This window comes from Frankia sp. RB5 (genome assembly GCF_059816245.1).
This window is the reverse complement of record NZ_JCBATA010000033.1, coordinates 1-57,671: the sequence shown is the minus strand read 5'-3', so window position 1 is coordinate 57,671 and position 57,671 is coordinate 1. Positions and strand designations below refer to the sequence as shown.

Annotated in this window: 36 protein-coding genes and 3 pseudogenes (1 of these 39 running past the window's edge); 12 read left to right on the top strand and 27 right to left on the bottom strand. The window is 72.7% G+C overall.

Annotated elements, in window-relative coordinates; genetic code table 11:
* From AC6EXY_RS18490 to AC6EXY_RS18445, 10 genes and pseudogenes are all read right to left on the bottom strand, one after another.
* Nucleotides 1-11,096, bottom strand: partial view of an amino acid adenylation domain-containing protein gene (locus AC6EXY_RS18490; RefSeq protein WP_499817584.1) — the 5' portion only. Its footprint begins 8,539 nt before the window's first position; 11,096 of the gene's 19,635 nt are visible here — the first part of the coding sequence; its start codon is at nt 11,094-11,096; its stop codon lies beyond the left edge, outside the window.
* A 123-nt stretch (nt 11,097-11,219) separates the two neighbouring features.
* The gene (locus AC6EXY_RS18485; protein ID WP_207770563.1) at nt 11,220-12,890 is read right to left on the bottom strand and encodes a (2,3-dihydroxybenzoyl)adenylate synthase; all 1,671 of its coding nucleotides are present in this window, start codon (nt 12,888-12,890) and stop codon (nt 11,220-11,222) included.
* Entirely contained in the window at nt 12,887-18,121 is a 5,235-nt protein-coding gene (locus AC6EXY_RS18480) for a salicylate synthase (RefSeq protein WP_499817585.1), read from the bottom strand. Before AC6EXY_RS18480 ends, AC6EXY_RS18485 begins: the two co-directional genes overlap by 4 nt.
* Nucleotides 18,118-18,447 carry an MbtH family protein gene (locus AC6EXY_RS18475; RefSeq protein WP_499817586.1) on the bottom strand — a complete coding sequence of 110 codons (330 nt, stop codon included), beginning with the start codon at nt 18,445-18,447 and terminating at the stop codon, nt 18,118-18,120. Before AC6EXY_RS18475 ends, AC6EXY_RS18480 begins: the two co-directional genes overlap by 4 nt.
* A 141-nt stretch (nt 18,448-18,588) precedes the next feature.
* Nucleotides 18,589-19,377 carry an ATP-binding cassette domain-containing protein gene (locus AC6EXY_RS18470; RefSeq protein WP_423748163.1) on the bottom strand — a complete coding sequence of 263 codons (789 nt, stop codon included), beginning with the start codon at nt 19,375-19,377 and terminating at the stop codon, nt 18,589-18,591.
* Nucleotides 19,378-19,395: 18 nt separating this feature from the next.
* Nucleotides 19,396-20,187 (bottom strand): annotated as a pseudogene (locus AC6EXY_RS18465) (ABC transporter transmembrane domain-containing protein); the annotation flags it as partial.
* 82 nt (nt 20,188-20,269) lie between these two features.
* Complete coding sequence (locus AC6EXY_RS18460; protein ID WP_101835240.1) at nt 20,270-21,979, bottom strand: ABC transporter ATP-binding protein; 1,710 nt, start codon at nt 21,977-21,979, stop codon at nt 20,270-20,272.
* 127 nt (nt 21,980-22,106) lie between these two features.
* Nucleotides 22,107-23,081, bottom strand: coding sequence for an ABC transporter ATP-binding protein (locus AC6EXY_RS18455; protein WP_499817587.1), 975 nt, complete (start codon nt 23,079-23,081; stop codon nt 22,107-22,109).
* Between the two features lie 121 nt (nt 23,082-23,202).
* Nucleotides 23,203-24,264, bottom strand: coding sequence for a FecCD family ABC transporter permease (locus tag AC6EXY_RS18450; protein WP_101835258.1), 1,062 nt, complete (start codon nt 24,262-24,264; stop codon nt 23,203-23,205).
* Nucleotides 24,265-24,275: 11 nt separating this feature from the next.
* Complete coding sequence (locus tag AC6EXY_RS18445) at nt 24,276-25,418, bottom strand: FecCD family ABC transporter permease (protein WP_499817588.1); 1,143 nt, start codon at nt 25,416-25,418, stop codon at nt 24,276-24,278.
* A 329-nt stretch (nt 25,419-25,747) separates the two neighbouring features.
* Here AC6EXY_RS18445 and AC6EXY_RS18440 point away from each other — a divergent pair, with 329 nt between their 5' ends.
* A complete protein-coding gene (locus AC6EXY_RS18440) occupies nt 25,748-27,160 on the top strand; it encodes a lysine N(6)-hydroxylase/L-ornithine N(5)-oxygenase family protein (RefSeq protein WP_499817589.1) in 1,413 nt (470 codons plus the stop codon).
* Nucleotides 27,161-27,235: 75 nt separating this feature from the next.
* Nucleotides 27,236-28,183: a methionyl-tRNA formyltransferase gene (locus AC6EXY_RS18435; RefSeq protein ID WP_101835246.1), complete on the top strand. Its 948-nt coding sequence runs from the start codon at nt 27,236-27,238 to the stop codon at nt 28,181-28,183.
* Here AC6EXY_RS18435 and AC6EXY_RS18430 read toward each other — a convergent pair.
* From AC6EXY_RS18430 to AC6EXY_RS18420, 3 genes are all read right to left on the bottom strand, one after another.
* Nucleotides 28,167-30,221, bottom strand: a complete 2,055-nt coding sequence (locus AC6EXY_RS18430) for an APC family permease (protein WP_499817590.1) — start codon at nt 30,219-30,221, stop codon at nt 28,167-28,169. The two genes, AC6EXY_RS18435 and AC6EXY_RS18430, sit on opposite strands and share 17 nt — an antisense overlap.
* Nucleotides 30,222-30,429: 208 nt before the next feature.
* Complete coding sequence (locus AC6EXY_RS18425; RefSeq protein WP_165818641.1) at nt 30,430-30,972, bottom strand: 2'-5' RNA ligase family protein; 543 nt, start codon at nt 30,970-30,972, stop codon at nt 30,430-30,432.
* 110 nt (nt 30,973-31,082) lie between these two features.
* Nucleotides 31,083-31,688, bottom strand: a complete 606-nt coding sequence (locus tag AC6EXY_RS18420; protein ID WP_243408056.1) for a TetR/AcrR family transcriptional regulator — start codon at nt 31,686-31,688, stop codon at nt 31,083-31,085.
* An 87-nt stretch (nt 31,689-31,775) separates the two neighbouring features.
* On the opposite strand from AC6EXY_RS18420, the gene AC6EXY_RS18415 reads away from it, so the two are divergent.
* Nucleotides 31,776-32,831, top strand: coding sequence for an aldo/keto reductase (locus AC6EXY_RS18415; RefSeq protein ID WP_101835266.1), 1,056 nt, complete (start codon nt 31,776-31,778; stop codon nt 32,829-32,831).
* A gap of 83 nt (nt 32,832-32,914) precedes the next feature.
* On the top strand, nt 32,915-33,112 hold the full coding sequence (locus AC6EXY_RS18410; protein WP_165818642.1) for a hypothetical protein: 198 nt from the start codon (nt 32,915-32,917) through the stop codon (nt 33,110-33,112).
* 210 nt (nt 33,113-33,322) lie between these two features.
* On the opposite strand, the gene AC6EXY_RS18405 is transcribed toward AC6EXY_RS18410, so the two are convergent.
* The 6 genes from AC6EXY_RS18405 to kdpF form a co-directional block, all read right to left on the bottom strand.
* Nucleotides 33,323-35,134, bottom strand: a complete 1,812-nt coding sequence (locus tag AC6EXY_RS18405) for an N-acyl-D-amino-acid deacylase family protein (protein ID WP_499817591.1) — start codon at nt 35,132-35,134, stop codon at nt 33,323-33,325.
* A gap of 219 nt (nt 35,135-35,353) precedes the next feature.
* Complete coding sequence (locus AC6EXY_RS18400; protein ID WP_499817592.1) at nt 35,354-36,166, bottom strand: response regulator; 813 nt, start codon at nt 36,164-36,166, stop codon at nt 35,354-35,356.
* Nucleotides 36,167-36,199: 33 nt separating this feature from the next.
* Nucleotides 36,200-37,102 (bottom strand): potassium-transporting ATPase subunit C, encoded by a 903-nt coding sequence (locus tag AC6EXY_RS18395; RefSeq protein WP_101835252.1) that lies wholly within the window; start codon nt 37,100-37,102, stop codon nt 36,200-36,202.
* A 3-nt stretch (nt 37,103-37,105) separates the two neighbouring features.
* Entirely contained in the window at nt 37,106-39,472 is a 2,367-nt protein-coding gene (gene kdpB / locus AC6EXY_RS18390) for a potassium-transporting ATPase subunit KdpB (protein WP_499817593.1), read from the bottom strand.
* Nucleotides 39,469-41,202, bottom strand: coding sequence for a potassium-transporting ATPase subunit KdpA (gene kdpA, locus AC6EXY_RS18385; protein WP_499817594.1), 1,734 nt, complete (start codon nt 41,200-41,202; stop codon nt 39,469-39,471). Before kdpA ends, kdpB begins: the two co-directional genes overlap by 4 nt.
* Complete coding sequence (kdpF, locus tag AC6EXY_RS18380; protein ID WP_101829892.1) at nt 41,202-41,291, bottom strand: K(+)-transporting ATPase subunit F; 90 nt, start codon at nt 41,289-41,291, stop codon at nt 41,202-41,204. Before kdpF ends, kdpA begins: the two co-directional genes overlap by 1 nt.
* A gap of 259 nt (nt 41,292-41,550) precedes the next feature.
* Here kdpF and AC6EXY_RS18375 point away from each other — a divergent pair, with 259 nt between their 5' ends.
* Complete coding sequence (locus tag AC6EXY_RS18375; protein ID WP_499817595.1) at nt 41,551-44,160, top strand: DUF4118 domain-containing protein; 2,610 nt, start codon at nt 41,551-41,553, stop codon at nt 44,158-44,160.
* A 147-nt stretch (nt 44,161-44,307) separates the two neighbouring features.
* On the opposite strand, the gene AC6EXY_RS18370 is transcribed toward AC6EXY_RS18375, so the two are convergent.
* Entirely contained in the window at nt 44,308-44,970 is a 663-nt protein-coding gene (locus tag AC6EXY_RS18370) for a pyridoxamine 5'-phosphate oxidase family protein (protein ID WP_101829897.1), read from the bottom strand.
* Between AC6EXY_RS18370 and AC6EXY_RS18365 the strand changes: the two genes are divergently transcribed.
* Together AC6EXY_RS18365 and AC6EXY_RS18360 are read left to right on the top strand one after the other, a co-directional pair.
* Nucleotides 44,955-46,778, top strand: a complete 1,824-nt coding sequence (locus AC6EXY_RS18365) for a TIR domain-containing protein (RefSeq protein ID WP_499817596.1) — start codon at nt 44,955-44,957, stop codon at nt 46,776-46,778. The genes AC6EXY_RS18370 and AC6EXY_RS18365 overlap by 16 nt on opposite strands.
* Nucleotides 46,779-47,081: 303 nt before the next feature.
* Nucleotides 47,082-47,438 (top strand): annotated as a pseudogene (locus AC6EXY_RS18360) (SAM-dependent methyltransferase); the annotation flags it as partial.
* Between the two features lie 306 nt (nt 47,439-47,744).
* On the opposite strand, the gene AC6EXY_RS18355 reads toward AC6EXY_RS18360, so the two are convergent.
* The 3 genes from AC6EXY_RS18355 to AC6EXY_RS18345 form a co-directional block, all read right to left on the bottom strand.
* Nucleotides 47,745-48,194, bottom strand: coding sequence for a hypothetical protein (locus AC6EXY_RS18355; RefSeq protein ID WP_499817597.1), 450 nt, complete (start codon nt 48,192-48,194; stop codon nt 47,745-47,747).
* Between the two features lie 100 nt (nt 48,195-48,294).
* A complete protein-coding gene (locus tag AC6EXY_RS18350; RefSeq protein ID WP_499817606.1) occupies nt 48,295-49,683 on the bottom strand; it encodes an IS701 family transposase in 1,389 nt (462 codons plus the stop codon).
* A gap of 671 nt (nt 49,684-50,354) precedes the next feature.
* Entirely contained in the window at nt 50,355-51,185 is an 831-nt protein-coding gene (locus AC6EXY_RS18345) for a toll/interleukin-1 receptor domain-containing protein (RefSeq protein ID WP_499817598.1), read from the bottom strand.
* Between the two features lie 291 nt (nt 51,186-51,476).
* Here AC6EXY_RS18345 and AC6EXY_RS18340 point away from each other — a divergent pair, with 291 nt between their 5' ends.
* Nucleotides 51,477-51,962 carry an SAM-dependent methyltransferase gene (locus AC6EXY_RS18340; protein ID WP_499842374.1) on the top strand — a complete coding sequence of 162 codons (486 nt, stop codon included), beginning with the start codon at nt 51,477-51,479 and terminating at the stop codon, nt 51,960-51,962.
* A 105-nt stretch (nt 51,963-52,067) separates the two neighbouring features.
* Here AC6EXY_RS18340 and AC6EXY_RS18335 read toward each other — a convergent pair whose 3' ends face one another.
* Together AC6EXY_RS18335 and AC6EXY_RS18330 are read right to left on the bottom strand one after the other, a co-directional pair.
* Nucleotides 52,068-53,282 (bottom strand): ATP-binding protein, encoded by a 1,215-nt coding sequence (locus tag AC6EXY_RS18335; RefSeq protein ID WP_499817600.1) that lies wholly within the window; start codon nt 53,280-53,282, stop codon nt 52,068-52,070.
* 211 nt (nt 53,283-53,493) lie between these two features.
* Nucleotides 53,494-53,763, bottom strand: coding sequence for a helix-turn-helix domain-containing protein (locus AC6EXY_RS18330; RefSeq protein ID WP_499817601.1), 270 nt, complete (start codon nt 53,761-53,763; stop codon nt 53,494-53,496).
* Between the two features lie 623 nt (nt 53,764-54,386).
* Here AC6EXY_RS18330 and AC6EXY_RS18325 point away from each other — a divergent pair.
* The 4 genes from AC6EXY_RS18325 (at nt 54,387) to AC6EXY_RS18310 (ending at nt 56,886) form a co-directional block, all read left to right on the top strand.
* A complete protein-coding gene (locus AC6EXY_RS18325) occupies nt 54,387-54,608 on the top strand; it encodes a hypothetical protein (RefSeq protein ID WP_499817602.1) in 222 nt (73 codons plus the stop codon).
* 15 nt (nt 54,609-54,623) lie between these two features.
* A complete protein-coding gene (locus AC6EXY_RS18320) occupies nt 54,624-55,214 on the top strand; it encodes a sigma-70 family RNA polymerase sigma factor (RefSeq protein ID WP_499817603.1) in 591 nt (196 codons plus the stop codon).
* Nucleotides 55,211-56,164 carry a hypothetical protein gene (locus tag AC6EXY_RS18315; RefSeq protein ID WP_499817604.1) on the top strand — a complete coding sequence of 318 codons (954 nt, stop codon included), beginning with the start codon at nt 55,211-55,213 and terminating at the stop codon, nt 56,162-56,164. The genes AC6EXY_RS18320 and AC6EXY_RS18315 overlap by 4 nt, the downstream gene beginning before the upstream one ends.
* A gap of 266 nt (nt 56,165-56,430) precedes the next feature.
* Complete coding sequence (locus tag AC6EXY_RS18310; RefSeq protein ID WP_499817605.1) at nt 56,431-56,886, top strand: hypothetical protein; 456 nt, start codon at nt 56,431-56,433, stop codon at nt 56,884-56,886.
* Nucleotides 56,887-56,908: 22 nt separating this feature from the next.
* Here the strand turns inward: AC6EXY_RS18310 and AC6EXY_RS18305 are convergent, their stop codons facing one another.
* Both AC6EXY_RS18305 and AC6EXY_RS18300 read right to left on the bottom strand, forming a co-directional pair.
* Nucleotides 56,909-57,370, bottom strand: coding sequence for a tetratricopeptide repeat protein (locus AC6EXY_RS18305; RefSeq protein ID WP_499817607.1), 462 nt, complete (start codon nt 57,368-57,370; stop codon nt 56,909-56,911).
* Nucleotides 57,344-57,517: pseudogene (locus tag AC6EXY_RS18300) on the bottom strand (tetratricopeptide repeat protein); the annotation flags it as partial. The gene AC6EXY_RS18305 and the pseudogene AC6EXY_RS18300, both read right to left, overlap by 27 nt.
* Nucleotides 57,518-57,671 lie beyond the last annotated feature (154 nt).

Sequence of the window (57,671 nt, the reverse complement as noted above, 5' to 3'; positions counted from 1 at the left end):
GCGACGAACCGGGCGGCGGTCAGCGCGAACCGGCCGAGGTAGCCGCGGGCGAGACCCTCGCCGGCGATGTACAGCTCGCCGGCGACCCCGTCCGGGACGGGGCGCAGCCAGCGGTCGAGGACACGCACCCAGGTATTGCGGATCGGCCGGCCGACGGTCGGCGTCGCGCTGTCGGACGTGCCGGCGCCGAGGGTGTTGATGGTGTACTCCGTCGGCCCGTACAGGTTGTAGCCGGCGGTGCCGTCGGTGTCGCGCAGCCGGTTCCAGACGGAGTCGGGCACGGCCTCACCGCCGAGCATGACCAGCGGCGGCCGGTGCCCGGGGCGTGCGGCATCGAGGGTTCCGGTGTCGAGGGAGCCGGTGTCGAGCAGGCCGACCTCGAACAGGGCCAGCGCGTAGGTGGGGGTGACGTTGACGACGTCGATGCGGTGGGCGTCGCAGTAGGCGACGAGCCGTTCGGCGTCGCGGCGCAGGTTCTCGTCGCAGATGTGCACCTCGTGGCCCTCGACGAGCCAGAGCAGCTCCTCCCACGACATGTCGAACGCGAACGAGACGGTGTGCGCGATCCGCAGCCGCCGCCCGCCCACCGAGGCGATCGTCGGGTCGAAGATCTCGGTCTTGTGGTTGATCTGCATGTTCGTCAGGCCGCGGTAGGGGGTGACGACTCCCTTGGGCCGGCCCGTCGACCCGGACGTGTAGATCACGTAGGCGGGATGGTCGAGGCGGTCCGCGCGGCCGCGGGCGAACAGGCCGAGCTCGGCGTCCGTCAGCGCCTCGGCCGAGGTCGCCGCCAGCTCGGCGGCGAGCTGCGGATCGTCCAGCTCCAGCCACCGCTCCCCCGCCGGCACGAGCGGCGGCGAACTGGCCGACGCGTCGGCGCCGGCGTCAGCCTCGGTGAGGTAGCGGCGGGTGGCGGTGATGGTCAGGACCAGGGCTGCGCCGGCGTCGGTGACCGTCTCGCGCAGCCGGGCCGGCGGATGGTCCAGTTCGAGGGGCAGGTAGGCGGCGCCGGTGCGCAGCACGGCGAACAGCGCGACGACCATGTCCAGCGTCCGCCCCAGGCCGAGCGCGACCACCGTTTCCGGGCCGGCGCCGTGCGCGATCAGCAGCCGGGCCAGGCGGTTCACCCGCGCGTCGAGGTCGGCGTAGGTGATGCGCCGCTCGCCGAGGCCGGGCAGCGAGAGCACGAGCGCGTCGAGGTCGCCGGCGACGGCGGCGCGCACGGCCAGCAGGTCGGCGATCGTCTCGGTGCCCGTCGGGCGGGCCGGGACGGCCGCCTCGGCGGCCAGGCGCTCCCGCTCGGCCGGCAACAGCAGGTCGAGCTGGCCGACCGGGGTGTCGGGTTCGCCGGCGAGGGTGTCGATGACGGCGAGGAAGCGGGCGAACAACGTCTCGGCCAGGCCCGTGGGCACGACGTCGGTGCGGTGCTCCAGCCGGACGGTGATCGTCTCGCCGGGGGCGAGGACGAACGTCAGCGGGTAGTGCGTGTGGTCGAGGCTGCTGGTGGCGACGATGCCGTGCCGGTCGGTGGTCTGCTCGTTCGCCACCTCGTCGATGAAGTTCTGCAGCACGTAGAGCGTGTCGAACAGCACCGGCTGGCCGGCGGCGCGCTGGATGTCGCCGAGGCCGAGGTACTCGTGGTCGAGCAGGTCGAGTCGGTCGGCGGCGACACGGCGCAGCAGGTCGCCGACCGGCTCGTTCGGGTCGAGCCGGACCCGCACCGGCACGGTGTTCAGGAACAGGCCGACGACCTCGTCGATGCCGTCGAGCTCGGTCGGCCGACCTGCGACGGTGGTGCCGAACACGACGTCGTCCGCGCCGGTCGCGCCGGCGAGGACGAGTGCCAGCGCGGCGTTGAACAGCGTGTTCAGGGTGACGCCGTGCGCGCGGGCGGCGGCGCGCACCGCCCGGGCCGCCTGATCGGGCAGCGCGGCGGTGATCCGCGCCGGGGCGACCGGCGCGAGGCCGCGGGCCGCCGGCACGACGAGCGTCGGGCCCGCGAGGCCCGCGAACGCCCGCCGCCACGCCTGCGCGGACGCGTCGGTGTCCCGCTCGCGCAGCCAGTGCAGGTGGTCCTCGAACGAACCGGCCGGGGCGGGCGGCGGCGCCTGCCCGTCGGCGGCGTACAGGGCGAGCAGGCCCTCGACGACGAGCGCCCCCGACCAGCCGTCCCACAGCAGCACCTGCCGGTTGATGACGAGCCGGTCGCGCCCGCCCGGCAGGTGCAGCAGGGTGAGTCGGAACAGTGGCGGGCGGGTGATGTCGAACGGGCGGGCCCGGTCGTCGGCGGCGGCCCGCTCGGCGCGGCGGGCGCCCTCGCCGACGGGCAGACCGCTCAGGTCGATCTCCTCGACGGGTGCGGGCAGGTCGCGGGCGATGACCTGCACCGGCCGCGGCAGCCCCTCGCTGAGGAAGCCGGCGCGCACGGTGGGGTTGCGGGCCATGAACGCCTTGGTCGCGCGGCGCAGCCGGTCGGCGTCGAGCCGGTGGCCGAAGTCGAGGGAGAACTGGGCGGTGTAGGCGTCGCTGGTGCGGTCGAGCACCGAGTGGAAGTGCAGGCCCTCCTGCAGCGGCGACAGCGGCCAGACCGCCTCCACCGGCGCCGGGAAGTCGGCGGCGATCCGCGCGGACTCCGCCGCCGACAGCGTGATCAGCTCGGCCGCAGCCGCGGCCGGTTCGGCCCGCGGCCCGGCCAGGGTGGCCAGGTCCCGCAGGGCATCGAGGTACGCCTCGGCGAGATCGGCCGCCTGCCCGGTGGCCAGCGAGCCCGTCAGGTAGGTGAAGGTGGCGCGCAGCCGCGGGCCGTCGGGCGTCTCGACGCAGGCGACGTCGACGGTCAGCGGGTAGCCGACGCCGAGGTCGGGATCGGGGTCGGCGGCGAGCGCGTCGAACTCGGCGGCCGGCGCCCAGTCGGCACGCCGGTCGGCCCCGAAGCGGCCCAGATAGTTGAACAGCACCTGGGGCCCGCGCAGGCCGGCGAGAGCGGGACCGGCGAGTGGGTTGGCGTGGCGCAGCATGCCGAAGCCGAGGCCGCCGCCCGGCGCGGCCCGCAGCGCGGCGGTGACGTCGGCGAGGGTGTCGCGGGCGGTGGGTCGCGCCGGGGCGAGGCGCACCGGCGCGATGCTGGTGAACCAGCCGACGGTGCGGGACAGGTCCACCTCGGGCTCGATCTGCTCGCGCCCGTGCCGTTCCAGGTCGACGAGCAGGTCGCCGTCGCCGGTGCCGCCGGGCGGCGGGGTGGGGATCGCGCGGCGCAGGCCGGCGAGCAGGACGTCGGTGATCTCGGCGCCGGTCGCGGCCGGCACACCGGTGATCAGGGCGGTGGTGGTCGCCACCGGCAGGTCGACGCGCAGCCGCTCGGTGCCGGCGACGGTGCCGACCGCGTCCGGCCCCAGCGGCGCGTCCGGGCTCGACACCGGGCGGGGCGGTTCGGGGAAGGGCCGTCCGCCGGGCGCGAGCGTCGCGAGCCAGTGGTCGAGCTCGGCGAGCCGGTCGGGTGCGACCGCCTGTTCACCGAAGATCCTGCTGAACGTGCGCAGCGACGTCCCGACCGGGTCGAGCGCGGGCCGCTCGCCGGCGCGCACCGCCGCGTGCGCGGCCTGCAGGTCGGCCAGCAGGATCCGCCAGGACACACCGTCGACGACCAGGTGGTGGGCGACGAGGACCAGCCGGCCGGGCTCGGTCGGCCCGGCGTCGAGCCACACCGCACGCACGGTGCTGCCCGTGTCGGGGTCGAGACGGCCGGCGGCCGAGCTGGACGCGGCGGCGACGACCGCCCGCAGCGCGCCCGCGTCCAGCCCGGCGACGTCGATGCGGGTGAGCAGCTCCGGGTCGGCGTCGGCGGCCGGCGGGTCGACGCGCAGCAGCCACACCGCCGGCGCCGGCCGCACCAGGCGGGCCCGCAGCCCGTCGTGATGCGTGACGACCGCGCCGAGTGCCGCCCGCAGGCCGTCCTCGTCGGCGCCGACCGGCGTACGGACGAGGAACGCCTGGTTGAACCGGCGGATCCGGCCGCCCCACCCGGCGAGCCGGGCGACGATCGGCAGCGGCGTGAGCAGGCCGAACGCCGTCTCGGCGGTGTTGTCGGCCGCGAGTGGCGCCGCCGCGGAGGACCCGGCTGCCTCCGCGGCGGCGGTCTGGGGGGTGGTGCGGGCGGCGACGAGGGCGGCGAGGGCCGCCGGCGTGCGCTGGACGAAGACCTCCCGCGGGGTGACCCGCACGCCGTCGCGCCGCGCCCGGTTGACCAGCCCGATCGCGAGGATACTGTCGCCGCCGAGGGCGAGGAAGTCGTCGTCGGCGCCCACCCGGTCGACGCCGAGCACGGCGGCGAACACCGCGCACAGCGTCCGCTCCAGGTCGGTGCGCCCGGCCCGGCCCGTCGCCGACGCGGCGAGGTCCGGCGCGGGCAGCGCCGCCCGGTCGAGCTTGCCGTTGCCGGTCAGCGGCAGCGCGTCGAGGACGACGACGGCGGCGGGCAGCATGAAGTCGGGCAGCGCCGCCGCCGCCCGAGCCCGCAGCGCCGGCCCGTCGACGGGCGCGGACCCACTCGGCACGACGTAGGCGACGAGCCGGTGTCGGCCCTCCCCATCGCCCGGGGTTGCATCGCCGGGGGTGGCGTCGCCGGGGGTGGCGTCGGTGCGGGCGATGACGACGGCCCGCCGCACAGCCGGATCGGCGGCGAGCACCGCCTCGATCTCCCCCGGCTCGATCCGGAAGCCACGGATCTTGACCTGGTCGTCGGCCCGGCCGAGGTACTCCAGGGTCCCGTCGGGGCGCAGGCGCGCCAGGTCGCCGGTGCGGTACATCCGATCGCCCGGCTCGCCGTACGGGTCGGCGACGAACCGGGCGGCGCTCAGCGCGGGCCGGCCCAGGTAGCCGCGGGCGAGCTGGGCGCCGCTGACGTAGATCTCCCCCGCCACGCCCGGCGGGACCGGGGTGAGGTGCCGGTCGAGCAGTCGGGCGCGCAGCCCCGGGATGGGCTCGCCGATCACCCCGCGCCGCGCGCCGACGGCCGACGCGTCCAGCGCCAGGTACGTGACGTGCACCGTCGTCTCGGTGATCCCGTACATGTTGACCAGCCGGGGCGCGTCGTCCGAATGCCGGGCGTACCAGGGCGCGAGCCGGCTCGTGTCCAGCGCCTCACCCCCGAAGATCACCAGTCGGAGGGCGAGCGGCGGCCGCGCCGCACCCGCGTCCCGGTCGGCGTCGACGAGGGCGGCGAAGGCCGACGGCGTCTGGTTCAGGACGGTGACGGACTCGCGGGCCAGCAGGTCGAGGAACTGCTCGGGCGAGCGGGACACCTCGTGGTCGACGACGACGAGCCGCCCCCCGTGCAGCAGCGGTCCCCACAGCTCCCAGACGGAGAAGTCGAACGACGCCGAGTGGAACAGCGTCCACACGTCCGCGGCGCCGAAACCGAAGTACACCCGGGTGTCGGCGAACAGCCGCGTCACGTTGCGATGCGGCACCAGCGTCCCCTTGGGACGGCCGGTCGACCCGGAGGTGTAGATGACGTAGGCGAGGTTGTCCGGGCGGGCCCGGCCCCGCGGGCCGGGGACGGTGGCCGGCTGGTCGGCGAGGGCGGCGGCGACGTGCGGGTCGTCGAGGGCGACGAGCGGCACCCCGGCGCGCGCCGGCAGGCTGGCGCGTGCCTCGATGGTCGTCACCGCGCACACGGGGGCGGCGTCGCGCAGCATGTAGCCGATCCGCTCGGCCGGGTACGCCGGGTCGACGGGCAGGTAGGCGCCGCCGGCCTTCTGCACGGCGAGCAGCGCGACGACCAGGTCCACCGAGCGCGGCAGTGCCACCGCGACGAGCGACTCCGGTCCCACGCCCCGCCCGCGCAGCAGATGCGCGAGCCGGTTCGCCCGCGCGTCGAGCTCGGCGTAGGTGAGCGTGACGTCGCGCCAGCGCAGCGCCACCGCGTCCGGCGCGCGTCGCACCCGCGCCTCGAAGAGTTCCGGCAGCGTCGCCTCGGTCCACGCCACCTGCTCGGCGTCGGACGCCACCTCGACGACCTGGTCCGGCGCGGTGAACGGGGCCGGGCCGGCGGCGCGTGGGGCGGGAGTGAGGTCGGGGCGGGCACGCTCGGCGGCGGGCAGGGCGGCGACCGAGCCGACGGCCCGGTCCGGGTCGGCGGCGATCTCCGCGAGCAGTGCGAGCAGGCGGTCCGCCAGCCCGGCGACGGTCGCCCCGTCGAGGAGGTCTGACTGGTAGCCGAAGGTGAGGCGCGGCCGGGTACCGGGGATCACCCGGACGGTGAGCGCGTAGTGGGTGGCGTCATGGCCGTCGAGGCCGGTCAGGCGCGGGCCGTCCGGCGGGAGGAGCGTCGCCGGGTCGAACGGGTAGGACTCGACGACGAGCAGGGTGTCGAACAGGTCCCCGCCGCCGGCGAGCGCCTGGATCTCGGCGAGGCCCAGGTGATGATGCGCGAACAGCTCGCCCTGGGCGGCCTGGAGATCGGCCATGACCTCGGCGAACGTCGCGTCGGCGCGCAGCCGCGCCCGGACCGGGACGGTGGCGACGAACATGCCGACCATCGCCTCGACCCCGGCGAGCTCCGGCGGCCGCCCGGAGACGGCCGTGCCGAACACGACGTCGTCGCGCCCGACCGCCCGGGCGAGCAGCACCGCGTGCGCCACGCGCAGGATCGTGCTGAACGTCAGCCCCCGCTCCCGCCCGAGCGCCGCGAGCCGCGCGGCCAGCTCCTCGCCGACCTCCCGCTCGACCGCCCCCGACGGCCCGGCGAAGCCACCGGCCAAGATCGACGTTCCCGCGGTAACACCCGGCTCCACCGCCGGCCCCTCGGAGCCACCCGCCAAGATCAACGTTCCCGCGGTAACGGACGGCGCGGCCGGCCCGTGCTCGGCGGGATGTTGGTGCGGGGCGGGGGTGGGGGCGGCGGCGCGGTGGCCGGCGTCGCCGGCGAGCAGGGTCGGGGCGTCGATCCCGGCGAGCTCGGCCCGCCAGGCGGCACGCGCCGCGTCCCGGTCCTGGGCGCGCAGCCAGCGCAGGTAGTCGGCGTACGGGCGCACGGCGGGAAGTCGGGACGCGGTCTCGCCGGCGTCGGCGAGGGCCAACGCGAACAGTTCGCGCAGGATCAGCGGCAGCGACCAGCCGTCGAGGATGACGTGATGGGCGCAGACCGCGAGCCGGGCGGTGTCCATGCCGGTGCGGATCCACAGGAAGCGCAGCAGCGGCGGCGCCGCCAGGTCGAACCGGGCCTCCCGGTCGGCGGTGACCAGCCGCTCCACCTCGGCGGCCCGCTCGGCCGCCGGCCAGGCGGCGAGGTCGGCGATGGTCCACTCCGGCTCGGCGTCGGCCAGGATCACCTGCGCGGGCGCCCGGCCGTCGGACAGGACGGCGGCCCGCAGCACGTCGTGCCGGGCGACCAGTGCCCGCGACGCGTCCCGCAGCCGCTCGGGATCCAGCGAGCCGGCGACGTCGACGACGAACTGGAGCACGTACACGTCCGGCGCGTCGGCGCCGTCGAGCAGCCGGTGGAACAGCAGCCCGGCCTGCGACGGTGACAGCGGCCACACGTCGCGCACCCCGGGCTGCGCGGCCCGCCACCGCGCCTCGTCCTCGGCATCAACCGGCAGCTCGGCACCCACCGGCGGCTCGGCACCCACCGGCGGCTCGGCACCCACCGGCGGCTCGGCACCCACCGGCGGCTCGGTCGCGGCAGGTGGCGCGGCCGGCGGAGGCGTCGCCGCGGCCGCGAGGCCCGCGATGGTGGGGCTGGCGAACACGTCGGCCAGCGCGATCGTCACGCCAGCGGCGGCCGCGCGGGTGACCAGGGCGAACGCGAGGATGCTGTCGCCGCCGAGGCGGAAGAAGGAGTCGTCGACACCGACGTCGGGACGGCCCAGCAGCTCGGCGAACACCTCCCGCAGGACGGTCTCCACCCGGCCGGACGGCGCCCGGCCAGGGCTGGTGGCCCCGAAGTCGGGGGCGGGCAGCGCGCGGCGGTCGAGCTTGCCGGCGGGGGTGACCGGCAGCTCGGCCAGCGTCACGAACGCCGCCGGCACCATGTAGCCGGGCAGCAGACCCGCCGCGTGGGCACGCAGCTCATCGGCAAACGCCGCCGGCCCATCGGCAAACGCCGCCGGCTGGCCCGCGGGCCTCGCCAGCTCATCCACGGGCGCCGGTACGACATAGGCGACGAGGGCGCGGCCAGCGGGACCGTCCTCGCGCAGGACCACGGCGGCACGGGCGACGCGCGGATGCCCCGCGAGCGCGGCCTCGATCTCGCCGGGCTCGATCCGGAAGCCACGCAGCTTCACCTGGTCGTCGGCCCGGCCGGCGACCACCAGCTCGCCGTCGGCCGTCCAGGAGGCGAGGTCCCCGGTGCGGTACAGCCGCTCGCCGTCGTCGAAGGGGCTCGCGACGTACCGCGCGGCCGTCAGCGCCGGCCGGGCGAGGTAGCCCTGGGCCAGGCAGGTGCCGGCGAGGTAGAGCTCGCCGAGGACGCCGGGCGGGACGGGCATGAGCGCGCCGTCGAGCACGTGGGCCCGCGTGTTGCGCAGCGGCCGGCCGATCGTCGGGCGCGCGGCGTCGGCGCCGATCCGGGCGGTGGTCGCCCACACGGTGGCCTCGGTCGGGCCGTACAGGTTCGTGAGGCTGTCGGCGCGGGTGGCGAGCTCGCGGGCGAGATCCGCGGGCAGTGCCTCGCCGCCGGACAGGGCCCGCACCCCGGGCAGCGGGCCAGGCGCCGCGTCGAGCAGGGTGCGCCAGCGTGACGGGGTCGCCTGCACGGTCGTCACCGCGCCGGAGCGCAGCAGGCCGGCGAGGGCGGCCGGGTCGCGGGCGGTGTCGCCGTCCGCGAGGTGCACGCTGGCGCCGACGGTCAACGGGGCGAGCAGTTCGAGGGTGCTGATGTCGAAACCGAGGGTCGTCGCGGCGAGCAGCCGGTCCGCCGGGGCGATGCCGACGGTCTCGACGATCGACGTCAGGAAGTTCGTCAGTGCCCGGTGGCCGACCACGACGCCCTTGGGCCGCCCGGTCGACCCCGACGTGTAGATCACGTATACGGGACTGTCCGGATCGACCGCCGGCGGCCAGCCCAGGCCGGACGACGCGGGCTCGAGGTCGGGCTCGGGGTCGGACTCGGGGCCGGCTACCGCCGCGGGGGGCTCGTCGACGAGGAGCAGGCGGGTGCCGGGCGGCACCGGCAGGCCGGGGGCCAGCTCCCGGGTGGTCATCAGCACGGTCGGGGCCGCGTCGGCGAGCATGAAGGCGATCCGGTCGGCCGGGTAGTCGGGGTCGACGGGCAGGTAGGCGGCGCCGGCGAGGCCGGTGCCGGCGAGCGCGACGACCAGGTCGGCGGTGCGGGGCAGCGCGAGCGCGACCACGCCTCCCGGGCCGGCACCGTGCTCGGCGAGCAGCCGGCCGCAGGCGTCGGCGCGGGTCGCGAGCTCGCCGTAGGTCAGCGATCCCGCCGCGGTGACCAGCGCCACCCGCCGCGGGTCACGCTCGGCCGCGGCGGTGAACAGCGTTGTCCACGGCTGCGCCGGGCTCGGCGCGGCGGTGGCGTTCCAGGCGGTGACGACGAGGTCGCGTTCGTCCGGGGCGAGCAGGTCGATCGTGCCGATCGGCGCGTCGGGCCGGGCGAGGGCGGCGGTGAGCAGTCGTTCGAGGCGGGGTCCGACGGTGGCGGCGAACGACGGCGACACCGCGCCGTCCTGGTAGGTGGTCTCCAGCTCCAGCGTGTCGGCGACACCGACGCCGGCGCCGACACCGGCGACACCGAGCTCGGCGACGACCGTCAGCGGGAACTGGGCGGTGCCGTTGTGCAGCGGCTGGCGTTCGCCGCGCAGGTCGCGGCCGCGCAGCGCGGCGGCGGCCGGCGCGCGCACCGCGAACATCGTCGAGAACAGGGCGGACACGCCGTCGGCGCGGTCGGGGTTGAGGTCGCGGACGACGTCGGCGAGGTCGACGTCGGCGTGCGCGAACGCGCCGCGGCAGGCGTCGCGGACCCGGACGAGCAGGCCGGCGAACGTGTCGGCCGGGCCGGCGGCGAGGCGCAGGCAGACGGTGTTGCCGAAGTACCCCAGCGCACCGGCGCCGTCGGCGCTGTCCCGGTTGACCACCGGCGAGCCGACGGTGAGGTCGGTGGCGCCGCTGACCCGGTGCAGCAGCGCCGCGTACCCGGCGAGCAGCACCATGAACGGCGTCGCCGCGTGCTCCGCGGCCGCGGCCCGGACCTGCCGGGCGAGCTCGCCGGACGCCTGGTGGACGACCTGCCGTCCCGCGTCCCGCGTCCCCGTCGTGGGCTCGGGATGGTCGTCGGCCGTCGGCTCGGGCAGGCGCACGGGTTCGGCCGGCGGGCTCAGCTGCCAGCGCCAGTAGGCCAGTGCCTCGGCGGGCGGCGCGCCGGCGCTCGCCACGGCGGTGTCGAGGAACTGGACGGCGTCGCCGGGCGCGCCCGCTCCCGTCGGGGTGGCGCGGCGGTCGTAGGCGGCGAGCAGATCACCGAAGAAGATGTCCCAGCAGGCGTCGTCCCAGGCGATGTGGTGCGCGGCCAGGGCGAGGGTGTGCCGGGTGGGACTGTGCTGGGTGGGACTGTGCTGGGTGGGACTGTGCCGGATCACGGTGACCCGCAGCGGCGACTCGGCCGTCAGGTCGAACGGCCGACGCGCCGCCTCCAGCGCGATCGCCCGCGCACGGCCCGCGAGGATCCCGGTGCCGTCCGCGCCCGCAGCGGACAGGCCCTCGGCGGACAGGTCGACGCTGTGCCAGGCCGGTTCGACGTCGTCGCGCACGATCTGCTCGAGCGTGCCGGCGGCGGTGACGCGGTAGGTGGTGCGCAGGATCTCGTGCCGGCGGGCGACGGTCCGCAGCGCGTCGCGCAGCGCCGCCGGGTCGAGCGGACCGGTCAGGGTGAACGCGGTCGAGATCGTGTAGGCGGCGCTGTCGGGGCGCAGCCGCTGCAGGAACCACATCCGGCGCTGGCCGGCGCTGGCGGGGTGGGCCGTCCCGGGGGCGCGCCGCGGCCGCGGGGCGTCGCCGGTCGCGGGCGGCGGCGTGAGCTGCTCGGCCGCGAGGCGGCGCAGCAGCAGCTCACGCTTGCGCTGCGCGGAGACGGGACTGGCCACGGTGCACGTCCTTCCGGTGGTGCGGCGACCGCTCGGGCGGTGCCGATCGTGCGGGTGGCGCCGGCCGCCATGACGCGGGCCGGCACCGGTGTCGCCCGGGCGGTGTGGTGGTGGGGCTGGCGGTCAGCCGAGGCGGCGGCGCAGCTCGCGCTTGTCGATCTTTCCGACGGCGGTGAGCGGCAACGCGTCGACGACCGTGAGCAGGTCGGGGAGCATGAACCGGGCGAGGCCCCGCTCCCGCAGGTACGCCTTGAGGCCCTTGAGGGTCACCGTCGTGCCCGGCTCGGTCACGACGACCGCGCGGACGCTCTCGCCGATCTGCTCGTCGCCGGCCGCCACGACGGCGACCTGGGCGATCCCGGGATGGGTGAGCAGGTGCTCCTCGAGTTCGGTGGCGGAGACGTTCTCCCCGCCCCGGTTGATCACGTCCTTGATGCGTCCCTCGACGACGAGGTTGCCGCCCTCGGCGACGCGGACGAGGTCACCGGTGCGGTAGTAGCCGTCCGCGGTGAACGCGGTGGCGTTGTGCTCGGCGGCCCGGTAGTAGCCGCGGATCGTGTAGGGGCCGCGGGTCCACAGCTCACCGATGGCGCCGGGGGCGACGTCGGCACCGTCGCGGTCGACGACGCGGATCTCGTCGGCCGCGGCGAGCGGGCGGCCCTGGGTGGTGCAGGCGACCTCCGCGTCGTCGTCGAGGCGGGTGTAGTTCAGCAGGCCCTCGGCCATCCCGAACACCTGCTGGACGGCGGCGCCGAGCACCGGTCGGACGCGCCGGGCGAGCTCGGCGTCGAGGCGGGCACCACCCACCTGCAGCAGGCGCAGGCTGGTCGTGTCGGGCCCCTCCCAGCCGGCGGCGGTGACCCACAGCCGGGCGAGCGCGGGCACGAGTGCCGTCACCGTCACCCGTTCGCGGGCGATGAGCTCGAACGCCGTCTCCGGGCTCGGTGACGGCGCCAGCACGACCGTCGCGCCGACGCCGAACGCCCCGAGGATCCCCGGGCAGGCCAGCGGGAAGTTGTGCGCCGCCGGCAGCGCCACCAGGTAGACGTCGTCGCCGGTCAGCGCGCACAGCTCCGCGCTGGCCGCCGCGTTGTGGGCGTAGTCCCAGTGGGTGCGCGGGATGAGCTTGGGCTTGCCGGTCGTGCCGCCGGAGATGAGCAGCACGGCGACGCCCGCCGGGTCGACCGCCGCCGGCGCCGGGGCGGTGCCGGTGGCGCGGGCGGCGGCACCGGCCGCGGCGAGCCCGGCGAGACTCGTGTACGCCCCGGCTTCCCCGGCGACCAGCACGTGGCGCACGGACGGCACCGCCGCCGTGACCTCGCCGGCGAGCCGGCGGTGGTCGAAGCCCTCGAAGGTGTCCGGGATGGCGTAGGCGACGGCGCCGGACAGCCGGGCCAGATGCTCGATCTCGACGCGGCGGTGGGCGGGGAGCGCCAGCACCGGCAGCGCGCCGAGCCGAAGCAGCGCGAACAGCAGGGTGACGAACTCGATCCGGTTCGGCAGGTGCAGCAGCACCCGGTCGCCGGCGCCGAGGCCGAGCCCGGCGAGTCCCGCCGCCAGGTCGTCGACCCCCTGGTCGAGCTCGGCGTAGCTGAGCCGGACGGGGGCGGCGGGCGGACCGCCGACGAGCGCCGTCGCCGATCCGTGCCGCGCCGCCCACTCCCGCAGCCGCTCCCCCAGCGGGCCGCCCTGCCAGTAGCCCTCCGCGACGTAGCGGCGGGCGAACGCGTCCGGGAACGGCACCCAGTCGTCCACCGTGGGCGCCGGCCCCTGGTCGGTGACCGCGCGGCTCACCGCTCGCCTCCCACCTGGTCGCCCGCGTCGCCGGCCAGGCGCGCCTCGACCTCGTCGTCGGACAGACCGGCGATCTCCCAGGCGATGGCCGCGACCCGGTCGAGCCGGTCCGGGGTGCTCTCGGCGGCGCGCATGCGCCGCGCGAGGGCGGCCACCGTCGGCGCGGCGAACAGCATCCGGACGGACACGCCGGTCGTGTCGAGCTCGGCGCGCAGCCGGGCGACGAGGTCGGTGGCGAGCACCGAGTCACCGCCGAGGGCGAAGAACTCGTCGGTCACCCCGAACTCCGCCACCGCGCCGGGCCCGCCGACGAGCACGTCCCGCCAGACGCTCATGATCACGCGCTCCAGGTCGGAACGCGGCGGCGTCGGCGCCGGCCGGGCCGCACCGGACTCCCGTTCGAGCAGCGCGAGCGCCGCCCGCCGGTCGATCTTCCCGTTGGCGCTCAACGCCAGCTCGGGCACGACGACGACGCGGTCGGGCACCATGTGCGGCGCCAGCAGCTCGCGCAGCCGCGCCCGCACCGACCCCGCCGGATCCACTCCCGTCGGTCCGGGCCCGGGCCCGGACCGGTGGGCCGGGTCCACGACGACGAGTGCGCCGAGCGATCCCGAGCGACCGCGCCCACCGCCGACCAGGGCGGCGACGCCGGCCCGCACCCCCGGCACCGCCCGCAGCGCCGCCTCGACCTCGCCGAGTTCCACCCGGAAGCCGCGGATCTTGACCTGGTGATCGCGGCGACCGAGGAACTCGACCGTGCCGTCGGGCAGGTAGCGGGCGAGGTCGCCGGTGCGGTACCAGCGGCTGCCCGCGTGGGTGACGAACCTGTCCGCGGTGCGCTCCGGATCGCCGAGGTAGCCGTGGGCGACACCGTCGCCGCCGATCCACAGCTCGCCGGCGACCTGGTCCGGGCAGTCCCGGCCCAGCGGGTCCACGACGCGCAGCCGCACGTTGCGCAGCGGCGTCCCGTAGGGCACCGACGCCCACGACGCCGGCACCGGGCCACCGCCGGCGACCTCGCAGACGGTCGAGTGGATGGCCGTCTCCGTGGTGCCGCCGAGCGCGAGGAACCGGCAGCCGGGCACGGCCGCCTCCAGCCGGCCGGGCAGGTCGACGCCGACCCGGTCGCCGCCGAGCAGCACCGCGCGCAGACCGGCGCCCAGCGGCGACGCCGACGCGGGCGACGCGGCCTCGGTGAGGATCAGATCCAGGACCGCGGGGACGCAGTTGAGGATCGTGACGCGGTGCGCGGCGACGAGGCCGACCCAGCTGGCGGCCTCGCGCCGGGCGTCCTCGTCGACGATCACCACCGCGCCGCCGCTGGACAGCGGGGCGAACAGGTCGAAGACCGACAGGTCGAAGTCCAGCGCGGACACCCCGAGCGTGCGGTCGTCCGGGCCGAGACCGAGACGGTCGATCAGGTCCTCGAGGGTGTTCATCGCCGCCCGGTGCCCGACCTCGACGCCCTTGGGCTGACCGGTCGAGCCGGAGGTGAACAGCACGTAGGCCGCGCTGCCCGCCCCCGCCGACACGGCCGGCTCGGCCGCGGCGGACAGGACGAGCCGGGAGTCGGCCCCGGCGTCGGCAGTGATCTCGGCAGTGATCTCGGCAGTGACATCGGCAGTGACATCGGCAGTGACATCGGCGAGGTGCAGCGGGGTGACGCCGGCGGGCCAGCCGGTGCGTGCGGCGGTGGTGACGGCGACGGTGAAGCCGGCCGTCGCCGCGATCCGCTCGACCCGGGCCGGCGGCTGGTCGACGCCGATCGGCACGTAGGCGGCGCCGGCGGCGAGCACGCCGAGCACGGCGACGGCCTGGTCCGGCCCCTTGGGCAGGCTGACGGCGACCCGGTCGCCGCGGCGCACCCCCCGGTCGAGCAGCGCGGCGGCCAGCGCCCGGGCCCGGGCGGCGAGCCCGCCGTAGGACAGCACGCCCGCCTGGCCGCCGACGCCGCCCCACAGCAGCGCGGGCGCGTCCGGACGGCGTTCGGCGTGCGCGAAGAACCCCTCGTGCAGCAGCCGGGTGGCCCTCGGCCCGGCGACGTCGCCGACGCGGCGGCGCACCGCGCGGGTGGCCTCGTCGAGCGGCGCGTCGAACGGTCGGTCCCACACCACGTCCCCGCCGTCCCCGCCGTCCCCGCCGTCGCCGCTGTCCCCGTCGTCCCGGTGCGCGGCGGCCGGGGCCGGTTCGGGGGCGGCGAGGTCGCGCACGAGCCGCTCGAAGGCGGCGAACATGGCGTCGACGACGCCGGGTGCGAAGGTGTCCTCGCGGACGTCCCAGTTGACGAGCAGGCCGCCGTCGAGCTCGGTGACCTGGGCGTCGAGCAGGACCTGCGGCCCCTGGGAGATGATCCACTCCGGGCGCCCGAACTCCTCGCGCACGGCGGGGTCGAACAGCTCGCCGAGCCCCAGCGCGCTGGTGAACACGACCGGGGCGAGCACCTGCTCGCCGCGCAGGCGCCCGGCGTCGCGCAGGATCTCGACGCCGGAGTAGCCCGCGTGGGTGGCGTCGGCGTGCAGCCGGGTCTGCACCCGGCGGGCCCGCTCGACGAACGGGACATGATCGGTGAGGTCGATCTCCAGCAGCACCGAGCTGGTGAAGTCGCCCACCACCCGGTCGACGTCCGGATGGATCTGCGCCCGGTCGAACAGCGGGACGTTCAGCAGGAACCGGGACTGCGTGCTCCACGCGCCGAGCACCTCGGCGAACGCGGTCGCCACCGCCATCGCCGGGGTGACGCCGCGGCGGTGCGCCGCGCGGCCCAGCGCCGCCCGGGCCCGCTGCGGGAGCCGGAAGTGCCGCCGCGACACCCGCGTGGCACCGCCCGGCTGGGGGGCGTTGAGGGCGAGCTCGGGCGGGCCGGGCAGGCTGGGCAGACGGTCCTGCCAGGCCTGCCGCGCCCGCCGGGCCGCCTCCCGCCGGCCGGCCTGGTGCTCGGCGCGGTACCGCCGGTAGGTGTAGGCCGGGGCGGGCTCGACCTCGTCCGGCCGGCCGTAGAGGCGCGCGAGGTCCGCGAGCAGCACGCGGTAGCTGACGGCGTCCGCGGCGACCATGTCGACGTCGAGGTGCAGGCGGGTGGCACCGCCCGGGCGCAGGCTCAGCGCGGTGGAGAAGACCTCGCCGTGCTCGATGTCGAGCATCTGGTGCGAAAGCCGGTCGCGGATCTCCTCGAGCCGGGCGCCGGCCGCGGTCTCGTCGAGGTCGCGCAGGTCGTGGACGGTCAGGCCGCGCCAGCCGGAGTGGGCCTCGACGACCTGGCCGCCGTTGTCGGTCACGCGGGTGCGCAGCGCCTCGTGCCGGTCGACGAGCCGCTCGATCGCCGCGGACAGCCGGTCCGGGTCGAGGCCGTGGCCATCGAACTCGGTGTAGAGGTGGGCGGCGACGCCGCCGAGCGGCTGGGCGGGATCGCGGCCGACCCAGTAGGCGTGCTGCATGAGCGCCAGCGGGAACTCCCCGTCGCCCGCGGTCGACGGCGCGCCGTCCGCCGGCACCACCGTGATCCCGTCACCTGCCGGTGGCCGGGTCGCCTCACCCGCGCCGGCCGCCGCGGCGGGTGACTCCCCGGGCGCCGACCGCGGGCCGGGCACCGGCGCCGTGTCGGGAACCGCGGGAACCGCGGGAGCGGCGGGGTCCGTGGCGGACGGGCGGGCGAGCAGCTTGTACCAGCCGTCGATCGTCGGGTTCTCGGCGAGCTCGCCGAAGGTGATCTCCAGGCCGGCGCGCCGCCAGGCGCCGACCGTCTGGATCAGCGCGATCGACTCCAGCCCGCGTTCGAAGAGGTTGTCCTCGTCGCCGAGCTCGGCCGGGTCCTCCGCCAGCAGGTCGGCGACGGTGCGCCGCAGGCTGTCGCGGTCCGGTCCGCTGGTGCCGGCGGCCGGGCGCGTGCCCACCAGGAAGCGGCTGACGCTGCGCAGCTTCTCCCGGGTCTCCTCCAGTTCCCGCTCGGGTCGGGACGCGCCGACGATGCCGGCCCCGGCGCGCAGCCAGGTCCGCCCGTCGCGCTGGAAGGCGGTGCGCAGTACGAGGGCCGCGTCGAGCGCTCCGTCCGCCCCGACGCTGAGCACCGCCCCGCTGTACAGACCGCGCGGCGACGCCTCGTAGTCGCGGATCAGCTCGAAGGCCGCCGCCTTGGGGATGCCGATCGCGGTGATCGACGGGAAGACGACGGCGAGGGCGTCCCAGCCGTCGTTGCCGGGCGTGAGCCGGCCACTGACCCGCGAGGCGAGGTGCTGCACGCTGCCGCGTTCGAGCACGGACATGAACTCGTCGACGACGACCGTCGCCGGGTCGCACACCGCGCGCAGCTCGTCCTGGGCGGCCTGGACCGACACGGCGTGCTCGTAGACCTCCTTCGGGTCGGCGAGCAGCGCCTCGCGCCGTGCCCGGTCGCCGGCCCCGCCGTCCGCGGCGCCGCCGTCGAGGGCGCGGGTGCCGGCCAGCGGCTGGGTGGAGATCCACCCGTCCGCGGCGACCTCGACGACGGTCTCCGGGCTGAACCCGGTGGCGCGCAGCCCGCCGATGTCGAGCAGGAACGACCGGGCGGGCGTGTTCCCGCGCCGCCCGTGCTCGTAGGTGGCGACCAGGTCGATCTCACCGTCGACCGGGATGAGCCGGGAAAGGATCACCTTGCGCAGGCGGCCGGCCTGGATGTCGTCGACGGCGCGGGTGACGATGCGCCGGTAGTCCTCGGCGCCGTGCTCCAGGTCGGCGGGCACGAGGTCAGTCTCGCTGACGGTGCCGCCGCTGACGGTGCCGCCGCTGACGGCGGCGTCGGCGAGGGCCGCGGCGAGCGTGTCGAGCTCGCCGGGCTCGACCGCGCGCAGTGCCGCCGTCCCCGCCCCCAGGCGCGCCTCGCGGGCGGGGACGACGAGGTGGACCAGCGGCTCGGCCGAGCGCGGGCCGGCGAGCCCCTGGGCGCGCGGGCCGAGCTCGAAGCCGGCCCAGCCGTAGGCGTGCCAGCCGGCGACGGGGATCCCCGCGAGCACCCCCGCCAGGGTCCGCAGCGGGTCGGCGCCGACCGGCTCGACCCGCCAGCCGCCGCCGGTGCGATAGCGGATCTCGTCCCAGAACAGCATGATCTCGGCCAGCGCGCCGTCGCCGAAGCACCAGCACCCGTCGCGCTCGTAGACGGCGAACGGCGCCCGGGCGGCACGGGCCAGGCGGGTGGCGGCCGTGAGCGGATCGCCGGGGAACGGGACCGTCCGCTCGTGGTGGACCTGCGGCGCGGTCACCGGGACACGCCGGCATCGGCGCCGCTGCTCTGGGCGGCCGGGGCAGCCGCGGCGGACGCGGCGGCCTCGGCGGCCTCGGCGGCCTCGGCGGCCTCGGCGGCCTCGGCGGCCTCGGCGGCCTGCATCCGGGCGATCAGGCTGGCCGGGCGCAGGTCCGTCCAGGAGGCCTCGACGTACTCGACGCAGGACGCTCGGCTCGCGGCCCCGTGCACCGTCCGCCAGCCGGCGGGCACCGGCGCGAACGTCGGCCAGAGCGAATGCTGTCCCTCGGCGTTGACCAGGACGTAGAAGCTGCCGTTCTCGTCATCGAACGGGTTGGTCGACATGCGTTCCCAGCTCCTTGGGTCGTTCCGCACGGGGGTTAAGGCCGCTTAACTCAAGTAAGCTTTACCTAAGTGAGCGCACGCGTCCACCCCTGACCGGCGAAAATTCCCACCCGCCGCCCGCCGCCCGCCGGCCGGGCGCCGTTACCGCAGGCGACCGGCTTCGATGCGGACGGTCCGGGGCAGCCGCGCGATGGTCTCCGGGCGGTGCGCGATGACGATCAGCGTCCGGCCGGCGCGCAACCGCTCGACGGCGGATTCCAGCCGCTCCGCCACGTCCGGGTCGAGGTCGGCCGTCGCCTCGTCGAGCAGCAGCACCGGCGGGTCGACGAGGGCGGCCCGCAACAGCCCGACGATCTGCCGCTCGCCGGCGGACAGCTTCTCCCCGCGCGCCCCGAGCGGCGCGTCCAGCCCGCCCGGCAGCCGGGCCACCCAGTCGCCGAGCGCGAGCCGTTCCACCGCCCGCTCCATCGCCGCGCGGGCGGGCGCTCCCGGGGTGAGCGCCAGGTTGTCGGCCAGGGTGCCGGTGATCAGATGCACCTGCTGCGGGATGAGCACGATCCGCTCCCGGACCCGGTGCGCCGGCACGGCCCGCAGGTCGACCCCGCCGTAGCGGACGGTGCCGGCGTCCGGCTCGTACAGCCCGGCCAGCAGCTTCGCGAGCGTCGTCTTGCCCGAGCCGGTGACGCCGACAAGGCCCGCCCGGTCACCGGCCGGGAAGGCGACCGACACGTCGCGCACCACGTCCTCGCGCTCGTCGTAGGCGAAGCGCAGCCCCTGCGCGACGAGGTCGCCCCGCGCCGGCAGCTCGGACCCCGACCGTTGCGGCGCGTCGGGGTCGGCCGGCGGCAGGGCGGCGAGCAGGTCGACGAGCCGGGCGAGGCCGACCCGGGCGAGCTGAGCCTGGCCGGCGAGACCGGACAGCGCCAGCATGCTCTCGAACAGGTTGCGGGTCGCGACGACGAACACGACGACCGTGCCGACGCCGAGCCGCCCGTCGCGCACCAGCCAGACGCTCAGGATCAGCAGCGCCGCCGTCGCCACGCCCTCGATCAGCCCGAACAGCTCCAGCCGGCTCTGCGTGCCGACCGCCCGGTCGCTCGCGGCGAGCAGCCTGTCGTTGTCGGCCCTGAAGCGGCGGACCCATTCCTGGGGTCGACCGGGCGCGACGAGGGCCTCGTGCGCGGTGAGCGTCTCGGTGAAGGTCGCCGTCATCGTCGCGTCCGCGGCCGCCTGCCGGCCGAACGCCGCCGGCGCCGCCCGGTTGAACCAGGCCAGCACCGCCAGCGCGGCGGGCAGGAACAGCCCGATGAGCAGCAGTGACAGCAGCGGGGAGTACACCAGCAGCATCGCCGTCGTCAGCACGGCGGTGAGCCCGACGCTCAGCAGCTGTGGCAGCTGGTCGCGCAGGAACAGCGTCAGGTCGGCGATCTCGCTGGTCGAGCGGCGCAGCAGGTCGCCGGTGCGGTGCGCCTCGACGAAGCGCAGCGGGGCGCGGGCGAGCCGCTCGACCACCAGGTCGCGCAGGGCACGGATGGTCCGCTCGCCGGCGTCCGAGAGCAGCACCTCCGACCAGCGCAGCAGCACCATCCGGGCCAGCACCAGCGCGACGAGCAGCATGACCGCCCACCACAGCTGGCGGCGGTCGCCGTCGGTCACCGCGTCGACGCCCCAGCCGATCGCCGGCGCGATCGCCACCACCGCGGCGGTGCTGGCCACGCTCGCCAGCAGCGCACCGGCCATGATCGCCCGGTGCGGGCGCAGGGACGGCCAGAAGCGGCGGAAGACGCGCGCCGTCGACGGTTCGGCGGTCAGCATCCGGATCTCAGCCACGGCCGCCACCCGCCCCCACGCTCAGGTCGTCCTCGGTCGCGGCCGCCGTGTCCGGATCGACCGGCACGCCGTCCGGGCCCAGCCGGATGATCCGGTCGGCGGCGGCGAGCACCGAGGTGCGGTGCGAGATGACCAGCAGCGCGACGTCGGGCGCCCAGGCCCGCAGCCGGCGCAGGATGGTCGCCTCGGTCGCCGCGTCCACCGCGGCGGTGACGTCGTCGAGGATGAGCACGTCGGGCCGGCCAAGCAGGCCGCGGGCGAGCGCCAGCCGGCCGGCCTGCCCGCCGGACACGCTCGCACCGCGCTCGCCGAGCTCGGTGTCGTAGCCGTCGGGCAGGCTGTCGACGAAGCCGTCGACGGCGGCGACCTCGCAGGCCGCGCGCAGCGCCGCGGCGTCGGCCTCGCGCCCGACCCGCAGGTTGTCGGCGACGGTACCGGCGAGGATCAGCGGCCGCTGCGGCACCAGGCCGACACGGGTGGCGAGCTCCAGCCGAGTGACGCGGCGCAGGTCCACCCCGCCGAGGCTGACGGTGCCGGTGGCCGGATCCTCCAGCCGGCACAGCAGCCGGGCGAGGGTCGTCTTGCCACTGCCGGTCGGCCCGGTGACGGCGACGAACTCGCCGGGGGCGACGTGCAGGTCGACCGGGCCGAGCACCCGGCGGCCCTCCCGTACGGCGGTGACGCCGCTGGCCGCCAGCGCGGCGCCCGCGGGCGGGCTCTGCGCGTCGGCCGGGTCGTCGTCGGTGACCGGGGTGTCGAGGACCTCGGCGATCCGCTCGGCGGCGACGCGGGCCTGGCCGCGTTGGGACAGCAGGTCGACGGCGATCGTGACGGCGAGCGTCAGGGTGGTCATCCACGAGGTGAAGGCGACCAGGCCGCCGATGGTGAGGTCGCCGCGCAGGGCGGCGGTGCCGCCGATGGCGAGCCCGGCGGCGATCGCCAGGCGCGGCATCGCCGGCGGGACGGCCGTCCACGCCGCCGAGATCCGCGCGGCCGCCATCGTGTGCTCGGTGAGCTCGACGCTGCGCTCGTGATGGCGGCGCACCAGCTCCTCCTCGCCGCCGATGCCGCGCACGGCGGCGCTGGCCGACAGCAGGTCCTCGACCGCGTCGGCGCGGGCACCGAACGACGCGGACAGCCGGGTGCTGGCCCTGTCGAACCGGCCGGGGAAGTACGCGTTGGCGAGCGCCACCAGGGGGATCGCGAGCACCGCGACGACCAGCAGCAGCGGGTCGAGCAGGGCGAAGGCGGGCAGCACCACCGCGATGGTGACCACGATCCGGACCCAGATCGACAGGCTCTGCACCCACAGCCGGACCAGGTCGACGTCGCGGGTGGCCCGCATCGCCAGGTCGCCGTGGCCGTAGCGGGCGAGCGCCGGGCGGTCGAAGGCGGCGACCCGCTCCACCAGGGCGGCGCGCAGCGCGTGGGCGACACGGGCCGCGGCCCGGCCGGACCACAGCATGCCGCCCCAGCCGCCGACCGCGAAGACCACCGCGACGAGGACCGTCGGGACGGCCCAGGTAAGCGTGCCGTCCACCGAGCGGGCGGTGATGCCGCGGTCGAGCGCCCGCTGCACGCACCAGGGCAGGGCGAGCATCGCGCCCTGCTGGAGGACCGTGGCCAGCCCGCCGAGGGTGAGGTTCCCCCGCTGCGCGCGCAGCCCCGACCGCAGCAGCCGGTTACCCGACGAGCCCTTCAACCAGCACCATCCCACCGGATCGAGCCCGCGCCGCCGGCCGGCCGCACGGCCCGCGCGGCCGGCGGCTGACGGGCGACCTTACCGTCCCGAAATTTAGGTAAAACTAACTTAAGGCTCCGGGGTGCCGTCAACCTCCCGCGACCGCGACTGCGGTCACGGTCGCGGGCTGCGCGCAGGCGGCGCTGGCGGCGCTGGCGGCGCTGGCGGAGTCGACGGCGCTGGCGGAGTCGACGGCGCTCGCGGAGTCGACGGCGCTCGCGGAGTCGACGGCGCTCGCGGAGTCGACGGGCGCGGCCGGCATGGCCGGTGCGGGTGTCGCCGGCCGGGAGCGCAGCGGGATCACCAGCGGGGTCCCCGACTCGGGGTCGGTGATCACCCGGCAGGCCAGGCCGAAGACCTCCTCGACGAGCTCCGCGGTGACGATCTCGGCCGGCGGGCCCTGGGCGACGATCCGCCCCGCGCGCATCGCCACCAGGTGGGTGGCGTACCGGCTGGCCTGGTTGAGGTCGTGCAGCACCGCGACCAGCGTGTGCCCGGCGTCCGTCAGCAACTGCTCGCACAGGTCGAGCACCTCGACCTGGTGGGCGATGTCGAGGAACGTCGTCGGCTCGTCGAGCAGCAGGATCGGCGTGCGCTGGGCGAGCACCATCGCGAGCCAGACCCGCTGGCGCTGCCCGCCGGACAGCTCGTCGACGGCGCGGTCGGCGAGCTCGGCGACCCCGGTGCGCGCCATCACCTCGCCGACCACCCGCTCGTCCTCGCGCGACCACTGGCGCAGCAGCCGCTGGTGCGGGTAGCGGCCGCGGGCGACGAGGTCGGCCACGGTGATGCCGGCCGGCGCCGTCGCCGACTGGGCGAGCAGGCCGAGCCGGCGGGCGACCTCCTTCGTCGGGTAGGACGAGATCAGTTCACCGTCGAGGTGCACGGTGCCGGCCTTCGGCCGCAGCAGGCGGACCAGGGCGCGCAGCAGCGTCGACTTGCCGCAGGCGTTCGGCCCGACGATCACCGTGAAGGCGCCGTCGGGTATCTCGATCGCCAGCTCGCGGGCGACCACCCGCTTGTCGTAGGCCAGCGTGAGGTCGTGCGCGCTCAGCCGCGTCATCGGCCGGTCTCCCGTCGTCGTCCGCATCCTGCGCCTGGCGCCGGCTCGCAGGCCCGTGCCCGTGCCCGTGCTCGCGCTCGGGCTCGTGCCGGAGCCCGCGCCGGGCCGCCGCCCCGCGCCGTCACGCCCGCCCCCGCTGCCGCAGCAGCAGGACGGCGAGGTACACGCCGCCGACCGCGCTGGTCGCCACCCCGACGGGCAGCTGGGTCGGCGCGAACAGCCGCTGGGCCGCCAGGTCGCTGACCACGACCAGCGCGGCCCCCGCGCACGCCGTGGTCACCAGCGGCGGCGACGCCGCGGCGGTGAGCCAGCGGGCCAGCGGCGGCGCGGTGAGTGCGACGAAGCCGATCGGCCCGGCGGCGGCGGTCGCCACCGCGGCCAGCGCCGCCCCCACGGCGATCAGCAGGATCCGGCTGCGGCGGACGTCCACGCCGAGCGTCCGCGCGGTGTCGGTGCCCATCTCCAGGTAGGCGAGCCGCCGGCGCTGCGCCAGGGCGAGCGGCACCAGGACAGCGAGCGCGGCGGCGAGCGGGCGGACCTGCTCCCAGCCGCGGCTGTTCAGGCTGCCGAGCAGCCACACCTGCGCGGCGACCGCGTCGGCGAGGTCGGCGCGGGTGATCAGGAACGAGTTCACCGACGCGAGCAGGGCGGCCACCGCGATGCCGACGAGGACCAGCCGGGTTGGCGCCACCCCGCCCCGGTTGGCCAGCCCGTACACCAGCGCGCCGGTGAGCACCCCGCCGGCGACCGCGCCGAGCGACGCCTGCGTCGCGTCCCCGCGCAGCACCAGCAGGACGATGATCGCCCCGGTGGCCGAGCCGGTGGTGAACCCGAGGATGTCCGGACTGCCGAGCACGTTGTTCGACACGCTCTGGAAGATCGCCCCGCTCAGCGCCAGACCGGCGCCGACCAGCAGCGCCGTGAGCAGCCGCGGCAGGCGCAGGGAGTTGACGACGAAGTCGGTGCCGCCGTCGGCGTGCCCGACCAGCGCGCGCAGCACGTCCGGGACCGGGACCTCGTAGTCGCCCGTGGTGAGGGTGACGACGCCGGCGACGATCGCGAGCACGGCGAGTCCGGCGCTGATCGCGATCGCCCGCGGGAAGATCCGCAGCGACACGGTGTCCCCGCCGAAGCGCCGCACCCGGTAGCGGACGCCGTGCGGGTCCGGTCCCGGTCGCGTCACCGTGGGCGCCGTCACGGCCGGGCCAGCCGGGTACGGCGGCACAACACGACGAAGACCGGGGCACCGACGATGCCGGTGACGATCCCCACCTGGAGCTCGCCCGGTGCGATGACCACCCGCCCGAGCAGGTCGGAGCCGATCAGCAGGATCGCGGCGAGCACCGCCGAGTACGGCAGGACCCAGCGGTGGTCCGGGCCGACGAGCGCCCGCGCGACGTGCGGCACGGCGAGGCCGACGAACATGATCGGCCCGGCGGCCGCCGTCGCCGCCCCGCTCAGCAGGATGATCGCGAGCGCGCCGGCGAGCCGGGCCTGGTTCAGCCGGACACCGAGACCGCGGGCCGACTCGTCACCCAGGGCCAGGGCGTTCAGCGGGCGGACGAGGGCGAGCGCCAGCACGAGGCCGGCGAGGACGAACGGGCCGGTCGCCCGCAGCGCACCGGTGCCCGTGACGGTGAGCGAGCCGACGTCCCAGAACCGGAAACGGTCGAAGGTGCGCACGTCGAGCAGCAGCACGGCGTTGACGAACGCGCCCAGCACCGCGCTCGCCGCCGCGCCGGCGACCACCAGACCGGCCGGCGTCGCCGCGCCCCGCCCGGCGGTGCCCAGCAGGAAGACCACGACGGCGGCCACGCCCGCGCCGGCGAACGCGAACCACACGTACCCGGCCGGGCTGGTCACGCCGAAGATCGAAATGCCGGCGACGACGGCGGCCGAGGCCCCCCAGTTGACGCCGAGCAGACCCGGTTCGGCCAGGACGTTGCGGGTGAGCGCCTGGGCCAGCGCGCCGGCCACGCCGAGCGCGGCGCCGACCGTGAGCCCCAGCAGGGTGCGGGGGATGCGCAGGTCGTGCACGACCAGTGCGGCCTGCGAACCGTCGTTGTGCCACAGGACGTGCCACACCTCGCCGAACGGCAGGTGATTCGCCCCCACCCACAGGCTGAGCAGGCAGGTCCCGGCCAGCACGACCAGCGCGGCCAGCAGGCCGAGGGCCCGCCCACGCGCGGCGGCCGGCACGCCGACGGCCACCGAGCCGGGCGGCAGTCGCGCGGCATGTGGCGGGGGATGTGGCCCGGGATGCGGCGCGGGATGCGGCGCGGTCGCGGCGCCGGCCGGGATCGGCTCGGCCGGCCGACCCTGCGCGACAGCACGCACCGCATACCTCGCAATCCTTTGCCAGCCAGTTGGCTAAAGGTAGGTTAACCTGCCAACCAGGGAAGCTACAGAGTCGACACGCCCCTCGTCCAGAGGTAGCCCTGCGTCACCATCCGACCGCCACCGGCGAGCCCCGGGCGGCAGATCCGCGAAACCATTCCGGGCACGGCGACACATACGGCGACCAGCACATCCGGCCGGCCGGAGCTTGACAGGCCGGGAGCCGACCCCCGAAGATGCCTTAAGTTAGGTTTCCCTAATTAGTCGGAGCGTATACTTACCGTTACCCACGGAAGAGTCGGCGCGCCCAGGCACCGGAGGATTCGGCAGTGGCAAGACGTCCGGCGTCCGCGGACATCGGCATTCTGGATATCGTCGGAGTGGGATTCGGTCCGTCGAATCTGGCGGTGGCGATCGCCGCGAAGGAACACAACGAGAAGGTCTCCCCCGACGCGGCGCTGCGCGTGTCCTTCCTGGAGCGGCAGTGCCGCTTCGGCTGGCATCGCGGGATGCTCCTCGAGGGGGCCACCATGCAGGTCTCCTACCTCAAGGACCTGGTGACCCTGCGCGATCCGGCCAGCGACTTCAGTTTTCTCACCTTCCTGCACCGGCAGGGCAGGCTCGTCGACTTCATCAACCACAAGACGATGTTCCCGCTGCGCCAGGAGTTCCACGACTACCTGGAATGGGCCGCGGGCCGCCTCGACGACGTCGTCGACTACGACCTGCGGGTGGTCGACCTGCGACCGGTGCTCGTCGACGGGGAGATCGCGCTGATCGACGTGGTCGCCGTCCGCGGTGACACCGGGGAGACGGTCGTACGCCGCGCCCGCAACGTCGTCATCGCCGCCGGGCTGGAACCGAACCTGCCCCCCGGCATCGACCTGTCCGAGCGGGTGTGGCACAACCACGACCTGCTCCACCGGGTGGCGAACCTGCCGCCGGCGGTGCGGGACCGGTTCGTGGTGGTCGGCGCCGGGCAGAGCGCGGCCGAGGTCACCGAGTTCCTGCACACCCGGTACCCGGCGGCCCAGGTCGTCGCCGTCTTCGCTCGCTACGGCTACAGCCCGGCGGACAACAGCGCCTTCGCGAACCAGATCTTCGACCCGTCCGCGGTCGACGACTTCTACGACTCCCCACCCGCGGTGAAGGAGATGCTCAGCACCTATCACCGCAGCACGAACTACTCGGTGGTCGACATCGACCTCATCGACGAGCTGTACCGGCGGGTCTACCAGGAGAAGGTGCACGGCCGGGAACGGCTGCGCCTGCTGCGCGCCTCCCGTCTCACCGACCTGCGCCGTCTGGACGACGGCATCGTCGCCGACGTCGAGTTCCTCCCGACGGGCCAGCGGGAGAGCATCGAGGCGGACGTCATCGTGTACGCCACCGGCTACCGCTCCCGGGACACCCGCACGGTCCTCGGCACGATGGCCGGGCACTGCCGCCGCGACGAGACCGGCCGGCCCCTGCTCGGCCGCGACTACCGGCTGGCCACCGAGACGCCCGCCCAGGCCGGTGTCTACGTGCTCGGCGCCACCGAGCACTCGCACGGCATCTCCTCGACGCTGCTGTCCAACGTCGCGGTGCGCGCCGGCGAACTGGTCCGCTCGGTCACCGAACGGCGCGCGGCCACCGCGGCCGCGGGCGGCGGCGACCCGGCCCCGGCCACCGACCACGACCTCGAGGCCGACCTCGACGGCGGACTCGACGGCGAGCTGGACGCGCTCGCCTCACGCTGACCGCGCCCGCACCCCGGCCGGGACCCGGGGCCCTGGGTCCGGCGCCCACCCACAGCACACCCAAGGAGCAGCGACGTGCGTGTCGTCATGTTCGGCTACCAGACCTGGGGACATCGCACCCTGCGGGCACTCCTCGACTCGGAACACGAGGTCACGCTGGTCGTCACCCATCCGCCGAGCGAGCATGCCTACGAGCGGATCTGGTCCGACTCGGTGGCCGACCTCGCCACCGCACACGGCGTGGAGGTCGCCCTGCGCGCCCAGCCCGACGACGAGGACCTCATGACGCTGCTCAAGGCGGCCGACCCGGACGTCATCGTGGCGACGAACTGGCGCACCTGGATCCCGCCGCGGATCTTCGAGCTGCCCCGGTACGGCACCCTGAACGTCCACGACTCGCTGCTGCCGGCCTACGCGGGCTTCTCCCCGTTGATCTGGGCCCTGATCAACGGGGAGAAGGAGGTCGGCGTGACCGCGCACATGATGGACGCCACCCTGGACGCGGGCGACATCGTCCTGCAGCGCCGCGTCGCGGTCGGCCCGCGCGACACCGCGACCGACCTGTTCCATCGCACGCTGGAGCTGTTCGGGCCGATCACCGTGGACGGCCTCGCCCTGATCGCGTCCGGCCGCACCGACTGGACGCCGCAGGACCGTTCGAAGGCCAGTTTCTTCCACAAGCGCGCCGCCGAGGACAGCCTGATCGACTGGACCTGGTCCGCCGAGGAGCTCGACCGGCTCGTACGGGCCCAGTCCGATCCGTACCCCAACGCCTACACCTACCGGCGCGGCGAGCGGGTGCGCGTCGTGGCGGCCCGCGTCTCAGAGGGCCGCTACGGCGGGACGCCGGGCCGGATCTTCTACCGTGAGGGCGACGGTGTGGTGATCGTCGCCGGCGCGGATGCCCGTCGCGGGCGCAACCACGGCCTGGCCATCACCCGCGTCCGCCTCGACGACGGCACCGAGCTGCCCGCCCTCGACTACTTCACCACGATGGGCGGCTATCTCACCCGCCAGCCCTGAGCGAGCCCGCCCTCGGCGCGTCCGGCGGCGGCAGGTCGATGCGCCAGGGCACGCTGATGACGACGACGCCGGGCTGGAACAGCAACCGGGCCTTGATCCGCAGGGCGCTCTGGTTGTGCAGGATCTGCTGCCACCAGCGATTGACCACATATTCCGGGATGACGACGGTGACCACGTCGCGGGGGCCGGCGCGGCGCAGCGAGCGGACGTGGTCGAGCACCGGGCGGGTGATCTCGCGGAACGGCGAGTCGAGGATGCGCAGCGGGACGTCGAGGACGTGGCGTTCCCACTCGTCGCACAGCGCCTGTGCCTCCTCCCGGGACACGGCGACCGTCACCGCCTCAAGGTCGGTCGGGTTCAGCGCGCGGGCGTAGGACAGTGCTCGGACGGTCGGCAGGTGCAGCCGCGACACCAGGACGATCACGTGGTTGCGGCTCGGGCGGGTCAGCCGGACCTGGTCCGGCACCCGCAGCGACGCGGCGAGCCGGTCGTAGTGGCCGCGGATGCCCCGCATCAGCCCGAACAGCACCGGCATCGCCACCACCACGATCCAGGCACCTTCGAGGAACTTGCTCAGCAGCACGATCACCAGGACGAGCGCCGTCACGCCCACCCCGACCGCGTTGATCGCCTGCGCGCGCCGGAGGCGCCGCCGCCCCGCCGCGTCCACGGCCTCGCCACCGGCACCGGCACCGGCACCGGCACCGGCCAAGCCGCCATCGCCCGCACCCGCCACACCAGCACCAGCACCAGCACCAGCACCAGCACGGTCGCCGTTCTGGGCCAGCTCACGCTGCCAGTGGCGGACCATGCCGGCCTGGCTGAGGGTGAACGAGACGAACACGCCGATGATGTACAGGTGGATCAGTGACTGCGTGTTCGCGTCAAAGACGGCGAGCAGCAGCCCGGCCGCCGCCGCGAGCAGCACGATCCCGTTGCTGAAGACCAGCCTGTCACCCCGGTTGTACAGCTGGCGCGGCAGGTAGCGGTCGCGGGCGAGGATCGAGGCGAGCGCCGGGAAGCCGTTGAACGCGGTGTTCGCGGCGAGGACGAGGATGCCGGCGGTGAACACCGTGTTCCAGTAGAAGAGGAAGGTCCGGCCGAACACGGCGGCGCTGATCTGGGAGATCGCCGTCGGCACGGCGGCGCCCGCCGGCAGCCCCAGGTAGTCCGCGCGGTTCTCGGCCATGTGCACATGGCTGACCAGTCCGAGGATCGTGATGCCGACGAACATGCTGACCGCGAGCAGCGCCATCCCCGCCAGGGTGGCGGCCGCGTTGCGGCTCTTCGGCCGGCGGAAGGCGGGCACGCCGTTGCTGATCGCCTCGACTCCGGTCAGCGCCGTGCACCCGTTCGCGAACGCCCGCAGGATGAGTACCACGGCAAGCAGGCCCGTGGTGGAGCTTGTCGCGCGCAGCTGGTAGTCGGCGGTCTCGGCACGCATCGGCTCGCCGGCGATCCCCCGGTAGAGCGCCCAGGCGAACATCAGGTAGATGCCGACGACGAACCCGTAGGTCGGGATCGCGAAGATACGCCCCGATTCGCGCATCCCGCGCAGGTTCATCAGCATCAGCAGGGCGACGAACCCGAGCGAGATCGGCAGTGCGTGGCCGGCGAGGCTGGGCGCCGCGGAGATGATGTTCCCGACGCCGGCGGCGACGGACACGGCGACGGTGAGCACGTAGTCGACGAGAAGGGCGCTGGCCGCGGCGAGCCCCGCGGTGGCGCCGAGGTTCTCGGACGCGACGACATACGCTCCGCCGCCGTTCGGATAGGCGTGCACCGTCTGCCGGTAGGACGCCACGACGATCAGCAGGGTCAGCGCGACGGCCGCCGCGATGTACGGGGCGACGTGGTACAGGGCGAGTCCGCCGACGGCGAGCGCGACGAGAATCGACTCCGTCGCGTACGCCACGGAGGACAGCGGGTCGCTGCAGAACACGGGCAGCGCGAGCCATTTCGGCAGTTCCGTCTCGGCGAGCCGCTCGCTGCGCATCGGCCGCCCGACGAGCAGCCGCCGGACGAGGTCAGTGGCCACCGTCGCCTCCCACGGACCGGGACGCCCAGGACGAAGGCGGAATGAGGTCGCGCATCGGACTCCCGGTTCGATCGGAACACGTCGGTGGGAGTCAACCGCGACGACGCTCGCGGTGCCGGATTCTCTAACAGGATGCTAACGCCGCCCCGCGATCCCTCCGGCGACGCTCACACCGATCTCGCCCGTGTCGCACGCCGCGCCGATCACCTCATTGCCTGCCCGGCGATTCCGGTTCACCATCCGCCCCCCTGAGCGGAAATGTCTCGACCAGGCTCCACCCCTCGTCGTAGGCCACGATCCACACGTGGTCGGCCGAACTAGTGAGAGGTAGGAACCGGCGCACCCGCGCCGCGACCGCGGCGCCATCGTCGGCCGCCAGGCCCATCGCGAGCGTGACATGCGGAGCCGGGTCGGCGCCGAACCTGCCGCCGTAGGGCACCACCTGCGGCCACCGCGCCCGGAGCCCGGCGACCAGCGGCCGCAGCGCCGGCACCGGCAGGTGGACGAATCCCGGCGCGGGCACCACGTCGAGAAACTCCACCGCGATCGGCCGCGTCCGCGCGGCGAACTCCCGCAGCCACCCCAGCACCTCGTCGTCCACCACGGACGCGTCGAGGAACGGGTACAGCAGCGACACATGGGCGGCGACACCCTGCCGAACCGCCTGCGAATGACTACTCGCCACCTCCTGCAGCAACCGATCGGCGACCGGTACCGGAACCACCACCGCCGTCTGCCCTCGCGTCGGCACAGCACCACCTTTCCCTCGTACAGGGCCACGAAAGCCCAGTATCGCCGCGCTCCACCGACGTGCGCGGCGGCCGGCGCTGTCGCTGCGACGACCCCGGCGACCCCTGCCCTCTACCCGGGCCGCTGGGATGGCGTGATGGCCTGGTCGATCAGGGTCTTCGCGAGTTCGTGGGCGTCCTGGACGGGCCGGGTGTCGTTGAGTGAGGTCGAGAGCGCGCGGGCTCCTTCGAACAGCAGGGCCAGTTGCCGCGCAAGGGTTTCCGGGTCGCGGGCGCCCGCTTCGGCCGCGACCTCGGCCAGGCGGTGGGTGAACGTTCGTTTGTGCTGCTCGACCAGTTCCGCCACCTCGGGCATGGTTCCCGCGGTCTCGACGGCGGCGTTGTGGAACGGGCAACCGCGCACGACCCCGTCCGGGGGAGGCGCGGGTTCGAGGAACAGCGCGAGCAGTCGCGCCCGCGGATCGAGATCATCGCGCGCCAACTGTGCCACGGCGGGCACCGGGGTCTCGGTGATGAAGCGCCGCAGATAGGCGGCGACGATCGCATCCTTGCTGGGGAAGTGCTGGTACAGGGTGCGGGTGGACACGTGCGCCACGTCGGTCAGCCGGGCGATGCCGGTGGCGTGAATGCCGTCTCGCGCGAACAGTTCCGCCGCAGCCCGCAGGATGCGGTCCCGCGCGCCACGCCCACCCCGGTGGATCGGCTCGATATTGGTCACACCTCCAAGTATAGCGATCATTTTACTTTCGACGGAGGATCGACTACCGTCAAACACAATGATCGCTGTACTTTGCGGGAGGGCATCATGCGATACCTGACCTTCGGCCGCGGCAATGGCCTACGCGTCTCCGAATATGCCCTGGGGGGCGGGAATTTCGGCACCCGGTGGGGCAGCGGCAGCGATCTCGGGGAGTCGGCCCGGATGCTCGACCGGTTCGCCGCCGCGGGCGGCACCTTCATCGACACCGCCGAGACCTACCAGGCTGGGGAGTCCGAAGAGATCCTCGGGGAACTGCTGCCCGCGCGGCGGGACCAGTTCACGCTGGCGACGAAGTTCGCCGTCGGGACGGGCCCCGCCGCGGGCGTACAGGGCACGGGAAACTCTCGCCGGAACATGGTGCGGGCGGTTGAGGGCAGCCTGGCCCGGTTGCGCACCGACCGAATCGACCTGTTGTGGGTGCATTTCCCGGACACGGTCACCCCGGTCGAGGAGATCGTGCGCGCGCTGGATGATCTGGTGCGGGCCGGGAAGATCCTCTACGCGGGGCTGTCGAATTTTCCGGCCTGGCGTACCGCGCGCGCTGTCACGCTCGCGGAGGTGCGTGGCTGGGCCCCGATCGTGGGCGTGCAGTTCGAGTACAGCCTCGTCGAACGTTCCGCCGATCGGGAGATCCTGCCGATGGCCGAGGCGCTGGGCCTGGGCGCGACACTCTGGTCGCCGTTGGGTGGTGGGCTGTTGACCGGCAAGTACCGGCACAGCGCGGAGGGCCGGCTCACCACGTTTGGGCAACTGGTCCACACCGAGGACACCGCGCAGAAGAGCGTGGTGGTCGACACGGTACTCGAGGTTGCCGGCGAACTCGGGACAGCGCCGGTGCAGGTCGCGATGGCGTGGCTGCGGCACCGGGCCGCGATCGCCACGACCGGACTGGTCCCGGTGATCGGGCCACGCACCGTGGCCCATCTGGACGCCTACCTCGCGGCCCTGGACGTTCGGCTGAGTGAGGAACAGTACCAGCGACTGGAGAAGGTCAGCCGGATTCCACTCGGCCAGCCCCACGAATCGGTGGCCGCCACCACCCCGACACTGCTCGGCGGCCCGGGCGTCGACTTCCGACCCCCGATCGTGCCCGTCGCCTGAGGAGAAAACGATGGTGACCAGGTAGGCCGGAGGCGTCCGGCGGGGCCGGAGGCGTCCGGCGGGGCCGGACTGAGGCCGCGGCCGTGCCGTCGCTCGATACCGATCGGCTCAGCGGGCTGATGAGTGAAGAGGTCGGCCGCGATCGACGGGCAGCTTGCGGCGGCTCGGGCCGTGTGGAGGGTGATCCGGCGTTCGATAGCGTCGCGGCTGAGCGGCCGGCCGGTGATGGTGGGGCACAGCGGGTCGCCGGGATTCCCGGCGCGTTCCGCAACGCGCCGTGAACGGCACCGGCCACCGGCCGACCCAACCCCCTGCCAGCCGGCCTCCGGCAACTCGACCACTACCTCGACCGCCTCCACCTCGCCACCGGCACCCTGGCCGTCTTCGACCAACGCCGCGGCGACGCCAGCCCGGGCAGGTCCGACACGTTCCCCGGACCGGCAGCGACGACGTCGTCGGTCAGCATCCGGCTTCACAACGGGGGGAGTCGGCTATGCGGGAGCCGACTGGGCGCCGCGCAGGAGGCGCCCGGGAAGCGCGCCGGTGTGGACGCCCTCCCGATAGGTGACGGCGCCGGACTTCACCGTGGCGACGTAGCCGTCGGCCCGCTGGACGAGGCGGCGCCCCCCGGCCGGCAGGTCGTAGACCGCGCGCGGCGCGTGCAGGTGCAGGCGTTCGAGGTCGAGGACGTTGAGGTCGGCCCGCATGCCGGCGGCGATCCGACCACGATCCGCGAAGCCCATCGCCCGCGCCGGCTCGAACGTCAGCAGCCTGACCGCGTGCGCAAGCGTCACGCCCCGGCCGTCGGTGGCGTCCCGCATCCAGTAGGTCAGCAGATACGTCGGATACGCCGCGTCGCAGATCGTCGAGTAGTGTGCCCCGCCGTCACCGAGCGCCAGCACGGTGAGGTCGTGCCCGAGCAGGTCGCGCCCCGAGCCCTCGAACCGCGCACCGACCAGGTTGCCCAGCGGCCGGTAGAGGATCTCGTGGCCGTCGCGGGCCAGCAGCGCCTCGTAGATCTCCTCGGCCGGGCTGCGACCCGCCGCGCGGGCGCGCGCCGCGATGCTGTCGGAGGCGGCCGGGTTGTAGTTCGGCGGGTCGCCCAGGACGAACATCCGCTCGAGGTCGGACACGATGTGCGTGAAGAACGCGTGCGGATGTGCCGGCGTCTCCGCCAGCAGCCGGCGGCGCGTCTGCGGCTCGCGCAGGGCCGCGACCTTCTCCGCGAGCGGCAGCCCGGCGAGCGGCGCGTAGCTCGGGTTCAGCGCGAACGGATGCAGCGAGAGCTCCAGGCCAAGCAGCGCGCCGGTGGGCCGCGGCAGCATCTGCCCCCGGATCGCGAGCCCCTCCGCCCGGGCCTGGTCGAGATGGCCGAGCATCTCCCGCCAGCCGCCCGGCTGCTCCTCGTGCTGCATGAAGGTGAACGAGACCGGGCGCCCGGAGCGGCGCGCGATCGCGTGCAGCAGCGCGTACTGCTCGGCGACCGGGAGCCTCGTGTTCGGCACCATCTGGAAGACGCCGGCTCCAGCGTCGCGCAGGCCGTCGGCGAGCGCGAGCGCCTCCTCGTCCTCGGTGTGGATCGAGGGAGCGGGCCGTCCGTCGGTGAACCGGTGCGCGTACGTCCGCGACGTCGAGACACCCACGGCGCCGGCGCGGATCGCCTGCGCGGTCAGGCGGCGCATCTCGGCGAGGTCGCCGGTGGTCGGCGGCTCGAGCTCCGCGCCGCGCTTCCCCATCACGTAGACCCGCAGCGGCGAGTGCGGCAGCTGTGCCGCGAAGTCGATGTCAGCCTCCCGCGCCGCAAGGGCTTCGAGGTAGTCCGGGAACGACTCCCAGTTCCACGGCAGACCCTCCGCCATGACCACCTCGGGGATGTCCTCGACCCCCTCCATCAGGCTGATCATCATCGGGCGTTCGGCCGCGCGCGCCGGCGCGAAGCCCACACCGCAGTTGCCCATGACGACCGTCGTGACACCATGGTTCGACGAGGGTGAGAGCCGGTTCTCCCACGTCACCTGCCCGTCGTAGTGGGTGTGGACGTCGACGAAACCAGGCGTGACGATCGCGCCCGCCGCGTCGATCTCCTCGCGGCCACCGCCCGTGACCGTGCCGACCTCGACGATCCGGTCGCCTAAGACCGCCACGTCCGCATCCACCTGCTCCGCGCCGGTCCCGTCGACGACGGTGCCACCGCGGATCACCAGATCGAACTCCCGCGCCATCACGCCCACCACCGCTTTCTGATCCGGCGCCCCGCCCTCGTCCACAAGGTCGGCCGTCGGCGAGGCCCGCCGCCCGCGCATGATTCGGCTCTCACTCTCGCACGTGCGGCCGGGGTGACACCCGACGTCCAACTGGCCGGGCGGGCGAATACCGCATGGTCAGTGCTCCGAGACGAAGACGAACTCGCCGGTCAGCGCAGCAGGTCGGCGACTAGGCACGGCGGCCTCGGCGCCGACGTCTGGACGGCGGCCCCTCGCTCCGTTCGCGTTCGCGGTCTTCAGGGCTGATATTCGCGGTCTTCAGGGCTGATAGCGGTAGCCCATTCCCGGTTCGGTGGTGAGGTGCCGAGGGCGGGACGGATCCGGTTCGAGCTTGCGGCGCAGGCGGTTGACGTACAGGCGCAGGCTCGAGGTGTCGTCGCCGTGGCCTGGGCCCCAGACCTGGTCGAGCAGCACCCGGGAGCTGATCAGCTTTCCCGGTTCGCGGACCAGGGCCGCCAGCAGCCGCCACTCCGTCGGCGTCAGCCGCACCGCCGCCACCCGCTCGCCCGCCGCGCCACCCTCGACCGCCGCGCCGCCCTGGACCGCCGCGCCGCCCTGGACCGCCGAGGCCAGCTCGGCCGCCCGGTTCACCGCAGGCGTGGACTCCTCCGCCGAGAGAGTGCGCCGAGACGGGTCCGCGGCGGTGACGGACCTGGCGGCGAAGTCGATGCGGTGGCGGCCGATGACGATCACCGGGCCGGCCTCGGCGGAGCCGGAGCGGCGGGTGACGGCGCGGATGCGGGCGAGCAGCTCCTCGATGGAGAACGGCTTGGTGACGTAGTCATCGGCGCCCGCGTCCAGGGCGGAGATCTTGTCCTGCCCGGAGGTCCGGCCGGAGAGCACGATGATCGGGACCCGGGTCCAGCCGCGCAGCCCGCGGATGACGTCGATGCCGTCCATGTCGGGCAGGCCGAGGTCGAGAACGACCAGATCAGGCGGCTGGCCGGCGGCCTCGGTGAGGGCGTGGGCTCCGGTCGCCGCCGTGCGGACCTCGTGGCCGCGGCTGCGCAGGTTGATCCGCATCGCGCGCAGCAGCTGCGGCTCGTCCTCGACAATCAGGATGCGTCCCACCCTGCCCTGGCTCCCTTCGCCACCATGCCGGCACTACCGCCGGCTCGGGGTGAGCGCGTCCAGCGCCCGGTTGAGGTTGAGCACGTTGACCGCCGGTTCGCCGAGGAAGCCGAGCGACCGGCCGACCGTGTGTGCCTGGACCAGCGTCCGCACCCGCGCGACGGTCAGCCCACGGGCGCGGGCGACCCGGGCGGCCTGCAGGTCAGCGTAGGCGGTGCTGATCTGGGGGTCGAGGCCGCTGCCGCTGGCGGTCACCGCGTCGGCGGGCACGGCGGGACGCGCCGGCGCGTCGCCCCGGACGAGCACCCGCTGCCCGGCGGTGATGTCGTCGGCGAGCGTGCGACAGCTGACGGCGACGCCGCCGTAGGTGGCGACGAACGGCCGCGCCGGGCACAGCTCGTTCACGCTGACGACCCTGGTGATCCGCCCGCTGTACCCGGGACCGGCGTGGTAGACGGCGAGCACGGCTCCGACGCCGCTCGCGGTGCAGTAGGGTCGCCGCCCGTCCACGCCGTCGAACGCGCCGATGGCGGCACTGCGGGAGCAGACCTGGGTGAGCAGGCTCTGCCGGCTCTCGTCGTCGGCCTTGGTCGCGGGGTCGTCGAAGGTGTCGACGACATCCTCGGGGCCGAGGTTCGATGCCGAGGTCGACGTGGGGTCGTAGCCGTCACCGGCCACCGAGGGGCGGGACTGGAAGTAGCGGGCGATCGGATCGCCGTGAGCATCGGTGAACGACTGGCCGATCAGCGCCGAGCCGACCCGGTGGCCCGCCGCGTCGGTGACGAACGAGCCGTCCGCCCGGTCGCGCAGTCCGGGCAGCTGGGCGATGCCGAGGATCGCCAGGGGATACGCGAGGCCGAGTACGACGGTGAACACGAGCAGGATCCGCAGCGCGGCCAGGTGCTGGCGCATCCAGCCGGGAAGACGCGCGAACATGGGTCAGCCCACCCCCGGGACGAACTGGATCAGCAGATCGATGATCTTGATGCCGACGAACGGCGCGATGACCCCGCCGATGCCGTAGCGGGACAGGTTGCGCGACAGCAGCGCCGAGGCACTGCTCGGCACGTACCGCACGCCGCGCAGCGCCAGCGGGATCAGGGCGACGATGACGAGCGCGTTGAAGATGACGGCCGACAGGATCGCCGACTCCGGCGTCGCCAACCGCATGATGTTGAGCCGGTCGAGCCCGCCGTAGACGCCGGCGAACATCGCCGGGATGATCGCGAAGTACTTGGCGACGTCGTTGGCGATGGAGAACGTGGTCAGCGCGCCGCGGGTGATGAGCAGCTGCTTGCCGATCTCGACGATCTCGATCAGCTTCGTCGGGTCGCTGTCGAGGTCGACCATGTTTCCGGCCTCCTTGGCGGCGGAGGTGCCGGTGTTCATGGCGACGCCGACGTCGGCCTGGGCGAGCGCCGGGGCGTCGTTCGTGCCGTCGCCGGTCATCGCGACGAGATGGCCCTTGGCCTGCTCGGCGCGGATGAGCGCCAGCTTGTCCTCCGGGGTGGCCTCGGCGAGGAAGTCGTCGACGCCGGCCTCCGCGGCGATCGCCTTCGCCGTCAGCGGGTTGTCGCCGGTGATCATGACCGTACGGATGCCCATCCGGCGCATCTCGTCGAACCGAGCCCGCATGCCCGTCTTCACGACGTCCGCCAGCTGGATGACGCCGAGCACCCGCGCCCGCCGCGTCCCGCCGCCCCCGCCCCCGCCGCCGGTGCCGCCGGTGCCGCCGGCGGCGTCGTCGGCGTCGTCGGCGTCGTCGGCGTCGTCGGCGGTGCCGGCGATCTCGGCGACGACCAGTGGGGTGCCGCCGGCGGCGGAGACGCCGTCGACGATCTCCCCGAGTTCGGTGGGGACGCTGCCGCCGGCGGCCCGCACCCAGGCAATGACCGCGCTCGCCGCGCCCTTGCGGACCTGCCGCCCGACACCCGTGTCGGGATCGGCGAGGTCAACCCCGGACATCCGGGTCTGCGCGGTGAACGGGACGAACGTCGCCGACCGCAGCTCGCCGGGCGACCGTTCCCGCAGCCCGTGGCGTTCCTTGGCGAACACGACGACCGAGCGTCCCTCCGGCGTCTCGTCGGCGAGCGAGGACAGCTGGGCCGCGTCGGCGAGCATCGCCTCCCCGACGCCGGGCACCGGCAGGAATGCCCGTGCCTGCCGGTTGCCGAAGGTGATGGTGCCGGTCTTGTCCAGCAGCAGGGTGCCGACGTCGCCGGCGGCCTCGACGGCGCGCCCGCTCATCGCCAGCACGTTGCGCTGCACCAGCCGGTCCATCCCGGCGATGCCGATCGCGGACAGCAGCGCCCCGATCGTCGTCGGGATCAGGCAGACGACCAGCGACACCAGCACGATGCCGGTGATGCCGTGGCCGGTGAGCGCGGCCGAGTCGGGCAGCGCGGGCTGCAGCGACTTCGTGTAGATCGCCAGCGGCTGCAGGGTGGCGACGGCGAGCAGGAAGATGACGGTGAGCGCGGCGAGCAGGATGTTCAGCGCGATCTCGTTGGGGGTGCGACGGCGGTCGGCGCCCTCGACCAGCCGGATCATCCGGTCGATGAAGCTCTCGCCGGGCTGCTGGGTGATCCGCACGACGATCCGGTCGGAGAGCACCTTCGTCCCGCCGGTGACCGACGACCGGTCGCCGCCGGACTCACGGATCACCGGCGCCGACTCGCCGGTGATCGCCGACTCGTCGACGCTGGCGATGCCCTCGACGACGTCGCCGTCGCCGGGAATGAGTTCCCCGGCGGCGACCACGACGACGTCGTCCCGGCGCAGCCGCGGCGCCGGCACCTCCTCGACGGTGACCGCGGTTCTGTCCGCCGCCGCACCGGAGCCGTCATGGGCGACCGGTTGGCCGTCCCCGGCGGTGCGGAGGTCGTCGAGCGCGGCGCCGGGCGACCAGCCGGTGAGACGGCGGGCGACGGTGTCGGTGCGGGTGCGGCGCAGTGCCTCGGCCTGCGCCTTGCCTCGGCCCTCCGCCACCGCCTCGGCGAGGTTCGCGAAGATGACCGTCAGCCACAGCCAGCCGGTGATCAGCCAGCCGAACACCGACGGGTCGCCGATCGCGAGCACCGTGGTGAACACGGCGCCGACCTCGACGATGAACATGACCGGGTTGTGCCACATCGTGCGTGGGTCGAGCTTGCGCAGCGCGCCCGGCAGGCTGCGCACCAGCTGGGACGGATCGAGCAGGCCGCCGCCGACGGGTCGTGCGCCGCCTGCGCCGGGGCTCGAGGGACCGCCGTGCCCCGAGCTCGGCGGGCGTCCGCCGGCGCCGGTGTCGAGGGTCGTGGTGCTCATGCGTGGATTCCTTCTGCGAGCGGGCCGAGCGCGAGGGCCGGGAAGAACGTCAGCGCGACGATGATCAGGGCCACGGCGGCGAGCATTCCGGCGAACTGCGGCCGGTGGGTCGGCAGCGTGCCGACGGTCGCCGGCACGGGCTGCTGACGGGCGAACGATCCGGCCATCCCGAGCACGAACAGCAGCGGCAGCAGCCGGCCGAACAGCATCGCGAGGCCGAGCGCCGTGTTGTACCAGGTGGTGTTGACGGTGATGCCGGCGAACGCCGACCCGTTGTTGTTGGCAGCCGAGGTGAACGCGTACAGCACCTCCGACAGCCCGTGCGCGCCGGAGTTGAGCATTCCGGCCCGTTCCCCGGGAAGGCCCATGGCGACGCCAGTGCCGAGCAGCACGATCGTCGGTGTCGCGAGAAAGTAGAGAGCGGCGAACCTGATCTCCCGGGACCCGATCCGTTTACCGAGGTATTCGGGCGTCCGGCCGATCATGAGCCCCGCCACGAAGACCGTGACGACGGCGAGGACGAGCATCCCGTAGAGGCCGGATCCGGTGCCGCCGGGGGCGACCTCGCCGAGCATCATGTTGAACAGCAGGGTCGCCCCGCCGAGGCTCGTGTACGAGTCGTGGAACGAGTTCACCGCACCGGTGGAGGTGAGCGTCGTCGCGCTGGCGAACAACGACGAGTTCGGCACGCCGAAGCGGGTCTCGGTGCCCTCGGTGGCCGCGCCGACCGCGGTGGGCACCGTCCCGTGGTGGAGGGCCTGGAACGTCGCGCCGACCGCGAAGCTGGCGATCGCCAGCGCCGCCATCACCGAGACGATCGCGAGGCCCTGGCGGCGGTCGCCGACCAGGCGGCCGAAGGTTCGCGGCAGCGAGAAGGCGATGACCAGCAGCAGGTAGATCTCGACGAGGTTGGTCCACGACGTCGGGTTCTCGAACGGATGCGCCGAGTTGACGTTGTAGAAGCCGCCGCCGTTGGTGCCGAGTTCCTTGATGGCCTCCTGGCTGGCGACCGGTCCACCGGTGATCGCCTGATGGCCACCCGCGAGCGTGTCGACGATCCGGACGCCGTGCAGGTTCTGGATGGCGCCGCCAGCGACGAGCACGATCGCGGCCAGCACACTGATCGGCAGCAGGATCCGGATCACCGCCCGGGTGAGGTCCACCCAGAAGTTCCCCAGCTCGTCGCCGGTGCCGCTACCGCCACCGAGCGGAAAGTCGCCACGCCCGCCCGCCGTGGCGGCCTGGGTCGTCGCCGCCCGGCGTCGGGCCAGGCCGCGGACCAGCGCGATCGCCACCGCGATGCCGACGGCGGCGGAGGCGAAGTTCTGCACGGCGAGGCCGGCCATCTGGACCAGATGGCCCAGGGTCGACTCGCCGGAGTACGCCTGCCAGTTCGTGTTCGTCGTGAAGCTGACCGCGGTGTTCCAGGCCAGCGGCGGGGCGACCCCGTGGAAGCCGAGATCGAGTGGCAGGTAGGCCTGCACGCGTTGCAGCAGGTACAGCAGCAGCACGCTGACCAGCGAGAACGCCAGCACGCCTCGGGCGTACACCGGCCAGCGCTGCCCGGCCTCGGGGTTCACCCCGGTCAGCCGGTAGACGGCCCGCTCAACCCGGAGGTGCCGCTTCGAGGTGAACACCCGGTACATGTAGTCGCCGAACGGGCGATACGTGATCCACAGCGCCGCGACGAGCAGCGCGACGGCCAGTACCCCGGCTACGGAACTCGACATCAGAACCGCTCCGGGAACAGCAGGGCGACCAGGACGTAGATCCCGAGCCCGACCGCCAGTACCAGGCCGGCGATGTTCTCCGCGTTCACAGCCTTTCGACTCCTCGCAGGACAAGCGCCAACAGCGCGAAACAACCCAGCGTCAGCAGGACGTACACCACGTCTTGCATGCGCCTCCTCCTTCACCCGGCAAGGGCCTCAGTAAAGCCCGAAGAAATCCGAAACGGACGATCGATCACACGCTTCTCACGGCAGCGTCGCCGATTCTCACGGATCACTAACATCGATCAAGAAAAAGCGGCCTGTCCGGACGTTCCGATGGTTCCCACACAGGCCGGACCAGGGCAGCATGGAGGCCGTGTCACGAGTACGGGGAACACTGCGGATCTATCTGGGGGCGGCGCCCGGAGTCGGGAAGACCTACGCCGCCCTCGACGAGGCGCGCCGGCGCCGCGACCGGGGGACCGACGTCGTCGTCGGCCTCGTCGAGACGCACGGCCGCGCGCACACCGCCGAGATGCTCGAGGGTCTGGAGGTGATCCCCCGCCGCTTCCTCGAGCATCGTGGCGCGTCGTTCACCGAGATGGACCTCGACGCGGTGCTGGCCCGGCGTCCCGCCGTCGCCGTCGTCGACGAGCTCGCGCACACGAACGTCCCCGGCAGCCGCAACGCCAGGCGCTGGCAGGACGTCCAGGAGCTGCTCGCCGCCGGCATCAGCGTCATCTCCACCGTCAACGTCCAGCACCTGGAATCCCTCAACGACGTCGTCGAGACGATCACCGAGGTCCCGCAGCGGGAGACCGTCCCCGACGCCGTCGTCCGCCAGGCCGACCAGGTGGAGCTGGTCGACATGGCCCCCGAGGCGCTGCGGCGGCGGATGGCCCACGGCAACATCTACGCCCCCGACAAGGTCGACGCGGCGCTGGCGAACTACTTCCGCCCCGGCAACCTGACCGCGCTGCGCGAGCTGGCCCTGCTCTGGCTCGCCGGCAAGGTCGACGACCAGCTCGACCGCTACCGTGCCGAACACGGCATCGGCGGCGTCTGGGAGACCCGCGAACGGGTCGTCGTCGCGCTCACCGGCGGCCCCGAGGGCGACACCCTGATCCGCCGCGCCGCCCGCATCGCGTCCCGGACCAAGGGCGCGGACCTGCTCGCCGTGCACGTCGCCCGCTCCGACGGCCTCACCGGCGCGGACCCCGCCGCCCTCGCCGGCCAGCGCGCCCTCGCCGAGAGCCTCGGCGGCACGTTCCACCAGGTCGTCGGCGACGACGTGCCGTCCGCCCTGCTCGACTTCGCCCGCTCCGCCAATGCCACCCAGCTCGTCCTCGGCGCGAGCCGCCGCGGCCGCCTCGCCCGCATCCTGTCCCCCGGCATCGGCGTGACGACGACGAACGCCTCCGGTCCGATCGACGTGCACATGGTCACCCACGCCGAGGTCGGCTCCGGCTGGCGGCTGCCCCGGGTGCACAGCGGCCTCGCGCCGCGCCGCCGCGCCGCCGCCACCCTGCTGACCCTCGCGCTCGTCCCCGCGTTGACCGCCCTGCTCGTGAACGGCCGCGGCACCGTCAACCTGGCGTCCGAGATCCTCGGCTATCTGATCATCGTGGTGCTGGTGTCGATCGTCGGCGGCTTCTGGCCGGCCCTGCTGTGCGCGCTGGGCAGCGGCCTGCTGCTGAACTACTACTTCGCCCCACCGCTGCACCGCCTGACGATCGCCGACAGCAACGACGTGCTGGCGCTGGCCGGATTCGTCCTGGTCGCCGCCATGGTCAGCCGGGTCGTCGACACCTCCGCACGCCGCTACGGCCAGGCCGTGCGCGCCTCCGCCGAGGCCGCCACCCTGTCCATGCTCGCCGGCAGCGTCCTGCGCGGCGAGGACGCCCTGCCCGCCCTGCTCGACCGCGCCCGCGAGACCTTCGCCATGACTTCGGCCACCCTGCTCGAACGCGCGAGCAGCAGCGACGGTGACGAGTGGCGGGTGGTCATGGCCGTCGGGTCCGATCCGTGCGTGCGGCCCGAGCAGGGGTCGGTGGACGTGCCGGTCGGTGACGAGCTGGCGCTGGTGCTGCGCGGCCGTCCGCTGCCCGCCGCCGACCGGCGGATCCTCGCCGCGTTCGCCGCCCAGGCCGCCGTCGCCCTCGAACGCCGCCGCCTCGCGGAAGCGGCCGCCGAGGCCGCGCCGATCGCCGAGGCCGACCGGGTCCGCACCGCCCTGCTCACCGCCGTCAGCCACGACCTGCGCACCCCGCTGGCCGCCGCCAAGGCCGCCGTCACCGGCCTGCGCGGCGGCGCCGCCCTGCTCGACGCCGACGAGCAGGCCGAACTGCTCGCCACCGCCGACGAGTCGCTGGACCGCCTGACCGGCCTGGTCGAGAACCTGCTCGACATGTCCCGCCTGCAGGCCGGGGCGTTGAGCGTCTTCCCCCGCCCGATCGGCCTCGACGACGTCGTCCCGCACGCGCTGGACGAACTCGGCCCGCCGGCCCGCGCCATCACCATCCGCCTGCCCGACGATCTGCCCACCGTCGACGCCGACCCGGCGCTGCTGCAACGCGTGCTGGTCAACGTGGTCAGCAACGCCCTGCGCCACTCACCCGCCGGCCACCCGCCCGCCGTCACCGCGTCCAGCCTCGCCGGCCGGGTCGAACTGCGCGTCGTCGACCACGGCCCCGGCATTCCGGTCGTCGCCCGCGACCAGGTCTTCCAACCCTTCCAGCGCCTCGGCGACCGCGACAACACCACCGGCGTCGGCCTCGGCCTCGCCCTGTCCCGCGGCCTCACCGAGGCCATGCACGGCACCCTCACCCCCGAGGACACTCCCGGCGGCGGCCTCACCATGGTCGTCAGCCTCCCCGCGACCACTCCGGCCCCGACTTCCCTGGCCACCCTTGACGACGCCGGCCCCGACACCGAGCCCGACGTCGCTCCCAGCCCCGCCCGGACGAACCCGCTCTGACCCGCCGAAGCGGCATTTCGGCGGGCGTGCGGGCGTGCGTGCGTGCGTGCGTGCGTGCGGGAAGCGAACTGCGTGTCACGTACGCATGGCCGCACGCCCGATTCGTCCCGTTGAAGTTGACAGGACGGCCCTTTCCCCCGCGTCACCTCACGAGGCGTCCCGTGGGGCCGGCCGATCGAGGTGGGCCAAGGTAGGCGCGAGGCCGGACGGCACCGGGCCGTCGCCGTCCGGCCGCGGCGCGGCGGCGACGAGCTGGACGGGGACGACGCCCGCCCAGTGCGGTAGCGCGAGATCGGCCTCGTCGTCGACCGGCGGCCCGGTGCGCGCCTTGACGGCAGTGTCGACGCCGTCGCCGGTCAGAGGCACGGCGAGCACCGCTGTCGCCGCGAGCTCCCGCGCGTTCGGCCCCCGGCACTGGTCGGATCGCCCGGCGCCGGCCCGTTCCACGAACGCGGCCAGCACCCGCGCCTTCTCCTCGTCGTCCCGCACCAGCGCGGCGTCGGCGTGGATGACCACGGACCGGTAGTTCAGCGAATGGTGGAACGCGGATCGCGCGAGCACGAGCCCGTCGAGAATCGACACCGTCACACACACCCGCATAGGCGCCGACCGCGCCGCGAGTCCCATCCGGGACGCCGTCGACGCGTGCAGATAGAGCCGATCCTCGACCCGGCAGTGCATCGTCGGCAGCACGTGCGGCTCCCCGTCGACGACGACACCCACATGGCAGACGAGCGCCTCGTCCAGCACGGCGCACAGCGCCCCGTCGGCATAGGTGATCCGCTCGGCAAGACGTGAAGGAAGCAACATGCCGCCCATCCTGGCCGCGACCCCGAACACCATCCACCGATTTTCTTCGCGTCAACCTTCCTGTCGTCAACCCGGCGACATCCGGCGAGAAGGCACCCGAGCGGATCGGTCATACTTGGGCAATGGCCAGCGGGGGGCGCTCGGACGAGCAGTGGGATTTCTTCATCTCGTATACAGCGGCGGATCAGCAGTGGGCCGAGTGGATCGCCTGGGAGCTTGAGGCGGACGGCTTCCACGTGCTGATCCAGGCCTGGGACTTTGTCCCCGGCTCGAACTGGACGGCGTCGATGGCGGAGGGTCTGGAGCGTTCTACCAGGACCATCGCGGTGGTGTCGGAGGCGTATCTGCGGTCGGTGTACAGCCAGGCGGAATGGAACGCCGCGTTCCGCGCCGATCCGACCGGCCTGACCCGCCGGCTGCTCCCGGTCCGGGTGGAGGATTGCGACCGGCCGGGCCTGCTCGGTGCGGTCGTCGCGGTCGACCTGTTCGGCAGGGACGATGCCGAGGCCCGCCGCGTCCTGCTGGAGGGCGTCCGCGCGGCGATCGGCGGCCGCGCGAAACCGTTGGCCCCGCCGGTCTTCCCGGTGGAAGGGGAGGTTGTCCTCTCGGAGGAGATGGTCGCGGGCTCGCCGCCGTCGCGGAGGGAAGGGGCCACTTCGCCATACCTGATCGCACGCACGGCTCCGCCGCATCCGGCCCAGCGGACCACGGCCCCGCCGCGTCCCTCGCTGGAGGACCTGGACCTGCAGGCGGCGGCAGCCGTGCGGCGGATCCGGATCTGGGAGGTCGGCGAGGTCTTCAAGCCGACCGGGATTCCCGAGGTCACGTTCGTGCAGCCGGCGGAGTTCGTGACGTTCGGGATGTCGCTGCGCCAGCCCGGACTGAGCGTGGTCCTGGAGGGCCCGTCCGGCATCGGCAAGACGACGTTCCTGCGGCATGCCATCGAGCAGGACTCCCGCCGGCTGAAGGAGCCGCGGATCCTCAGCGCCCGCACCGAGAAGGACCGGGCGAAGATCGACCGGATCATCGACGGCGACGAGCATTCGGGCATCGTCGCGATCGACGACTTCCACCGGCTGTCCCTGGACCAGAAGCGCCGCGCCGTCGACTACCTGAAGCACCTGGCGGACACGGACGACCGCGAGCGCAAGCTGGTGATCGTGGGAGTGCCGAACACGGCCCAGTCCCTGGTCGAGGTGAGCTTCGACATCGCGAACCGCATTCGCGTCTTCTCTCCCGAATGGGCCACCAACGACCAGGTCGAGGAACTGATCCGCAAGGGCGAGCAGGCGCTGAACATCAGCTTCGAGGACCGCGCCGCGATCGTCCGGGCCGCCCACGGCAGTCTCATCACCGCCCAGGTCCTCTGCTGGCATCTGCTCGGAATAGCCCTCATCGAGGAGACCGCGCCCACCCATCGGACGGTCCGCACCGGCATCGCGCAGGCGCGCAGGCGGGTCACCAAGGAGCTGCACCTCAAGTACCAGCGGGCGGTGGAGGCGTTCGCCGGCCTCGACGGCTCCGATGAGACGGCGTGCATCGAACTGCTCGTGAGCCTGGCCGCGACCCCCGACGGCGTCCTCACCCTCGACCGGTTCACGCACGGTGGTTCCAGCGTCGCGAAGAGGGCCGCCAGGGTTCTCACGGACGGTGTCGGCGAGGCCATGGCCTCGGACGCGGACATCGGCAGGGTGCTGTACTACGACGCGTTGCGCCGCCGACTCATCGCGGACGACCCCCAGTTCATGTACTACCTCCGCCAACTCGACCGAACGAGCCTGGCCGCCGACGCCGGCAAACGCCCATAGCTCCGCGCGACCACGCCTTCGTCCGCCTCAGCCCGGACACCAACCGGCCGAAACGCGCGTGCGGTCGCTCCCGCGAGGTGGCTCGGCGACTCGCTCTCGCGGCCGGAATGTTCGAGATTCGCAGCGACGGGATGGCCCACAACGACAGAGCCCTCGCCCGCGCCGGATCCTGAACCTAAGACTCAGGGCACTGGGATAGGTTGGTGCTGGTTTCGACCGCTTTCGGAGACGAACAGGGTTCTTCCAGAGACGCAAAGGGGCACTGCCGTGGTGGGGTCCGGCGAGGCGCGCACGAGTGATCAGCTGACGTGGAACACCTCCCTCAGAGATGGCGAGCCGATCGATCTTAAGATCGATCGGCCCCACTCCGCGAGGGTCTACGACTATCTCCTCGGCGGTAAGGACAACTTTCCGGCCGATCGGGACGCCGCCGAGCAGGCCGCCCGGTCGTTCCCGAACATCCGCAACACCGCGCTGCAGAACCGGGCGTTCATGGTCCGCGCGATCCGCTGTCTGGTCGCGGACGCGGGGATCAGACGGTTCCTGGACGTCGGTACTGGCATCCCGACCTCCCCGAACCTGCATGAGATCGCCCAGGCGGTGGCACCCGACACACGGGTCGTCTACACCGACAACGACCCGATCGCCCTCGCGCAGGCTTCAGGCTTCAGGCTTCAGGCTTCAGGCTTCAGGCTTCAGGCTTCAGGCTTCAGGCTTCAGGCTTCAGGCTTCAGGCTTCAGGCTTCAGGCTTCAGGCTTCAGGCTTCAGGCTTCAGGCTTCTGACCAGCATCTTCCTGAGAAATCGCCCCGGCCTGTAGTCCGTCCCCGTATTGCACGCGTCTCACGGTGTGGGCGCGGCGGGCTGGGGCTGTGTGCCGACCGTTGCATCGGCGCAGGACCGCCCGTCCACCCGGGACTCGGCTGCTGGTCACTGCTCGCCGCCCGCGTCCTGGTTGGCGGCCTTGTCAGGTTATTGGCTCCTCGCTCGAGGCTTCAACTTTCCGGGCCTCCCGCTTGGGCTCCGCGTCAGTGTTCTCCGTTATCCCTTCGCCTCCTCTGGCTGATTCGCCCAATAGCGATCTGATCATCGATAGCGCTACCGCGCCTTGCGACAGCACGTTGGTCAGCATGTCTGAGAGCCCGCTTGCACCATTGAGCACCACCATATTGTCGACCCCGCCAAATGCTTCCGCGCCGGCGCGCACGATGTCGCTCCAGTTCTTGGCTAACTGCTGGCCAATCACCGCTTCCCGATTGGACGCAAGGGCCTCTCCGCGAGCGTGAATAATTTCGGCCTCGGCGAGGCCATTCACTCGGATTGCGTGCGCATCCGCTTCACCGAGGACCCGCCGCTGATATGCATCGGCGTCGGCCCTGAGTCGCGCCGCCTTGGCAGCTGCCTCCGCCTGTGCCACTACCTCGTATGCGTTGGCGTCTGCGGGCCGTCGAACTTTCGACAACAGCTCTTCCTCGACTTGGCGCGCCTCGAGGCTAGTACTGCAGTCACAGTGATCTTTATGTGGCCGCTGTTGGCCTAACGATCTGCTGGGCGGCCCGGATCCGGGTCTGGAAGTGGTAATAGCGGGCGCGCGCTTGGTGGCGGCGACGCCAGTCCGACCACCAGGTGATCACGGCTGGTGGGATGACGGCCTGTCCGAACAGGGCAGTGATGTGACGGATCTCGTTGAGGGTGAACGGCGCCATCATGGTTTTGTCCAGTTCGGCCTGCTCGGCGATAGGGAGGCCGCGGGGAAGGCGCTGGTATCCCACCGCGGTCATCGTTGGTGGGACGGCCGGCGGGTTTTCCTCGTGGTTTCTCCGTGCGGTGACAGCGAGCCAGGCATGGGCGAGCATCGCCAACGTGATATGCCGGTACCAGGCGTGGTAGAGCCGAACCTGATAGTGGTCCAGGCCGACCTCGTTCTTGCCTGACTGGAGGCATTCCTCGATGCCCCAGCGGCGTCCCGCGACGGTGACGAGGGTGGCGAGCGGGACCGGCCGCGGGCTGTGGGTGATGAAGAACGCGAGTTCTTTCTTCTGGGTGCGTGAGCGGCGGATAAGGATCTGCTGGGGTCGGTTGTCCGGGCCGGCGCAGTCGATCGTGTCGACCAGCGCCCAGTCGTACAGGCGGGGTCCTTTCGAACCGTCGGCGCAGGAATATGTCTCCCAGGCTCGGGCGGGGACCTTTCCGGCGAGGGTGTCCACGCGGCGACGGCCGACGGTCGTGGTCACCTGGGTGTCTTTCTTGACGGCCAGAACATAGCCGATCCGGTGTTCTTCGAGCCAGTCGCGTAGTTCGGGGTCCATGCCGTACGCCTCGTCGCCGGCGACCCAGCCGATCTCCCGATGCGTCACCCAGAACCGGCGGATCATGTCCAACGCGAGCAGTGGCTTGGTCGCGAACCCGACCCTGGCCGGCACACCCGCTGCCGCGCACCGCGCCCGGTCCTCGGTCCAGCTTGCGGGAAGATACAGTTCCCGGTCGACGAACGCTCGTCCTTTCCCGGAGACGTAGGCGGCGAACACTCCGATCTGGCAGTTCTCGATACGGCCCGCGGTGCCGCTGTACCGCCGCTGCACTCCCGCCGACGAGGTCCCCTTCTTGAGGAACCCGGTCTCGTCCACTACCAGAACCCCGTCCGGCTCGGCCAGGTTCTCCACCACATAGGACTGGACGACGTCACGCACCGCGTCGGCGTTCCACGCGTATTCGTTCAACAAACGCTGCATCTTCTGCGGCCCGGCCTCGCGGGTGAACTCCGCCAGTGTCCATCCGTTCTTCCGTTCCGTCCGAGACAACAACCCGGCCACATAGGCCCGCGCCTGGGTCTGCGGCTGCTCGGACCGGAAACAGCCCGCGACCCGGCCGAACAGCTCTTCCAACCCGGCCTCCCACATGGCCACGTCCACCCCGGATATGCTACGGGCCGCGGCCGCCGCGGCATCTTCGTTTGTTCTCACAAACTACGAAGAAACCCACGGTGGCCGCCCCACAGCTCACGCCACGCCGCATTCGCGATAAGAGACCACACGGCGATCACTGGGGCTGTAGTACTAGCAAGCCGCGTCTGCTCCTCAACGACTTTCTGGCGCGCAGCCAACTCGGCGATGGACGCGTTCCTCTTCGCCTCCGCTTAATGAATAGCCGATATTTGCTCGCTTTCAATCGCGACCCGCTCCGCTGCGGCGGAGAAGGGTCTGGAGACTTTGCTAATATATTCCTCAAAGTCATGAATGAGGACGACACCATGAATTTTGGACCGAAATGGCTTGGTTTGTGACGCAGTCCACTTCGAGGGAGGTTTGCGTAGAGTCGAGATAAATCTTTCGCGCGACATGTAAACCGGGAAGCGCGAGGGTGCCACGACCGGTCACGATCTTAAAATCGGATCTCGATATGTCACCATGGCCGTGGCGGATCCGTAGCCCTGTAATGATTAGTGCTTCATCTGGCGCCGGAATTCTCCATAGCCGACTCCAGGACAACGTCAAAATGAGAATGATGAAGGCACCCACGGCCAGCCAGACTAAAACGGCCATGACAAAAATATCCCCCGTTTGAATTGAAATGAGCGTTAGCTTCTTTGATCTTCAACATTGCCGCGATCAGGGAGGGTGCGAACAAATACAGTCCTTGGCAGCTGATAGTCGACGACAATCACACGACTTCCTTCTAGGATTTCGCCACATGGGTCGCTAGAATAGGCAAGAAAAGTCTCTGTGGAGCCGCGAACATTGAGTCGAACTTCGCCGACTAGTCCTTTGGCAATTCTTCCCGTGACTCTACCCGCGCTTCCAAGGACGCTTTGATAAACCCCATCTTCATATCGTTTTGGATGTCTCTCCAGGGTGTGGCGGGATCTCGATAGAAGCCGACGCCTCCGTTGACTCTCGCTACCTGTGCGCGACGATGCCAGATCCGTGCCCGACACCTCCAGACGTGCAGGAGGAACTTCGCCCACCGGAGTCGGACCACCCGGGAACACCGGTGATGCAGCGCCGCCAGGGAAGCCCTCCGAAACCCGGTCCGGATGGGCCAGACCGACCGCCTCCAGCAGGCGACGACGCGCAGTCACCTCATCCACGCCGAAAAGATCCCGATAGGTAATCGTCGCCAGTACCGACGGGATCCGGCAGGCCGCGACCCGCAGTGGGGTCAACTTACGTCCGGCAAGCGCGCCCGCCCACTCCTGCGTACACCAGTGCGACGCGAAATACGCGTCCGAGCAGATCGCGACCGTGCGGTCCGCAGCATCCATCTGTTCGCTGATCCAAGTCACGAAGTTCTCCCCGACAGGAGAGTCCCACGCCTGCACCACGGTCGTCCGGCCTACGGCCTCCAACACCTCGGCGACCCACGTGGCCCACGCCTCGTCCATCCCCGTGTAGGAGACGAAGAAGTCCACCTGCTTGCCCGGGGCCCCCGTACTCATACCGGGACAGTCTGCCACTCCGTTGCTCATTTTCGTAGAATCGACGCGCCAGATAGAGCGCCCGGCCACCGTGGGCTCGCTCAACCTCGCGGGCCGGTTAGGGCCGCCATGCCACCCAGCGAGCGGCGCGAAAAATGCTGGTCAGAACGCCAGGATGACCAGGCCGGGCCCAGCCCCCTCAAGGGGCAACTGCCCTACCTGCGCCGCGACGATGCCCAAACCGACCTCTCGATAGACGTGTGCAATCGAGGGGTGGTACCGATCGTGTTGGCCCATGCACGCGCGCTGCTGGCCAGCGGCCCGCACGGCCGCACCGCCTACGTCGACGCCGATCTGCACGACGTCGAGTCGATCCTCTCCTCCGCGCAGCTGCGCGAGACCCTCGACCTCACGCGGCCGGCCGCCCTGTCCGTCATCGCGGTCCTGCACTTCTTCCCGGACTCGGACGATCCGCATGGCATCGTCCGCCGGCTCGTCGACGCGCTGCCCGCCGGCAGCTACCTCGCCCTCACCCACGGCACGGCCGACTTCACGCCGGCGGCCAGCGCGCGGGCGGCGCAGGCCTACCGGGACCGGGGGATCTCCGCCGCGCCGCGCAGCCGGGCGGAGGTCACCCGGTTCTTCGACGGTCTCGAGCTGCTCGATCCCGGCGTCCAGGTCGTGCACCGCTGGCGGCCCGATGGCGACGTCAACGAGAACCTGACCGACGAGCAGGTCAGCATCTACGGCGCCGTCGCCCGCATCCCCTGAGCGACCCATCCGCGCCGCCGTGATGGGGATCAACGCTGAGGGCGAGTTCCAGGCGTTTCCGGACGGAATGTCCGAACAGACCTGATCGAGGACGTAGCCCGCCGCTCAGCCCCACAGGGCGCAGATAGGGACGGCGTGGATGTCGGGGGCGAGGCGGTAGCGGCGGGGGCCGGTGTGCAGGACGACGCCGGCGACGAAGCGGTCGCCGAGTTCGTCGCGCAGCCAGGCCAGGTGACGAGCGGCGCTGGCGTCGGGCGCGGCGTGCGCCTTCACCTCGATGCCGATCACGCGTTCCGCTCCCAGCTCCGCGAGCAGGTCGACCTCGTGCTGGCCCTTCTCCTGACGCAGGTGATAAAGCCGCGGGCGCGCCGAGCCGACGGGGAGTTCGGCCCGCAGCTGGGCGGCGACGAAGGTGTCGAGAATCCGGCCGAGAAGATCGCCGTCGCGCAGCACGGCGTTCACGTCGAGACGCAGGGCGGCACCGATCAGCCCCGGGTCGACGATGTACCGCTTGGCTCCGCGGACGAGGCGTTTGAGCCGGTTCGTCGACCACGCCGGCACGGATTCGGCGACGAGCAGGTTCTGGAGCAGACGATCGTAGGCGTCGGCTGTCCTCGCGTTGATGCCGGCGGCCTCGTGCAGCGTCCGGGCCTGCACAAGGCCGGCAGAGTTCAGCGCCAGCACCTCGAAGTAGCGCCGCAGCCGAGCTGGGTCGCGATGCTCCCCCAGTATCTCCACGTCCCGGGTGAGCAGCTGGTCCAGATAGCCGTCGAGCCAGCGAGCCCGTGCCCGCGCCGAGAGGTGAAGCGCGGACTCTGGAAACCCGCCGCGCAGCGCCATCTCCACGTAGTCCCGCAGGTCGGGCACATCCGGCGGGAGCGCGAGCGACTCCACCTCGCCGGCCGCGAGACGGTCCAGGAACGTCGGCCCGTCAGCCCGGTGCACCATCTCGCGAACGGCAAGCCCCGTCATCGCGATCCGCACGAGCCTCCCGGTCCCCGGCCAGTTGTCCGCCTCGAGATCGGCGCGAACCGATCCGGTCACAATGAAGCGGCCTGGGCGGGGATCGGTGTCCACCGCGCGCTTGACCGCCCCGAGCACGGTCGGCACCATCTGCCACTCGTCGAGCAGGATCGGCTCCGGCAGATCCCGCAACGCCGCATCCGGATCGGCCGCGAAGGCGAACGCCTGACCAGGCTGGTCAAGCCGGACGATGGTGCGGGCGTGCCGGGCCGCCGTCGTCGTCTTGCCCGTCGCCCGCGGCCCGACCACCAGCAGGGCCGGCAGCTCGGCCAGCAGCTCCCGAAGCAGATCATCCACCAGGCGAGGCACATAGGGCCGGTCCACCCGACCAAGACTACCAATCTCCAAACGCCCCCAGTACCAACTCCCGGACCCCATGAGTACCAATCTCCGGATGGGTTGAGTACCACTCTCCCGCTTACGGCGGTACCGGCGGCCGTGGACGCGGCCGACCGGGAGCTGGCTCAGGCGATCTGTCGGAGGTCGTCGCCGTAGTCGAAGACGATCCTCATCCGGCACCCAGAGCCCGCGCGTAGCGGCTCAACGTCGCCACCTCGTTGACGTCGAGATCACCGTTCTCAATCTGGCCGACCCGGCCTGGCGAGACGCCCATCAGCTCCGCGACCTGCCGCTGGGTCAGGCCGAGCCGCTTGCGCTCCTCCGCGAGATGGAAGGCGCTGGCCCATGCTTCGGAACGCGCGCGTTCCACGGCGTCCGCCTCGTGGTCACCGTCGTGCAGTTCCGCCCGAATCTCATCCCAGTCGTAGAACTCGCTCATACACCTTCCCGCCTCTTCCTCTCAGCGGACAGCCACCCGTCGTACACGACTTCCGCCTGCGCTATCGCGCTTCTGTACAGTGCGACCAAGCCCCGGCCTTGTCGCCAGCGACCAACAGGACCGCCTGCGACCATGGATCAAACACGAAGATCAGTCTGACCGCGACGTCCCGACCAGACCTCGGGCGCAACTCCTTGCCGGCTACGAAGCGGTCTCCGAGTTCGTCACGTAGCCAGACCAGGTGACGAGCGGGGCGTTCACGTCCAGACGCAGCGATGCACCGATCAGCCCCGGGTCAACGATGTACCGCTTGGCGGTCAGGATGGTGGGGCCCGAGCGTATGGGTCCGAATGCGAGCAGATCCTCAACACCCTCGCCCACGCCCTCCGCCAGAACGCCACCAACCCTGAATTAGCTAAAACATTTACCCGTATGACGGTCGCAGTGCTCCCTACCCCACCCTCTCCGCCGCGCCACCCGCCCCGCCAACCGCTACATCCGGCAAAATAAACGCAATAGATAGACAACTACAAGGAATACCCGCCGCGCGGGTAACGACACGCCCCCGTCCGCTCCTCTATTAACCGACGTCAACGCAGACGTCCACTCAACGAGGAGCACATGTGGATCCAGTCCTTACGAGTACCACGGCGGTGCTCGTGAGCAAGGCGTTTGGTCTGGCAGCGCCGCGACTGCGCCTTCGAGCGTCGATCCAGCACGCCGATCCGCGCCGCCTGCTGCTCGTCGACCTCGCCGGCCGCCTGCCGGCCGGCGGTGCGCTTGTCGACCAGCGGTCGGACGGCACGCGCATCGCCGCGCTCGCGCCGTCCGCTCTGATCCACTGACGGGGACCCGACACCATGGACAGCAGAACCGATCCGCCTGACCCCACAGCACTGGGTGATCTCGCGACCTCCGGCGCCCCCGTCAGCTCGACCAGGGGCCCATCCGAGAGAACGCGGGCGGAATTCAGCGACTTCTACCGAAGTTTTCTCCCCGCCCTCGTGAGCTTCCTGATCGTGCAGGGAGCTCGGCAGTCCGACGCCGTCGAAGTGGCTCAGGAGACGATGGCCTTGGCCCTTGACCGCTGGGATCGCATCGACCATCCCTGGTCGTGGGCGCGCAAGGTCGCCTCACGCCGCTATGCCCGCCGCATCGGCACCGCCGCCGAGTACCCGGTCGCGGAGCTGCCGGACTGGCACTCCCCGCTCGTGCGCAACGAGTCCGATCTCGACGCCGTCATCGAGCGCAGCGAGGTGCTCCGGATCCTGGCTGCGCTGCCACCGCGGCAACGGCAGGTGATGGCGTGGGTCTATGACGGCTACGCGCCGATCGAGATCGCGGAACAGCTGAGGATGACACCGGAGGCGGTGCGCGTGGCACTACACAAGGCCCGCCGGACACTGCGCGAGGCGGTCAACCTGCGCAGGAGAACGAAGGACGCGCCATGACGGATCCCGACGACCTGCTCGACAACCTGCTGATCGCCGGCAGGGCACGACTGATCGACGACCTGGAGATGCGCCTGGATCTCGACGCGGGGCTTCGCGCCCTTCTCCCGCCAGAACGCCCAGCCGCCACCCTGGCGCCCCGCCCGGTGATGGCGACATCGGGATCCGCGGGCACCGCGACCGCCGAATGCCTGCGATCCCTGCCGCCCGCGGAGCGACTGTGCCTGCGGGCGCATCCGGCGGTCCTCGGACTGGCCCTCGTGTTCCGTCTCGACATGCTCGTCTCCATGTGTCGAGGCCTCACCTGGTTCCTTCAGCGAGACACCGCCCTGGCCATCGGACAGAGCCTTTCCGTGGCCAGCGATCTCGTGATCGATCTCGACCTCGACGCCAGTCGGGAACTCGCCATCGAGCTCGACAACGCACGGGACAACGCCCTGGGCGTGGCCCGGCGACTCGCGCTTGGCCGTGCTGCCCGAAGCCGCGCCCGGCGGCCCGCACGCGACCTGCTGCTCGACCTCGTCGTCGCCCAGGCCCGCCTGCTCGACCGTGCCGTGGAGCATGTCCTCGACCGCATGCCTGCAAACGACCAGCCGATCGCGCAGACCTTCCTGTCCGACCTGAAGCGAGACCGCGACCTCAGCCGGGCGCGCGACCGTTCGCGGGCCCTCGCCCAGGCCACCACCGAGAGCCGCGGCAGTCCCCGCAGTGGCGTCTACCTGCAGGACCTGACGTCGGCCCGCAACGATTTCACCGACGCGGACCTGAGCAGGGTGAGCCTGCTGGAGGTGCCACTGCTCGGCGTCAGATGGTCGCGTTCCACCCGCTGGCCGCCCGGCTGGGACGGCCTGATCGAACTACGCTCCAAGGAGGTCGCGCCCGGCGTGTTCGAGGTCCGCAACGACGGCCTGGCCCACATCGAAAGAGCCTTGGCCCGCGCCGGATCCTGAACCCCGCCCCTGGCTGTCCCACCCGCGCGGATCCGGTGGCGGCGCTGTCTCAGCCCCAGAGGACGCAGATCGGGACGGCGTCATGCCGTTGACGATCTGGAGTCCGGCGAGGAGACCCGCACCGGTGCCCGCTTCGTCACCATAGCCACACCTGGAACGCCCGCTACGCCGACGAGGCGACGGACCGAACAACGGCCAGGCAGGACGCGGCGCGGAACCAGCAGTGGGATCATTACTTCTGGTGTCAGGCCAAGGGAGGACTCGCGATGCCAGACAGCTCCACCACCCCCGAGCCCAACCCCGACGAGGACCCGGCCCCGACCGGGCCCGTGCCACCCGCTCCCGCGGGACCGTCGGAGCAGCCCTCCGACGACCACCCCCCGCTACGCCCTGTCGACTGGGACGGCCACTTCAGCCGCACCTGGAACACCCGCTACGCCGACGAGGCAACCGACCGCATCGCTGCCGGGCAGGCGGAGGAGTGGAACCGACAGTGGCTTGATCGAACAATGCGCGATCTCGCCGACAAGGCTCAGGATGAAGCGGACGCACGAGAGGCCCGGGCCCGCGAAGAGCGACACAGTGCCGCGCTGGCGGACCGGTTCGATCCTGGCGACAGCGCACGATCGCGTCTTTTCGAGAAGACCGGGCATTTGGATCACCCGTCCGACCAGCCGCAGGCGCGAGATGCCGATGGCGACAACCCTTCCCGGCCGGAATAGCGATGGCTCGCCAGTATTCCACTCATCCTCTCGGGCGAAAGTGCGCTGCATCAGGAAGTGACCGCTGCTCGTCCGGATTCCGCAGGCCGGGATCGGGTCGACTTTCTATCGGTTCCCGGCGGCTCACCTCGGCGAGCGAGGAGCGCACTCTGACGGTATCCGGATGATATGGGCCGAAGTCACGAAGATTTTCCGCAAATGCGGCACGGTAGAGAGGCTCGGCGTCAGTGGACCGTCCGGCATCACGGTAAGCGTCGGCGAGGCTCCCACGGCTGGCGCGAGTGTCAGGATGGCTGGCGCCGAGAGCGTAGGCCCGATGGCTGTATACATGCTCGTGGAGGGTGACGGCCTGCGATAGCCGACCGGTTTGGCCGTAGACGTCAGCCAGATTGGACGCGACGCGCAGGGTGCGCGGGTCCGCGTCACCATGCGTTGATCTGCTGTGCCTGAACCGCCGTTCAAGGTGAAAGCGTGCCGCACCCAGCTGCCCATCAGATCTATAGACCGCCGCGATCATTTCCCGCGCCTCCATTGCACGCGGATCGCTTGGACCAAGAATGCGCTCGCGATGGTCGACTACGAGTTCAAGATGGGGAGTCGCACGATCCGGCCGACCATTCGCGATGTGAGCCCCAGCAAGTGAGCCTTTCCCGGTAACCTTTCGTGGCGTTGCGTGACATCAGCGTCGTGGCGTGGTGTTGGGTGTTAGGCGGTCCTGCGGTACTCGGTGTGGAGGATGACGAGGGCGGCTTTCGCGACGAGTCCGATCTTCCAGGGGTCGATCG

Coding starts and splice junctions, on each gene's coding strand:
- AC6EXY_RS18475 (WP_499817586.1), bottom strand. CDS start 18,447: ATGTCGACCAACCCGTTCGATGACGAGAACGGCAGCTTCTACGTCCTG.
- AC6EXY_RS18470 (WP_423748163.1), bottom strand. CDS start 19,377: ATGCTGGCGCTGTCCGGTCTCGCCGGCCAGGCTCAGCTCGCCCGGGTC.
- AC6EXY_RS18455 (WP_499817587.1), bottom strand. CDS start 23,081: ATGACGCGGCTGAGCGCGCACGACCTCACGCTGGCCTACGACAAGCGG.
- AC6EXY_RS18415 (WP_101835266.1), top strand. CDS start 31,776: ATGCGATACCTGACCTTCGGCCGCGGCAATGGCCTACGCGTCTCCGAA.
- AC6EXY_RS18405 (WP_499817591.1), bottom strand. CDS start 35,134: ATGCGCGGGCGGCGGGCCTCGCCGACGGCCGACCTTGTGGACGAGGGC.
- AC6EXY_RS18395 (WP_101835252.1), bottom strand. CDS start 37,102: ATGTTCGCGCGTCTTCCCGGCTGGATGCGCCAGCACCTGGCCGCGCTG.
- kdpB (WP_499817593.1), bottom strand. CDS start 39,472: ATGAGCACCACGACCCTCGACACCGGCGCCGGCGGACGCCCGCCGAGC.
- kdpA (WP_499817594.1), bottom strand. CDS start 41,202: ATGTCGAGTTCCGTAGCCGGGGTACTGGCCGTCGCGCTGCTCGTCGCG.
- AC6EXY_RS18375 (WP_499817595.1), top strand. CDS start 41,551: ATGGAGGCCGTGTCACGAGTACGGGGAACACTGCGGATCTATCTGGGG.
- AC6EXY_RS18370 (WP_101829897.1), bottom strand. CDS start 44,970: ATGTTGCTTCCTTCACGTCTTGCCGAGCGGATCACCTATGCCGACGGG.
- AC6EXY_RS18330 (WP_499817601.1), bottom strand. CDS start 53,763: ATGAGCGAGTTCTACGACTGGGATGAGATTCGGGCGGAACTGCACGAC.
- AC6EXY_RS18320 (WP_499817603.1), top strand. CDS start 54,624: ATGGACAGCAGAACCGATCCGCCTGACCCCACAGCACTGGGTGATCTC.
- AC6EXY_RS18315 (WP_499817604.1), top strand. CDS start 55,211: ATGACGGATCCCGACGACCTGCTCGACAACCTGCTGATCGCCGGCAGG.
- AC6EXY_RS18310 (WP_499817605.1), top strand. CDS start 56,431: ATGCCAGACAGCTCCACCACCCCCGAGCCCAACCCCGACGAGGACCCG.